This is a genomic window from Vibrio sp. B172a, from assembly GCF_030248355.1.
In the GTDB taxonomy this organism is placed as follows: Bacteria; Pseudomonadota; Gammaproteobacteria; order Enterobacterales; family Vibrionaceae; genus Vibrio; species Vibrio owensii.
In genome coordinates, this window is record NZ_JAHGAC010000014.1 from 1 (window position 1) to 57,671 (window position 57,671).

57 protein-coding genes and 1 riboswitch (1 of these 58 running past the window's edge) are annotated in these 57,671 nt (G+C 45.1%); of the genes, 31 read left to right on the forward strand and 26 right to left on the reverse strand.

All coding sequences use genetic code 11. The features are described from left to right. Window positions 1-75: 75 nt before the first annotated feature. The 4 genes from secF to KIT90_RS14775 form a co-directional block, all read right to left on the reverse strand. A complete protein-coding gene (gene secF, locus KIT90_RS14760; protein WP_009704757.1) occupies window positions 76-978 on the reverse strand; it encodes a protein translocase subunit SecF in 903 nt (300 codons plus the stop codon). 2 nt (window positions 979-980) lie between these two features. Next, the gene (secD, locus tag KIT90_RS14765; protein ID WP_041053495.1) at window positions 981-2,819 is read right to left on the reverse strand and encodes a protein translocase subunit SecD; all 1,839 of its coding nucleotides are present in this window, start codon (window positions 2,817-2,819) and stop codon (window positions 981-983) included. Window positions 2,820-2,985: 166 nt separating this feature from the next. Then, window positions 2,986-3,465: a hypothetical protein gene (locus KIT90_RS14770; protein WP_285377294.1), complete on the reverse strand. Its 480-nt coding sequence runs from the start codon at window positions 3,463-3,465 to the stop codon at window positions 2,986-2,988. 144 nt (window positions 3,466-3,609) lie between these two features. Beyond that, window positions 3,610-4,278: an SH3 domain-containing protein gene (locus tag KIT90_RS14775; protein WP_270050293.1), complete on the reverse strand. Its 669-nt coding sequence runs from the start codon at window positions 4,276-4,278 to the stop codon at window positions 3,610-3,612. Between the two features lie 90 nt (window positions 4,279-4,368). Here KIT90_RS14775 and KIT90_RS14780 point away from each other — a divergent pair, with 90 nt between their 5' ends. Both KIT90_RS14780 and KIT90_RS27830 read left to right on the forward strand, forming a co-directional pair. Further along, complete coding sequence (locus KIT90_RS14780) at window positions 4,369-4,995, forward strand: ATPase (protein WP_270050294.1); 627 nt, start codon at window positions 4,369-4,371, stop codon at window positions 4,993-4,995. Between the two features lie 175 nt (window positions 4,996-5,170). After that, window positions 5,171-5,401, forward strand: coding sequence for a hypothetical protein (locus tag KIT90_RS27830; RefSeq protein WP_078609136.1), 231 nt, complete (start codon window positions 5,171-5,173; stop codon window positions 5,399-5,401). 56 nt (window positions 5,402-5,457) lie between these two features. Here KIT90_RS27830 and KIT90_RS14785 read toward each other — a convergent pair whose 3' ends face one another. Together KIT90_RS14785 and KIT90_RS14790 are read right to left on the reverse strand one after the other, a co-directional pair. Then, on the reverse strand, window positions 5,458-6,072 hold the full coding sequence (locus KIT90_RS14785; RefSeq protein ID WP_054823755.1) for a bifunctional 2-polyprenyl-6-hydroxyphenol methylase/3-demethylubiquinol 3-O-methyltransferase UbiG: 615 nt from the start codon (window positions 6,070-6,072) through the stop codon (window positions 5,458-5,460). Window positions 6,073-6,116: 44 nt separating this feature from the next. Continuing rightward, window positions 6,117-6,572 (reverse strand): Lrp/AsnC family transcriptional regulator, encoded by a 456-nt coding sequence (locus KIT90_RS14790; protein ID WP_285377298.1) that lies wholly within the window; start codon window positions 6,570-6,572, stop codon window positions 6,117-6,119. A gap of 149 nt (window positions 6,573-6,721) precedes the next feature. On the opposite strand from KIT90_RS14790, the gene KIT90_RS14795 reads away from it, so the two are divergent. Both KIT90_RS14795 and KIT90_RS14800 read left to right on the forward strand, forming a co-directional pair. Next, window positions 6,722-7,648: a DMT family transporter gene (locus KIT90_RS14795; RefSeq protein ID WP_285377299.1), complete on the forward strand. Its 927-nt coding sequence runs from the start codon at window positions 6,722-6,724 to the stop codon at window positions 7,646-7,648. Window positions 7,649-7,741: 93 nt separating this feature from the next. Beyond that, window positions 7,742-8,404, forward strand: coding sequence for a PilZ domain-containing protein (locus KIT90_RS14800; RefSeq protein WP_285377300.1), 663 nt, complete (start codon window positions 7,742-7,744; stop codon window positions 8,402-8,404). Between the two features lie 57 nt (window positions 8,405-8,461). Here the strand turns inward: KIT90_RS14800 and luxQ are convergent, their stop codons facing one another. The 5 genes from luxQ to KIT90_RS14825 form a co-directional block, all read right to left on the reverse strand. Further along, on the reverse strand, window positions 8,462-11,041 hold the full coding sequence (gene luxQ / locus KIT90_RS14805; protein ID WP_038893588.1) for a quorum-sensing autoinducer 2 sensor kinase/phosphatase LuxQ: 2,580 nt from the start codon (window positions 11,039-11,041) through the stop codon (window positions 8,462-8,464). After that, complete coding sequence (locus KIT90_RS14810; RefSeq protein WP_009704766.1) at window positions 11,041-12,138, reverse strand: autoinducer 2-binding periplasmic protein LuxP; 1,098 nt, start codon at window positions 12,136-12,138, stop codon at window positions 11,041-11,043. Before KIT90_RS14810 ends, luxQ begins: the two co-directional genes overlap by 1 nt. Before the next feature lie 361 nt (window positions 12,139-12,499). Further along, window positions 12,500-12,814, reverse strand: coding sequence for a GIY-YIG nuclease family protein (locus KIT90_RS14815; protein ID WP_285377301.1), 315 nt, complete (start codon window positions 12,812-12,814; stop codon window positions 12,500-12,502). After that, a complete protein-coding gene (locus KIT90_RS14820) occupies window positions 12,811-13,464 on the reverse strand; it encodes a YceH family protein (protein WP_009704768.1) in 654 nt (217 codons plus the stop codon). The genes KIT90_RS14815 and KIT90_RS14820 overlap by 4 nt, the downstream gene beginning before the upstream one ends. Window positions 13,465-13,557: 93 nt before the next feature. Then, on the reverse strand, window positions 13,558-13,761 hold the full coding sequence (locus KIT90_RS14825) for a hypothetical protein (protein ID WP_009704769.1): 204 nt from the start codon (window positions 13,759-13,761) through the stop codon (window positions 13,558-13,560). Between the two features lie 238 nt (window positions 13,762-13,999). On the opposite strand from KIT90_RS14825, the gene KIT90_RS14830 reads away from it, so the two are divergent. Together KIT90_RS14830 and KIT90_RS14835 are read left to right on the forward strand one after the other, a co-directional pair. Next, window positions 14,000-14,314 carry a DUF496 family protein gene (locus KIT90_RS14830; RefSeq protein WP_005442423.1) on the forward strand — a complete coding sequence of 105 codons (315 nt, stop codon included), beginning with the start codon at window positions 14,000-14,002 and terminating at the stop codon, window positions 14,312-14,314. A gap of 123 nt (window positions 14,315-14,437) precedes the next feature. Beyond that, entirely contained in the window at window positions 14,438-15,763 is a 1,326-nt protein-coding gene (locus KIT90_RS14835) for an MATE family efflux transporter (protein WP_285377302.1), read from the forward strand. Between the two features lie 79 nt (window positions 15,764-15,842). On the opposite strand, the gene KIT90_RS14840 is transcribed toward KIT90_RS14835, so the two are convergent. Further along, window positions 15,843-16,832 (reverse strand): Gfo/Idh/MocA family protein, encoded by a 990-nt coding sequence (locus KIT90_RS14840; RefSeq protein WP_285377303.1) that lies wholly within the window; start codon window positions 16,830-16,832, stop codon window positions 15,843-15,845. A 59-nt stretch (window positions 16,833-16,891) separates the two neighbouring features. Continuing rightward, complete coding sequence (locus KIT90_RS14845; protein ID WP_285377304.1) at window positions 16,892-19,528, reverse strand: ATP-binding protein; 2,637 nt, start codon at window positions 19,526-19,528, stop codon at window positions 16,892-16,894. A 631-nt stretch (window positions 19,529-20,159) separates the two neighbouring features. On the opposite strand from KIT90_RS14845, the gene KIT90_RS14850 reads away from it, so the two are divergent. Further along, a complete protein-coding gene (locus KIT90_RS14850) occupies window positions 20,160-21,593 on the forward strand; it encodes a glyceraldehyde-3-phosphate dehydrogenase (RefSeq protein WP_199454679.1) in 1,434 nt (477 codons plus the stop codon). A gap of 256 nt (window positions 21,594-21,849) precedes the next feature. Further along, entirely contained in the window at window positions 21,850-22,071 is a 222-nt protein-coding gene (locus KIT90_RS14855) for a hypothetical protein (protein WP_005442428.1), read from the forward strand. A 158-nt stretch (window positions 22,072-22,229) separates the two neighbouring features. Here KIT90_RS14855 and KIT90_RS14860 read toward each other — a convergent pair whose 3' ends face one another. The 4 genes from KIT90_RS14860 to KIT90_RS14875 all read right to left on the reverse strand — a co-directional run bounded on the left by KIT90_RS14860 (window position 22,230) and on the right by KIT90_RS14875 (window position 24,686). Further along, complete coding sequence (locus KIT90_RS14860) at window positions 22,230-22,844, reverse strand: LysE family translocator (protein ID WP_009704775.1); 615 nt, start codon at window positions 22,842-22,844, stop codon at window positions 22,230-22,232. Between the two features lie 108 nt (window positions 22,845-22,952). Next, entirely contained in the window at window positions 22,953-23,867 is a 915-nt protein-coding gene (locus tag KIT90_RS14865; protein ID WP_078609122.1) for a LysR family transcriptional regulator, read from the reverse strand. Next, window positions 23,857-24,234, reverse strand: a complete 378-nt coding sequence (locus KIT90_RS14870; protein ID WP_285377305.1) for a nuclear transport factor 2 family protein — start codon at window positions 24,232-24,234, stop codon at window positions 23,857-23,859. Before KIT90_RS14870 ends, KIT90_RS14865 begins: the two co-directional genes overlap by 11 nt. After that, the gene (locus KIT90_RS14875) at window positions 24,231-24,686 is read right to left on the reverse strand and encodes an Lrp/AsnC family transcriptional regulator (RefSeq protein ID WP_285377307.1); all 456 of its coding nucleotides are present in this window, start codon (window positions 24,684-24,686) and stop codon (window positions 24,231-24,233) included. Before KIT90_RS14875 ends, KIT90_RS14870 begins: the two co-directional genes overlap by 4 nt. 176 nt (window positions 24,687-24,862) lie before the next feature. On the opposite strand from KIT90_RS14875, the gene yjeH reads away from it, so the two are divergent. Further along, window positions 24,863-26,125: an L-methionine/branched-chain amino acid transporter gene (yjeH, locus tag KIT90_RS14880; RefSeq protein WP_285377308.1), complete on the forward strand. Its 1,263-nt coding sequence runs from the start codon at window positions 24,863-24,865 to the stop codon at window positions 26,123-26,125. Between the two features lie 62 nt (window positions 26,126-26,187). Here the strand turns inward: yjeH and KIT90_RS14885 are convergent, their stop codons facing one another. Beyond that, window positions 26,188-29,238 (reverse strand): efflux RND transporter permease subunit, encoded by a 3,051-nt coding sequence (locus KIT90_RS14885; RefSeq protein WP_285377458.1) that lies wholly within the window; start codon window positions 29,236-29,238, stop codon window positions 26,188-26,190. Then, window positions 29,238-30,335: an efflux RND transporter periplasmic adaptor subunit gene (locus KIT90_RS14890; protein WP_285377309.1), complete on the reverse strand. Its 1,098-nt coding sequence runs from the start codon at window positions 30,333-30,335 to the stop codon at window positions 29,238-29,240. The genes KIT90_RS14885 and KIT90_RS14890 overlap by 1 nt, the downstream gene beginning before the upstream one ends. Window positions 30,336-30,514: 179 nt before the next feature. Between KIT90_RS14890 and KIT90_RS14895 the strand changes: the two genes are divergently transcribed. Next, window positions 30,515-31,120: a TetR/AcrR family transcriptional regulator gene (locus KIT90_RS14895; protein WP_285377310.1), complete on the forward strand. Its 606-nt coding sequence runs from the start codon at window positions 30,515-30,517 to the stop codon at window positions 31,118-31,120. A 20-nt stretch (window positions 31,121-31,140) separates the two neighbouring features. On the opposite strand, the gene KIT90_RS14900 is transcribed toward KIT90_RS14895, so the two are convergent. Then, window positions 31,141-32,571, reverse strand: a complete 1,431-nt coding sequence (locus KIT90_RS14900) for a PLP-dependent aminotransferase family protein (RefSeq protein ID WP_285377311.1) — start codon at window positions 32,569-32,571, stop codon at window positions 31,141-31,143. Window positions 32,572-32,671: 100 nt separating this feature from the next. Here KIT90_RS14900 and KIT90_RS14905 point away from each other — a divergent pair, with 100 nt between their 5' ends. After that, window positions 32,672-33,328 carry a pyridoxamine 5'-phosphate oxidase family protein gene (locus tag KIT90_RS14905; protein WP_285377312.1) on the forward strand — a complete coding sequence of 219 codons (657 nt, stop codon included), beginning with the start codon at window positions 32,672-32,674 and terminating at the stop codon, window positions 33,326-33,328. Here the strand turns inward: KIT90_RS14905 and KIT90_RS14910 are convergent. Further along, entirely contained in the window at window positions 33,309-34,631 is a 1,323-nt protein-coding gene (locus KIT90_RS14910) for an ATP-binding protein (RefSeq protein WP_285377313.1), read from the reverse strand. The two genes, KIT90_RS14905 and KIT90_RS14910, sit on opposite strands and share 20 nt — an antisense overlap. 3 nt (window positions 34,632-34,634) lie before the next feature. Continuing rightward, the gene (locus KIT90_RS14915) at window positions 34,635-35,327 is read right to left on the reverse strand and encodes a response regulator transcription factor (RefSeq protein ID WP_285377314.1); all 693 of its coding nucleotides are present in this window, start codon (window positions 35,325-35,327) and stop codon (window positions 34,635-34,637) included. Between the two features lie 369 nt (window positions 35,328-35,696). Here KIT90_RS14915 and KIT90_RS14920 point away from each other — a divergent pair, with 369 nt between their 5' ends. Together KIT90_RS14920 and KIT90_RS14925 are read left to right on the forward strand one after the other, a co-directional pair. Continuing rightward, complete coding sequence (locus KIT90_RS14920; RefSeq protein WP_285377315.1) at window positions 35,697-37,238, forward strand: hypothetical protein; 1,542 nt, start codon at window positions 35,697-35,699, stop codon at window positions 37,236-37,238. 12 nt (window positions 37,239-37,250) lie between these two features. Then, window positions 37,251-37,940 carry a hypothetical protein gene (locus tag KIT90_RS14925; protein ID WP_038893570.1) on the forward strand — a complete coding sequence of 230 codons (690 nt, stop codon included), beginning with the start codon at window positions 37,251-37,253 and terminating at the stop codon, window positions 37,938-37,940. Window positions 37,941-38,012: 72 nt separating this feature from the next. Here KIT90_RS14925 and KIT90_RS14930 read toward each other — a convergent pair whose 3' ends face one another. Then, window positions 38,013-39,014, reverse strand: a complete 1,002-nt coding sequence (locus KIT90_RS14930) for an AraC family transcriptional regulator (protein WP_285377316.1) — start codon at window positions 39,012-39,014, stop codon at window positions 38,013-38,015. A 107-nt stretch (window positions 39,015-39,121) separates the two neighbouring features. On the opposite strand from KIT90_RS14930, the gene KIT90_RS14935 reads away from it, so the two are divergent. The 6 genes from KIT90_RS14935 to KIT90_RS14960 all read left to right on the forward strand — a co-directional run bounded on the left by KIT90_RS14935 (window position 39,122) and on the right by KIT90_RS14960 (window position 46,891). Continuing rightward, complete coding sequence (locus KIT90_RS14935) at window positions 39,122-39,448, forward strand: MFS transporter (RefSeq protein WP_005442452.1); 327 nt, start codon at window positions 39,122-39,124, stop codon at window positions 39,446-39,448. After that, complete coding sequence (locus KIT90_RS14940; RefSeq protein WP_005442453.1) at window positions 39,448-40,671, forward strand: HlyD family secretion protein; 1,224 nt, start codon at window positions 39,448-39,450, stop codon at window positions 40,669-40,671. The genes KIT90_RS14935 and KIT90_RS14940 overlap by 1 nt, the downstream gene beginning before the upstream one ends. Before the next feature lie 101 nt (window positions 40,672-40,772). Then, window positions 40,773-42,095: an AarF/ABC1/UbiB kinase family protein gene (locus tag KIT90_RS14945; protein ID WP_285377317.1), complete on the forward strand. Its 1,323-nt coding sequence runs from the start codon at window positions 40,773-40,775 to the stop codon at window positions 42,093-42,095. A gap of 74 nt (window positions 42,096-42,169) precedes the next feature. Further along, window positions 42,170-43,516 carry a magnesium transporter gene (locus KIT90_RS14950; protein ID WP_009704789.1) on the forward strand — a complete coding sequence of 449 codons (1,347 nt, stop codon included), beginning with the start codon at window positions 42,170-42,172 and terminating at the stop codon, window positions 43,514-43,516. An 849-nt stretch (window positions 43,517-44,365) separates the two neighbouring features. Beyond that, the gene (gene codB, locus KIT90_RS14955) at window positions 44,366-45,604 is read left to right on the forward strand and encodes a cytosine permease (protein WP_005442458.1); all 1,239 of its coding nucleotides are present in this window, start codon (window positions 44,366-44,368) and stop codon (window positions 45,602-45,604) included. 9 nt (window positions 45,605-45,613) lie between these two features. After that, window positions 45,614-46,891 carry a cytosine deaminase gene (locus tag KIT90_RS14960; protein ID WP_285377318.1) on the forward strand — a complete coding sequence of 426 codons (1,278 nt, stop codon included), beginning with the start codon at window positions 45,614-45,616 and terminating at the stop codon, window positions 46,889-46,891. 50 nt (window positions 46,892-46,941) lie between these two features. Here KIT90_RS14960 and KIT90_RS14965 read toward each other — a convergent pair whose 3' ends face one another. Then, window positions 46,942-47,124 carry a hypothetical protein gene (locus KIT90_RS14965; RefSeq protein ID WP_009704791.1) on the reverse strand — a complete coding sequence of 61 codons (183 nt, stop codon included), beginning with the start codon at window positions 47,122-47,124 and terminating at the stop codon, window positions 46,942-46,944. Between the two features lie 535 nt (window positions 47,125-47,659). Between KIT90_RS14965 and KIT90_RS14970 the strand changes: the two genes are divergently transcribed. From KIT90_RS14970 to KIT90_RS15015, 10 genes are all read left to right on the forward strand, one after another. Then, window positions 47,660-48,430: a hypothetical protein gene (locus tag KIT90_RS14970; RefSeq protein WP_199437960.1), complete on the forward strand. Its 771-nt coding sequence runs from the start codon at window positions 47,660-47,662 to the stop codon at window positions 48,428-48,430. A 106-nt stretch (window positions 48,431-48,536) separates the two neighbouring features. After that, window positions 48,537-49,190, forward strand: a complete 654-nt coding sequence (locus KIT90_RS14975; protein WP_020194105.1) for an HD domain-containing protein — start codon at window positions 48,537-48,539, stop codon at window positions 49,188-49,190. 1 nt (window position 49,191) lies between these two features. Next, window positions 49,192-49,929: a helix-turn-helix transcriptional regulator gene (locus KIT90_RS14980; protein ID WP_009704793.1), complete on the forward strand. Its 738-nt coding sequence runs from the start codon at window positions 49,192-49,194 to the stop codon at window positions 49,927-49,929. Between the two features lie 10 nt (window positions 49,930-49,939). After that, on the forward strand, window positions 49,940-50,299 hold the full coding sequence (locus KIT90_RS14985; protein ID WP_009704794.1) for a hypothetical protein: 360 nt from the start codon (window positions 49,940-49,942) through the stop codon (window positions 50,297-50,299). A 182-nt stretch (window positions 50,300-50,481) separates the two neighbouring features. Continuing rightward, window positions 50,482-52,338, forward strand: coding sequence for an MFS transporter (locus tag KIT90_RS14990; protein ID WP_285377322.1), 1,857 nt, complete (start codon window positions 50,482-50,484; stop codon window positions 52,336-52,338). 59 nt (window positions 52,339-52,397) lie between these two features. After that, on the forward strand, window positions 52,398-53,015 hold the full coding sequence (locus KIT90_RS14995) for a cob(I)alamin adenolsyltransferase/cobinamide ATP-dependent adenolsyltransferase (RefSeq protein ID WP_005442468.1): 618 nt from the start codon (window positions 52,398-52,400) through the stop codon (window positions 53,013-53,015). Window positions 53,016-53,137: 122 nt separating this feature from the next. Next, window positions 53,138-53,278, forward strand: a riboswitch (FMN riboswitch). Between the two features lie 174 nt (window positions 53,279-53,452). Beyond that, window positions 53,453-54,109, forward strand: coding sequence for a 3,4-dihydroxy-2-butanone-4-phosphate synthase (gene ribB, locus KIT90_RS15000; protein ID WP_005433496.1), 657 nt, complete (start codon window positions 53,453-53,455; stop codon window positions 54,107-54,109). A gap of 109 nt (window positions 54,110-54,218) precedes the next feature. Continuing rightward, window positions 54,219-54,764 carry a glutathione peroxidase gene (locus KIT90_RS15005; RefSeq protein WP_038867318.1) on the forward strand — a complete coding sequence of 182 codons (546 nt, stop codon included), beginning with the start codon at window positions 54,219-54,221 and terminating at the stop codon, window positions 54,762-54,764. 11 nt (window positions 54,765-54,775) lie between these two features. After that, a complete protein-coding gene (locus tag KIT90_RS15010; RefSeq protein ID WP_009704798.1) occupies window positions 54,776-55,222 on the forward strand; it encodes a DUF3429 domain-containing protein in 447 nt (148 codons plus the stop codon). Between the two features lie 154 nt (window positions 55,223-55,376). Then, on the forward strand, window positions 55,377-55,622 hold the full coding sequence (locus KIT90_RS15015; protein ID WP_005433479.1) for a hypothetical protein: 246 nt from the start codon (window positions 55,377-55,379) through the stop codon (window positions 55,620-55,622). 56 nt (window positions 55,623-55,678) lie between these two features. Here KIT90_RS15015 and KIT90_RS15020 read toward each other — a convergent pair whose 3' ends face one another. After that, complete coding sequence (locus KIT90_RS15020) at window positions 55,679-56,278, reverse strand: thiol:disulfide interchange protein DsbA/DsbL (RefSeq protein ID WP_041053586.1); 600 nt, start codon at window positions 56,276-56,278, stop codon at window positions 55,679-55,681. 86 nt (window positions 56,279-56,364) lie between these two features. After that, on the reverse strand, window positions 56,365-56,742 hold the full coding sequence (locus KIT90_RS15025) for a hypothetical protein (protein ID WP_285377325.1): 378 nt from the start codon (window positions 56,740-56,742) through the stop codon (window positions 56,365-56,367). A 193-nt stretch (window positions 56,743-56,935) separates the two neighbouring features. Here KIT90_RS15025 and KIT90_RS15030 point away from each other — a divergent pair, with 193 nt between their 5' ends. Then, complete coding sequence (locus tag KIT90_RS15030; protein ID WP_009704801.1) at window positions 56,936-57,241, forward strand: isoamylase early set domain-containing protein; 306 nt, start codon at window positions 56,936-56,938, stop codon at window positions 57,239-57,241. A gap of 224 nt (window positions 57,242-57,465) precedes the next feature. After that, window positions 57,466-57,671: the beginning of an SDR family oxidoreductase gene (locus tag KIT90_RS15035; RefSeq protein WP_009704802.1), read on the forward strand. 514 nt of this gene lie beyond the right edge of the window; only the first 206 of its 720 coding nucleotides appear in the window; its start codon is at window positions 57,466-57,468; its stop codon lies off the right edge, out of view.

Sequence of the window (57,671 nt, forward strand, 5' to 3'; positions counted from 1 at the left end):
GTTTCTCGTTTCTCTAGATAAAAAAGCGCCACTCAAATTGAGTGGCGCAAGCACTTTTACCTTAAACACCAAGCATTATGGTGCAGTGTCGATCTCTACTGGTAGGTAGTGTTTTGGTTCTAGCTTCAACCATTCAGGAAGCACCGTACCAATCGAGATGGATGACCACGTACCTGAAAGTACGCCAATAAACATCGCTGTTGAGAAGCCAGCCAGAGCCGAGCCGCCCATAATCCACAACGCCCCAACAGTGATCAGAGTCGTACCTGATGTCACCATTGTACGAGAGAATGTCGCCAATACCGCTTCGTCGTTGATTTGCTCTGTTTTCCAGTTTTGCTTAGCCACCAGCAGTTCACGAATACGGTCTGCGATGATGATCGAGTCATTGAGCGAGTAACCAAGGATCGCCAGAATAGCCGCAAACACCGTTAGGTTGAACTCCATTTGTGTAATCGCAAAGAAGCCTAATACCAAAATAACGTCGTGGGCTAATGCGAATAGAGAACCACTCGCTAAACGCCATTCAAAGCGGAAACATAAGTAACCAAGAATCGTTAGTACCGATACTAATAGTGCCAAACCACCTTGATCGAACAGGTCTTGACCCACTTGAGCACCAACGATGCTGTTACTCACCACATCCACTTGGTGTGAAATAGGCTTAAGCACATCAGCTACGCTCGGTAGTGTTTGACCTTCTGCAGGCGCGGAGTAGCGAATCACCCAACGGCCATCTTCACCTGAGCGTGTTACTGATGTTGATTCACCAAGCTTAGGTTGAAGTGCGTTAAGCAGATCATGGTTAGTCAGTTGTTTATCGACTTTCACTTCAGTAACCATACCGCCAGTGAAGTCTAGACCTAGGTTAAGCCCTTTCATACCAAGAGCAACCAGAGCAATAATCGTTAGAATTACCGATACTACAGTCGTGAAGTAACGAATCTTGCGGATATTTTGTTTTAGCATTTCGACCATGATTAAACCCTCACATCACGACGGCCATCGCGGCCCCAAATTAAATTGATCATTGCACGAGAAGCGAATACGCCAGTAAACATACTGGTCATCAGACCCAAGCCTAGCGTTAGCGCAAAGCCTTGGATCGGACCGTTACCAATCGCGTATAGAATCACGGCAGTGATCATGGTGGTGATGTTGGCATCAAGGATAGTTGCGAATGCACTGTCGAAGCCTAGGTCGATCGCTTGAGCGAAACTGCGACCTTCACGCATTTTATCTTTGATACGTTCAAAGATGATTACGTTGGTATCTACCGCCATACCGACAGTCAGAACCAAACCGGCAATACCAGGAAGCGTTAGCACGGCACCAGGAAGCAGTGCGATTAGACCAAGCAAGCAAAGCATGTTTGCACACAAAGCCACGTTCGCAACCCAACCAAGACGGCGGTACCAAAGAGCCATAAACGTCAGAGTTAGACCCATACCAAGTGCAAGAGCAGCAAAACCGTTTTGGATGTTTTCTGCACCTAGAGAAGCACCAATTGTGCGTTCTTCAACAATGGTTACTGGCGCAGTAAGAGAACCCGCACGTAGAAGCAATGCAAGTTGCTGTGCTTCATCCATGCTGCCCGCACCTGTGATGCGGAATTGGCTACCAAGTTGAGACTGGATAGTTGCAACACTGATGACGCGCTCACTACGCTCAGTCATACCACGTTCGTCAGTTTTGTACTCGCGGTATACAGTCGCCATTGGTTTGCCGATGTGTGTTGCAGAGAAGTCACTCATCTTCTTACCACCCGCGTGGTCTAGAGAGATGTTTACTTCAGACATGCCCATTTTATCGACGCCCGCACGCGCGTTTACAATGTGCTCACCTGTTAGTACTGGACGCTTAGTTAGGATTACTGTGCGGCCATCGTTGTCTTTCAGAACGAGATCTTGGCTACTACGTGCTTGACCTGCGTCTTTTACTTCGTAGAACGCAAGACTTGCTGTTGCACCGATAACGTTTTTCGCTTGAGCAGGGTCTTGAACACCAGGAAGCTCAATACGAATGCTCTCTTTACCTTGGCGTTGAACCAACGCTTCAGTAATACCCAACTCTTCGATACGACCACGCATGATCTTCAAGTTTTGTTGAAGTGTCGTGGTTTGGAATTCTTGGATGTTTTGTTCACTTGGTTGAAGTTCAAAACCACGGTCTGAACTTGTCATTGTCCAACCTGGGTAGTTCTGACGAATGAACTGGCTCGCCGCTTTTAGGCCCGCTTCGTTTTCGCTGTTTACTGCGATGTGGTTGTGCGCTTCTGCACGAACTTGAACGCCACGAACACGATCTTCACGAAGGCTTGCTTTGATCTCGTCAACGAGTGCATCACGTTGTTCTTCGAAAGCTTTGTTCACATCTACGTTCAGTAGGAACTGCACACCACCGCGAAGGTCGAGACCAAGTTTGATAGGGCTAAAGCCCATTTCATTCAACCATTCAGGCGCAACAGAAACGTAAGAGAACGTAATGTTGTCATCTTTGTCTAGCTGTTCGTTAAGCAATGCACGCGCTTTACTTTGTGCGTCTTCGCCATCAAAAACGATGGTGGTTTTGCCATCTTTCTCAATGATCTTAGACGCAGGAATGTGGTGTGTTTTCAGCAATTGGTCTAACTGAACCACAGACATTGCGCTGTTGTTTTGGTCAGCAAACGTCACCTGAATAGAAGGCTGCTCACCAAACCAAGTTGGAATGGCACTTAAGGTTAAAATGATAATGGTCGTGATAAGTACGACGTATTTCCATGCTGAGTAATGATTCAGCACTTTTCTGGTTTTTTGTGGTTTTGGTGTTTTCTTCATGTAAACATCATCCCTTCACTAAACAGTGAAGTTTTCAATAATTGGATTCAAGACACGACAAAACGCTCACCTGACTAAAATGCAGGTACAGAATGCCCAGAGCTTCAATCGCTCTGTCGAAGAGTTGTCGTGTTAAGAACGCACAAGATGTGCAGAGTGATGGTGCTTACGCAGAAAACTGACTATTGAGAGCGACGTACATGGCATTGGTTTCTTTCCAGCCGGAAAGACGATGGTCGCTTGCGAAGTGATTAAATACGGATTGGTTTTGACGCCAGCTGATGTCCATTAGGCTATAAGCGTAGCCAGCATCAGCGTAGAAAGGCGCATTTAAATCGCCAATGAAATCAATGTGTTCATCGTCGATATTCTCACGCAGATGCGATGTCCAGCGCTGAGAATTAAAGATGGCCAGTGAATCTTGAAGCGCATGCCCTTCAGAAACTGGAGACTGCGTGCTTTCTTCAGTCAGTTCAGAGAAATCAACCGGAGAGTTCGACGCAGAGCTGCTCGCCGTAAATGGCTGCAGTTTAGAAAAGTGAGGCAAATAGGATTTTTGTTCTGTTTGTGCAGCCGACGCCTGCATTGGCGACAAAGCCATTGCAAGAAGCAACAAAAACAGTTTTCTAACGTAAATCCAAGGCATGATAGCTCACTTAAAACAAAACGAGCCGAGTTCTTCAACTCAGCTCGGAGATAGTATTCCTATTGCTTATACTTAACAACTAAAAAGTTATAAATCTCTGTTTTCAATCGTGGAAAGCAATGGCCACAAGGGTTGAGGCTACATTCATCGATAAAATATTTCGCCTTTATCCACATCTAGGTAGATTTTGTTTTCTTGTTCCAGCCCGCCACAATAGATGAAATACACGTTACGCTTCTTATAGGTAACTGAGCGAACCCAACCACCGAGCTCTTCGAAATCACTAGGGTCACAGGTTTCATCATCAAGCAATTGCTGCGTTTTGTTGCGGAACATATCTAAATGCGTTTTTAAATCGTCTGATTTTTGCAGGTAGCCATCCAAGATTTCCAAACGCTCTTGTTCTTTGATAACTGGCTCTGCATCAGACAGCCCTTTTGAATCCACCCACTCAGCAGTTTCTTCACCACCCTCTTCATACACGATGTAATCTGATAAACGGAACCAACCATCGGCTTTTTCAAGCACAGAGACTTTCTCACCTTTGTAGAGAGTATCAACGATTAAGGCTTGGTTCTCCGGCTTGTTGTACACGTTAATGCGTCGCTCAGTCACGTAGTATTCGGTGATTTCCGGTGCTGGAGCTTCGAGATCCATGATCGGCTTTGGCTTTTCTTCTGGCTCGCTTGGTTGCTCAGGCTCTGGCTTTTGCTCAACCACTGGCTCGTCTTTTTGCATAAAGAAAAAGTAGTACCCGGCTCCTGCTCCGCCTAATAGAAACAAAATGGCCAACGCTATCAGGGCTTTCTTCATGTTCGATTCCTTTTTTGTTCCTTATGCAGTAGACGCTTCCACACTAACTATACTGATAGAAGATGCATAGCTGACGCGAAACCAATTAACGTGAAAACAAATAATTTCAAAACCAATAATCGTAAAACCATACATTCCAAAACAATGAACCTGAAAGCCATAAGCATGAAAAGAATGATGAACAAGTTCAGTTGGATATTGCTACTCCTGCCTTTTCCCGCTTTGGCAAATCTTCAATGTGATCACGCATCGTGGAATGACAATCTTACCCAATTCAACCGTTTAGAGTCCAACTACAATGAGCATGCAAATTTGTTTAATGAGAGGTTGAGAGAGCACAATGAGCACCAGTTGCTCTCACAAACCTTCTCAGTTGATGAGCTCACCAATCTTTGGCGAACCCCTTCCAATAAAACCATGTTGAAAAAGCAATTGTTGGAGTCCAAAGAGCAACAACAAGAGTTTATTGAGATGTCGCGTTCCATTAATGCCTTGATGCACCACTCACAAAACATCGCAGAGAATTGGAAACGTATTGTTTTTTACTGCCAGAAAGGGGGTTCCAAATCGAATGAAATTTCCGCCAACTGGTATCTCACCAACACCCTTGAGATGCAGGAAGAGTTCCGCGTTTTAGCGGGTAAATATCTCACCTTAGCTAACCAATACGGTAAAGAAATCGAAGTGATAAATTACGCAAAAAATGTTTCCGATTAAATCTGTTCATATTGGGATTGTTCCCTTTTTAAAATTGAGCAATTAATAGACAAACAGGTCAAATAATAGAGATGTACGTCACAATAACGCTTTACTTGCGACCAGTTTTTGGGTAATTTACCCATTAACAAAATTTAATATAAAGTCACATTTGGCTGGAGATGATGCTAAACCAATGGTTATCAATCGTTTAAGTAACAGGGATTGTCCTAATGCTACCAGAGCCAAGTTTTTGTCAGTAGTTAGGCACGTTAAAGAGTTTGGTTCAATCAGTGATTTGGACCTTTGTAAAATCTTTGGAGAAACAATTTGGAGCGATGGGAGGGAATACCATTCAGCCGCGTTCTCATTCAAGGTTGATAGACACACAGGCAACTGTGAGATCTCAAAATACAAATACCAATAAGGCTTAAAAGAATACGCAAACGGAGGCAGGAAACTGGCTCCGTTTTTTATTGCGCGCTATTTGCTCAGCTTAGGCATCACCACCGTGAAATCGTGGTCGGAATATCCTTCAATGAGATAACTCCTTTCACTCAGCAATTTGCAGTAACGCAACACGCCCTCTTTATTATGGGATTCTAGTAATCTCATGCTCGGTAGTTTGGTCTCATCCAGAAGATTAAACGCACATGCGATGTTCGCCGCATGATACATCTTCTCTATCATCTCTACTGTATGATTCGGGTTTGCCGACTGGTAATTCAATGAACCCGAAGCAATCACGTAGTCCAACTTTGGCAACACCAATTTCGAAAAGTCACCACGAATAAATTGAGTCTTTGTCCGGAAACTGCGCTTGCGAGACTCCGCGACAAACTGTTTTTGCTGATCGATGCCAACATAAAGGCTTGGGCTGCTGCCCTTTTGTTCGATGAACGTCAATAAGTCTCCATAACCACACCCAATATCAAGAACGCTTTTGCCATCTAACTCTAGATCCCGGCATAGAGCTTCAAAGCGCGTGATTTGGCTAAAAGTGTCTTGCCAACCAAGTGTTCTCGCTTTGTCGTCACCAAACTGCTTGTGTCTTTTGCGGTGATAGTGTGCGATCCGTAATCTATCGAGCCACTTCATAATGCCTTATTACCTTTGTATGGGTTAGCCGTGAATCGCCGTATTTATGAGTAAATTGGCAGGTTACCATTGCCCTTCACTTGGCGGATGGCCAGATGCGTGTGGATGTCTTTGACGTTTTCAAGTCGTTGTAGTTTACGCGTGAAAGCTTCGTACCCAGTGAGATCTTTACTCACGACCTCTAACAAGTAGTCATAAGCGCCAGAAACTACATGGCATGAAATCACCTCTTCCATATCGCTAATCGCTTGTTCAAAATCATCAATAGAGGTCGCTTGATGGTTGTTTAGACTGACTTCTACGAACACTGTCATCGCAATCCCGGCTTGTTCGCGAGAAATTATTGCACGGTAACCACTGATCACGCCCTCTTGCTCTAGGCGTTTTATTCTTCGCGCGCAAGGCGAAGCAGAAAGCCCAACCTTATCCGCGAGCTCGCTTGTCGTCATTGTGGCGTTTTGTTGGATCAAATCCAATAACAGTCGATCAATTTTATCCATTACACCTTCCCTGCCAAATTTCACCAAACAATATTCATTCTAAGATGAAAATCGCTAAGTTCTAATTATATTCGGTCATATTTTGCCACCATTGAGCGTCACTTTCATTCGATAATTAACACATTATTTACAAACGCACGGAACGCCTTATGGCACTTGGATACGCCGCAATCATCACAACGTTATTTCTTTGGTCAGGCTTTTTTCTCTCACTACGCGGAGGCGCGATATCAAACCTTCAACCCGCCGACATTGCGTTAGCGCGCTTTCTTATCCCTGCCATTGTGCTGCTTCCATTCGTTCTAAAGTCTTTGGATAGCATCCGTGCTGTACCGAGCAAATACTTGCTGGGCATCGTTGTGGGCAGCGGTCTGCCTTATCTCCTGGTCGCTGGTACAGCGATGCACTTTGCGCCCGTCTCTCATGGCAGTGCACTTATCCCTGGCACATTGCCGCTATTTGTCTCTGCGATCGCAGTAGTGTGTTATCAACAACCGTTAAGTCAACATCGCATTATCGGCTTATCCGCAGTTTTACTCGGCATCCTGATCTTCTTGTTATCTAACGTAGGTGTAGAATACAACTGGCTGCAATTAAAAGGGCATCTTCTATTTTTGGTTGGCAGTTTGATGTGGGCAGGCTTCACCATCAGTGCGCGCGTCGCCAATTTGAGTGCATATGTTTGTGCTGGGTTTGTTTCTCTGATTTCATTTGCACTACTGATCATCGCGGTTGGTTTTGGCTGGCTTGATAGCTACCTTGCAACAACGCCTGTCAATCAGTGGCCTTGGAATGAGTTGTTTGGTCACTTGATACTACAAGGCATAGGCGCAGGCTTGTTGGCTTCGTTCACCTTCCTTTACGCAGTCAGAACCATAGGTGCAGAAGCCAGTGCGGCATTTGGGTCACTCACGCCCGTATTAGCAACGTTATTAGCAATTCCTGTCTTTAACGAACAACCAGATACTCTCACTTGGTGTGCGCTGCTGTTCGTTACCTGCGGAAGCATCGTCGCAAGCAATGTTCTGATGAAACAAGATCCTAGCCAAAATTATCAGCCTCCCGTTCACAGATAAGAATAAAACTGCATAACTTTTCATCTCGCCTATTGAAAGCAAAAACGGCGATTTGATAACCTGTCTGGATAATAAATTAAAACGTCAGAAGTTATGCCATCCACTCATACTAAAGATGAACTGAATAAATTCCTAAAAACAGGGATGCGACTCTCAATTAACTTTGAGTTTGGTCAGGACGAAAAGTACATTTACGCTGCGACCTATCTGGGACTAAAAGAAAACGCTTATATCATTCTCGATATACCAACGCGTCTGCTAGAAGAACAAGCGCTAAGAAAGCTCAGCAACGTAGATGTGGTTATCCGCGGAGTGTCAGACACCGATCTTGGGCATGTTGTCGCTTTCAAAACGAGTGTGTTGATGAACTTAGTTCGTCCTTCGCCATTGCTGTTTATTCGAATCCCTGCAACGTTTGCAACGAAGCCAGTACGAGAGCATGAGCGCTATAAATTGCAGCTCGATTGCGCGATCGACCACATGAGCAATAAATACGATGGCTGTTTGGTCGACTTCTCACTTTCTGGGTGTGGTATATCCACTCTAATTGAACCAGAGTTTGCCGTTGGGGATAGAATCACGATTGAGTCCCCTCTAAGTGGCTACATTGATGAAGACAACCGCTGCTCTATCGCCAATATCAAGAAGCTACAAAAAGGCTGGATTGTTGGGGTTAAGTTTGAAAAGCCTCTCGATATGACGGAAGCACTTAAGAATGAACTGCTAGAGCAATCTTTTTCGGCCAGCACTATTTAAGATTTGGCAAACAATCAGATACAAAAAGGGAGCATTTCGCTCCCTTTCTCTTTTTCATTATGTTCTTTCAAGCAAGAACCGCTGCTTAAAATCGACAAACGCCTCATGTAATGCGTTTTCTTTTATCGGCTTAAGTAAGACATAGTTCGCGCCTGCTGCCATAAACGCATCGCTGGTTTCCTTCGCGGTATCCGCTGTACACGCATAGATTGGCGTGCCTAAACGTAAGTTCTGACGAATCTCATGTGTTGTCTCGATACCACCAAGGTGCGGCAACTGGTTATCCATCAAAATGAGGTCATAGGTGTTATCAGCAAGAAACTCCATCGCTTCCAAACCATCTTTCGCCCAATCCACCTGCATCTTGTACTTCTTACAGAAAGCCTGAAGAATAAACGCATTGGTGTGGTTGTCTTCCACCAAGAGCACTTTCAAACTCTCATCGAACAAGAGTTCTGGCTTAACACGTTGACTGACCTCTAAAGGCCTCAATACGCGTTCACGATCCTTCACTGGGAGCGTCACAACAAACGTGGTCCCCACCCCTTTGCTACTGCGAACTTGAACGTCACCTTCTAGCATGTCGACAAGGTTCTTCACGATGGTCAAACCTAGGCCGCTTCCGCCGTACTCACGTGTGGTCGTTGCCTCTTCCTGCACAAAAGGTTCAAACATTTGATCTAGTTTGTCGGATTCAATACCAATACCCGTGTCGGTGATTTCCACCACCAAAACGCTGTTATCTGCGCCGTAGAATTGCTCCAGTTCGGCATTCAAGCGAATCGAACCAGAAGGAGTGAACTTAACGGCATTGCTCACCAAGTTAAATAAAATCTGGTTGAGACGAACTTGGTCAGTGAAGATCTCGACATTCGGATCAAGTTTGTTCTCAATAACCAACTCGACCCCTTTGTTCGCACAGATTGGACGGTAGATGTTCTCCAACGTCCGCATCGTGTCCGTGAACGAGAATGGGTGTTTCTGAATATTGAATTTACCCTGCTCTATCTTCGAGAAATCAAGAATGTCGTTCAATACCGCCAACAGATGTTCGCCACTGTGACAAAGTACGTCGATTTGATTCTTCTGTTCTTCCGTTTCTACTGAATCCTTAAGCAACTGAGCAACACCAAGAATGCCGTTGATAGGCGTGCGGATTTCATGGCTCATCTTGGCAAGGAAATCGGCTCGTGCTTGCGCTGATTTCTCCGCTTCACGACGAGCAATATTACTCTGCTTTTCGGCTTCGATAAGCGTTGTAATGTCTTGGCCTTGAACGATGATGCCACTGATATCGCCATCAACACGAATTGGTGACAAGTTCCAACGGTAGATCTTGTTACCGATAGGCACATTAACGCCCGTCAATGTCGCGCCTTGTGCGGCCATCTTGAGGTGTGGCGTCAGTTTGTCTTTAAAGCCTTGGAATACCGGATGCATCGTTTCATGGTCGTCTTCAATCACTAACTCTTTGCGCGCTGCAGGGTTCATTTGAATCAAGATGCTTTCTTCAGACCAAACCATGATTGGAGATAGCGCAAAATTAAACAGGTCTCGGAACGACTTTTTCTGTGCTTCTAGTTCTTCAAAGGTACTTTCTAGGGTTGAGCCTATGTGATCAAACTCTTCGATATCCGAGCCACCAAATCGTTCAAACCCCTTCTCCTCTCGCGCAGAGCGAGTATAGGACATCAAAGATTCCAACTGAGCCGCCACTTTGCTTTCAATCCACTCTTTGGTCATGAGCGCAATCATGATCATACCGATGATAGAAGCGAGCATGGCCAAAATGTGTTGGATTTGTAACGTCACGACGCTTTGGTTGTCTTGTACCGTCAACAGGCAAAGCTCGGTCGTCACCGCATTCACTTCAATTGGCGTTTCAATCACCAGCAGTTTATCGAGCCTTCTGTCTGAAGCTTTACGGTGCAGCACGTCCACCACATCATAAGGCTCATCACCAATCAAAGAGTTAGCCAGAGGAACGTTATTGGCAATCAAGACGACGTTATCGACGTTACTCTCGCTCTTGAGTTTTTCCATCAACGCAAAGTTGTTGTCCAACACAACGGCATTGAACGAAAAGCCAAGCACCTCGCCAGTTGGTGGGTCTAATACAGGTACTCGACGAATCAGCATGTGCCTTGACCCAATAGAGGTCATCACATTCACGTAGTACCAGTTGTTGCTAAAGGTCACTCGATTAGCAAGGCTATCCAGAATCAGGTCATTCACACCATAGAAGTGTGCATTGCCATCGTCCCAAATGATGCCTTTGTGATCGGTCAGAAAGCGAAATTCTGGTGTGTGTGACGGGTCACTCTGGTCGATGCTGAGAAAAAAGAAGTTGAGTGCATCCGTATTTCGACTGGTGTAAAAGTCACGAATCACTTCACTTTTGGAATTGCTGTCATGATGTATTTGAATCGCAGCAAAGTGGCTATCAAAAATATTGTGGATCAGTGCTGAGGTTTGTTGCTTCGTCCTGTCTACTTCTTGCCAGATTATCTGCTTGGAGAAGTAGTAGCTCTGAATGAAAATCCCTAGAATGATCGGAGCAAGAACAAGGATGATGATCTTTGTAATGAGCGTCGCCAGAGAGCGACGCTTTTTTATGTTTGATCGCGTTGTCGTCATCAATTATCTGAATATCTAAATGCACGCTTTTTAAGCGCTTCGATTCGTTCCGGTGAATCCGCCTTTGTGACAATTTCAAAGTCACCGGAGTATACGGTTGGCACTGGCTTTCCTTCCAAGTCCCACTTAATGGCTTCTGCCATGGCGATGCCAGTATCGTCATTCATACGCATGACGGTAATGTCTAAATCGCCTTTTTGAATAGCGTCTAGCTCAGCAGAGCCTCCACCCCATCCGTTAACCATAATGTCGTCACGACCCAACTCAGCCAATGCATCGACAGCGCCCAAGGCCACATCGGTCGAACACGCATAAATAAAATCAACGTCTGGGTGTTTCGCTAAACTCGCCTTCGCGGCCTCATAGCCGGATTGCTTAGTTGCTTTCGTGTAGTACGCTGATTGTAGCTCAAAGTTATTGTCACGGTTAACTTGGTGAATGAAAGTGTCACCTCTTACGTCGCTAATGTACCCTTCAGAAAAGTAAAGCACACTGTAATATGTGTGTTTTGGGAAGTACTTTCCGAATTCTGTTGCGAGTTCACGACTGCCTTCTGCGTGGTCGAACCCAACATATAAGAATGGCTGATGCTTATCCCATTCACGCACTGGTGTAGTGATATTTTGTAAGATTAATTTGGTGTTGGTGGAATCTAATACGTGCTCAACAAATTTACGGTGTCTTGTCGTATCAAGCGTGAAAATCAAATAATCGGATTTACTCTTCAGCGCCTCCATTAATGACAAGCTCTGTTGCTTAATATCGGCATTTGGTCGTGTAAATACTTGGTTGATTTGATAGTTGATATTCAACTTGTCTAATCGTTTTTCAAATGCAGCGATGTTTCTTACCCAGTAATCGGACACTTGTTGCCCTGGATAAACAACCGATATTTTGAGTGGACGCTTTTTGGCTTTAGAAAGCGGAACAGGACGCTCTCGAACGGCTTCCGCCAACGCATTGGTCAGTTTTCTCTGCTCAGGAAATTCATCTAAGAATTCTTGATATGCCCAGTACCCATTCAACACTTGAGTGGCGTGGGTAACTGGAGAAAAACTCACCATAGAAATTAAGGAAAATAGTAACGCTTTATTCATTTGTTGCTCATTTAGTTTTTTATGGAGCATGGAGCTGCTCTATTTTATTACCTAGCCGAGTCATCCTTTACCCTATTAATTTCATCTTCCATAAATTGTCCGTTTCTATATAAATATTTTTGATATAAAGCCGAACGGACATCAACGTATTATGTGGTACAAGCGCCCGAAATGATACCCACAAGCGCCAAAAATAAACCGCCATTTGAAGGCGGTTTATTTTTTGACATAATTAGTTATTAATTTAGAGGACAAACGTTGAACTAGCTGCACAATTTTGCACTTTTTGACCGATTGAGGGTTGTACTTGCTAGATTTAACTCAAACGCCTATCAAGCAACTGGATGATCTCTTAGCGTTGTTATTTACGCGTTTGAAATGCAAGCAATTGGTCTTCACATACCTGAATATCCGCGCTTTTTTGCACCAACAGTTCTTTCTTCGTCTTGGTAAGCTGCTTGATGAAATATTCAGCCTTCATTGCCATGCTTTTGTTCTCAAAAGAACAGGACCACTCTAACGTTAGCGGCCCTTTTCCTTTTAAGGCTTTCGCGCCTTTCCCGCTCTCGTGCTGCTTGAAGCGTCGCTCAACGTTATTCGTCACACCGCAATACAGCGCATTGCGGTTATTACGAATCAGGTAGACGCTCCAGTTCTGCTCGGCAGTCTCACTCATGAAAGTAGAGATTCAACCTGCTCTTTTAGCGCTGCAAGCTCTTCACGAAGTTCCGCGACTTCTTGTTCTAATTGAGCAATACGCTCAGAACCCGCAGAAGAAGGGGCTGCACTTGCTACTGCTAACTCACTCACATCCACTTCACCGCAGAATAGGTGCATGTAGCGTGATTCACGTTTGCCAGCTTCACGAGGAAGTTTAACCACAAGTGGACCTTTCTCATCACTTGCTAGATGCTCAAGTACGTTTTCGACTTCTTTTACATCATTGAAAGTAGCCAGACGATTAGTACGAGTGCGGATTTCACCTGGAGTTTGCGCGCCACGAAGCAACATGCAGCATACGATGCCCTTTTCTTGCTCCGTCAGTTTTAGATCGCCAAATTCAGTATTGCAGAATCGATGTTGGTATTTGCTCACGCGGCTGTTAAAACCACTTTCGTCGCTGACTAGACGGCGTTCAATTAGCGCATCAACCGCATCCAGTACATCGGCTTCGGATAGCGACATTACTGGTTCGCGGTTACTTTTTTGGTTACATGCGTTAGTCAGCGCGTTAAGGCTTAGAGGGTATTGGTCGGGGGTGGTCACTTCTTTTTCGATTAAGCAGCCAATTACTCGTGCTTCAATTGCCGTTAGCTCAACTTTCATAATGCATTTCCTTATTATTGTTGCATTTGAATTTGGGTATCAGGCTAAAGCATAGCGCATGGACCTGACACCCTTTGCGAATCGGGTTAGGTCTTAATGCTCTGAGAGAATCGACACCTTGGTCATTTTTCCATTCTCATCAATCATCATTATCTTCGAACGATTGAGTTCGACTTCAGTGATTTCAAGTTGCGTTCTCGCCGCAACATAGGATGCTTTGAGCTTGGCCGCCAGAGAGTCGTTTTGGGTTTCGACATCTTGGCTTTCAACTTGCTCCGCAATAGTCCCAGAGTTCATTTCGAGCTTCATATTTTTGTATTGAATGACGCTGATAATATAGCGAAGGCATCACCATGACAACGAGTCCCTGCGTTCAAGTGAGCAACATTCACGCTTTTAACACTCGATTGTTAATAGCTCATCAGAATTGATGGATAAATGCTCAACCCAGCATGACGTTTGATCTAAAGACTGTTATGCCACGAGATGTTGTGCTTTAATCGAGTCAGATATTCACAAATTAGGAAAGGGAACCATGAGTAGCGTATTTGAAATCGTGAACCAAGCTCGTCGTAAAAACAAACTAAAACGTGAGCTGCTTGATAACGAGAAAAAAGTTCGTGACAACCGTAAACGTGTAGATCTACTAGAAAACCTACTAGACTACATCAAGCCAGAAATGACTCACGATGAAATCCTAGCAATCATCAAAAACATGAAAGCAGATTACGAAGACCGCGTTGACGATCACATCATCAAGAGTGCAGAAATCTCTAAAGCACGTCGTGACATCAGCCGTCGTATCCGCGAACTGACTGAAGAAGACAAGCAAACTAGCGGCAAAAAATAAGTCGAATTAGTTTCAGAATTCAACCCCGAGCAGGGATAACTTGCTCGGGGTTTCTTTTTGTCTCTTTGTTGTACACTGTGTACAATAAAATCAATTTCTGTTCTAAACACACTCAACGTTCCTATGCCTTCTACTTCTTCTAACGCACAACCGACGTTAGCAAAACAACTGTTTACTATGACATGGCCAATGCTCTTTGGTGTGTTGTCATTGATGAGCTTTCAACTTGTTGACAGTGCCTTCATCGGTCAACTGGGTATTTTGCCGCTCGCGGCTCAAGGCTTTACTCTGCCTTTGCAAATGGTGGTTATTGGCATTCAAGTTGGCCTCGGCATTGCTACCACCGCTGTTATTTCAAAAGCGCTAGGCGCAAATGACACTCGCTATGCAAAACAACTAGGCGGTCTCGTCCTGATGATTGGCTCTGTAGGCGTGGCTGTATTTGGCTTGCTTATCTGGCTATTACGCTACCCTATTCTCTCACTATTGAGCGCACCTGATACCGTGATGCCAATCATCGACAGTTACTGGCCTTGGTGGCTGTTGAGTTCTTGGGTAGGCGCGGTACTGTACTTCTACTACAGTATTTGCCGCGCCAATGGCAACACCATGCTACCTGGTACCATGATGATGGTCACCAGTGGTGTGAACTTAGTGCTCGATCCGTTGTTTATCTTCACGTTTAATTTGGGGATTAACGGTGCGGCAATTGCCACCATCATCGCCTTTGGTTTCGGTATATTGGTCGTCGCTCCTCGTGTTCAAAAAAACCATTGGGCAACCTTCCAGTGGCAAGATTTGAATGTGGTTAAGAGCATCACTTCCATTGGTAATATCATGGGCCCAGCGATGATCAGCCAGCTTCTACCACCGCTCTCTTCTATGTTAGCAACCAAGCTACTTGCAGGCTTTGGTACTGCCGCTGTCGCTTCTTGGGCATTGGGGTCTCGCTACGAGTTCTTCGCTATCGTTTCGGTATTGGCATTAACCATGTCTATGCCACCGATGGTTGGTCGTTTATTAGGTGCGAAAAACTACACTGACATCCAATCGCTGATTTCTATCGCGGTGAAATTCATTCTAGGTTTCCAGCTATTGATTGCGGTGATTACATTTATCGCCGCAGATCCACTTGCGCTGCTGATGACTAGCGATGCAGAAGTGACCAACGTACTTGAAATGCACCTGATGATTGTGCCAATTAGCTTGGGCTCTTTGGGCGTGTGTATGCTGATGGTGTCTATCTGTAACGCTTTAGGCAAGTCATACACCGCGTTAACGATTTCAGCATTGCGTCTATTCTTGTTTTTCCTTCCTTGCCTGTGGGTCGGTGCACAAATGGGCGGAATCAAAGGCCTGCTTATCGGAGCTTGTCTCGGTAACATAATGGCTGGTATTGCCGCTTATATTACGTACCGAAAAACCATTCATAAACTTGCATCCGCTTAAATAACAATTTAAGAATATCGCACAAAACAAAGCCCTCATAACGAGGGCTTTTTAATGTTTGATTAGGAAGTTGAGTAAATTAACCCAATGCGATTTTATCGGCAGGGAACACAACTCCAGTTTGTCTTCTCACTTCAGTTAGCACTTTCGCGACCGTCAATGAGCGCTGCTTCATTTGAGGATCAATCGAGCCAAGTTTCAGTTGCTTAGCAAACGCCTGCGCTTCATAGAACATGTGGTTCTCTTCTTGAGGTAGCGTGAGAACCTCTTTGTCTTCGCCACGTAGAATGCGTTCAACGCCACGACCTGTGGCAATCATATCCACCAACACACTGCCCTGTTCACCTTGGAATTCACTTGGGATAAGTGAATCACTCACCTTCGAGTGCAATAGGTTCACATTAAAGCCATCGTAAGCGAGCGTCACGCTGCCACAACCATCAACGCCTGAAGGCAGAACATGAGCACTTGCTTGTATGCTGTTAGGCTCTCCAAACAACTCAACAGCAGAACCAACACAGTAGTAACCAATGTCCATGATAGAACCGTTGGAAAACTCTGGATTGAAGGTATTTGGGTTCTCACCGTTCAGGTATTTCTGGTAACGAGAAGAATACTGACAGTAGCTAATGGTGGCATGACGAAGAGGAGCAATCGTCGGAAGGCTATCTTTTAGCACTTGGAAGTTTGGTGTGTATGGCGACATGAAGGCTTCAAACAATACGACGTTATTCTCTTCAGCCGTTTTGAACATCGCTTGAGCAAGAGAATAATTAGACGCCATTGGCTTTTCACAAATCACATGCTTACCGGCTTTAAGCATTTGCATTGCTTGAGGCGCGTGAAATGAGTTAGGGCTCGCAATGTACACCGCGTCAATACTCTCATCGGCACCCAACGCCTCTAGGCTGTCGTAGTATGCTTCTGCGTTGTAAGGTGAGCCAAATTCGCGCGCTTTCTCTACATCGCGTGAGTAAACGGCTTGAAGGCAAAATTCTTTGGTCTGAATCGCTGCTTCAACAAATTGTTGAGAGATCCAGTTTGTCCCGATTACAGCAAGTTTGAACATGTTACTTCCTTTTCTTTATCGTTCTAAAAGCCGTAAAGAGTCCGGCTTTCAAGTGCGATTTAAGCAAGCTTTAGTTCATTAAACAACTCAAATAGTTGATTAGATTTGTAAGGTTTCGGTAAGTATGCGTCCATCCCTGCAGCAAAACAGTTTTGGATATCTTCTTCTAACACGCTAGCTGTTAGAGCAATGATTGTGATTTTGTCGCTCCCGACTTCTTTCTCCCAACGACGAATCTCTTTTGTCGCAGTCAACCCATCCATTACCGGCATCATGCAGTCCATCAAAATGGCATCAAACTGCTCGCCTGTGGTGATTGCCTCCAGAGCTTCCTGCCCATTACTCGCGATGAGATAATCGTACCCTGCTTTATCTAGAAAGAAACTGGCTATCTTTTGGTTCATCAAATTGTCTTCGGCAATCAAAATGCGACGGTGCGTGCGTGACTGATTAATATTGTGAATCACAGCCGATTGCGTGACATGGTAACTTTTAGCATTCTGCTCAACTTGAGCAAGCTCATCAATGGCATGCCTAAAGCGATTACCAAGAAATGGTTGAGTCAGCACCGCATGAATTCGTTCTGAGTTGGTATAGGTGGTGGTGAGATGATGCTGACACACAATGATTCGGCTTGCGTCGACATAACTCTCTAACTCATCAATAGCTGAATCCAGCGTACTTTTGCCATCATGACAGTAAAAAATGACTTCAGATTCTCTTGCGGAGGAGGTCAAATCATCAATGTGCTTAACCTCTGAGAGTTGTATTCCTGCCAAGCGGCATTCTTTAACGATTTGGTCGGTGTAAGGGTATTGGTCTGCGATGAGTATACCGGTTCGGATTATTTCTGAACGCCAACCAACAATTGGAAGCACTTCCACCTCGATTGAGAATTCGAAACTGGTTCCAATCCCTTTCGATGATGTCGCAGTGAGTTTACCCCCCATCATGGCAACCAATTGACGACAAATCGCTAAACCTAATCCAGTGCCACCAAACTGGCGTGAGATGCCTTCATCTTCCTGAGTAAAGGGTTCGAAGATAGTATTCAGTTTGTCTCGCTCAATACCGACTCCAGTGTCTGTCACTCTGAACGTTAGGAAAACGCTCTTTTGCGTCGTCGACTCTTGATAATCAACATCGACTGAAATGTGCCCTTCATGGGTGAACTTCACCGCATTCGAAACTAAGTTCATGATGATCTGTTTGATGCGGTGATCATCGACCATAATGCGCGGAGGAATACGTTCATCCAGGTTGATGTTTAATTCCAATTGCTTAGACGTTGCCTTGGATTGAAATAAAATCATCGACTGATAGACGACCTCGCGAATGTCCGTCTCTATTAAGGAAAGTTGCAAGTGTCCGGATTCAATTTTCGATAAATCAAGAATGTCGTTTAGCAGAGTCAACAACGTATGAGACGAAGTATCGATATCGGTTAAGACTTCTTTCTGATGATCGGAAAGATCACTTTGCGACAGTATCTCCGTCATCCCAATAATGCCATTCAGCGGAGTTCGTATTTCATGAGACATGCTAGCAAGAAAGACCGATTTTGCGCGGTTTGCAGAGATGGCTGACTCTTTGGTTTTCAGAATCTCTTCTGTTTGTCGGTTTTGCTCTTCCATCATCCGGTTGACTTGCTGCGCGAAAATGGTGAATTCATCATTACCGTCGACGGCAACCTTCTCTCCTTTCACATGCTCATGGATGAGAGTGTTGAGAGAGTGAATGATGGCGTCCAGTTTGCTGTGCACTCGATACCAAGTACCAAATCCCAACCAACACAATAAGACGATGATAACCATGACTCCCGATGTCATCAGCGTGATGCTTTGTTTTTGAGAACTGACTTGGACTAATAGCGCACTCTCGACTTGCTGAGTGAACCCTTCCGTCATCACTTGTAAACGTTGCACGCGGTGGTCAAGGTCTCTCAAATAAGTCACATAGTCCGATTGCGACAACTCTCCAGCCATCAAACGTCCACGAGCTTCAATGCTAGAGAGATAGCGCGGCGATGTGTACAAGCTCAGTAGTTTATCAACTTGCTCATTTGAAGCCCCTAGCTTTAGGAACCCTTCCAAACTTTGCTGTTGTCGCTCAATTGCTTGGAAAAACATCCCTTGATTCGGCCTACTTTCAGGCTCTAACACCAAACGATAGGTCAACCAGGCCTCTTTCTGCGTCCAATAAGAAAGCTGTGCGAGATAAGCAATGAAGTCTTGCATCCAATGCGCTTCGTCACTGTCGAATAGGTGGTAATGCTGAACCAATGCTTCAGACATTTCCTGTAAGAGACGAAATGACCAATCTCCCGCATCTACACTGCCGCTTATGTCACCAGAGATCACATCTAACATGGCTTGCTTTAAATCATCGGAATACTCCAAGGTGTGGCTGTTTTTCATGAACTTGTCATAAATAGCGAGCGCTTTATCTCGTTGAACTTTGACTTCAATAGGAAGAGGCTGTTCTTCTCCATATTGGTGACGCTCTTTCTCCATCTCGTATACAAAGTGAGAAGCTTCTGAAATCAGCTTTAAGCCTTGGATATTACTGACGGTTTGGTTGAGTCTGGCGACTCGTTGGGAGTTAACAGAGAATTGGTGAACGGCGAACACAGAAATAACTACCGCAGGTAACAGTGCGAGTAGAGCTAAACGTAATTTTATAGAAAGTTTTATCATCCGTTCGCCCGAGTTAAGAAAAGGCCCTCGAATTAATACTAGACTACTTTCATAGATTGAATATGAACTTATGCGAAGGGTTTTATTGGCGCTTTTGCTTCGCTTATCTGCTCAAATAGGCAAAAACAACACTTAGAGCCCTTTGTTGCACCAAGGTTAAGCGAACAAAAAGTGTGACTACTTGCAAAATTTTGCAGCATCATTTTTAAACAGATTTGGTTAAATCGACTCATACCATTGGTGAATCCCGAACTATCGTTAAAAAGCGCCTAAAACGTTTACTATTTTCGTGTTAAAGAAAACGGACATCACAAAAACCAAACAAACAATATCATTGTTACAAGCTTTCCATTTGAAGCGATCCGTTATCATCACGAATTAAGTTTCATATTTGTAAAAAGTCAATCCCCATCAAACCCTGCCTTAGTCACATTAATCAACCATTAAAATGACGATTTACCACACTTTAAACTGGATTTATTTTTCCTAGCAGAATAAGACCTCCACCCGTACAATCCGCACACATAATTATTACAACCCAATTACAAAACACCCTCACTTCACGCTCTACCGTTGAGGTAACAGCAGAAAGTAAGGTCAGCCCCCAAAACGTGAAAGGTCCAAAACAACAATGAGTCCAGAGAAATATCTCCAAGACTGGCAAACTAGCCAAACGATTGCTGAATCTATCTCCCCTCTTATTGGTAAGCTGTATCGTCAAAAAGGAATCGAAGTGGTTCTGTTTGGTAAAACACTTATCAACGCAACAACCATAGACATTCTCAAAACTCACCGTATTGCAAGACGTTACACCGGAAGCCCTCTATCTCTAGAACAAACCATGCCAATCATCCAAGCATTGTGCGAAATGAGCATTTCATCTTGCCGAGTAGATGTTGGTCAGCTTGCTGGTATGTACTGGAAAGATCACGAAGACACTACAGCACTTAACGACTTCTTACACACCGCTTTACATGGTGCTCGCGATGCAGATTCATCTCTGGCTGCTCGTGATGTGGTGCTTTATGGTTTCGGTCGTATCGGTCGCCTATTGACTCGCCTACTGATTGAAAAGAGCGGCCCAGGTTACCCATTGCGTCTGCGTGCAATTGTTGTGCGTGGCGGTAAGAAAGGCGACCTAGAAAAGCGTGCTAGCTTGCTACGTCGTGACTCTGTTCATGGACAATTCAACGGTAGTATCGTGATTGACGAAGAGCGTAAAGCGCTGATCGTGAACGGTAACTACATTCAAATCATTTACGCTAACAGCCCAAGTGATGTGGACTATTCGGTTTATGGTATCAACAACGCACTTGTTGTTGATAACACAGGTGTTTGGCGTGATGCCGAAGGTCTTAGCCAACACGTAGCTTGTAACGGAGCAGAGAAAGTACTGCTTACTGCACCAGGTAAAGGCGACATCAAGAACGTCGTATTTGGTGTGAATGAATCTGTGATTCAAGAAGATGACACCATCATCTCTGCAGCGAGTTGTACGACTAACGCCATCACTCCGGTTCTAAAAGCACTTAACGATAAGTACGGCGTGCTTTCTGGCCACATTGAGACCGTTCACTCCTACACCAACGATCAAAACCTAATCGACAACTTCCACTCAGGCGATCGTCGTGGTCGCAGCGCTTCATTGAACATGGTTCTGACATCAACAGGCGCAGCGAAAGCGGTAGCAAAAGCACTGCCAGAACTTGCAGGTAAGCTGACAGGCAACGCAATTCGTGTACCGACTCCAAACGTATCAATGGCAGTTGCGAACCTAAACTTAGGTGAAGATGTAGACCGTGATTCGCTAAACGAATACCTACGTGAAATGGCATTAAACTCTGAGCTTTCTGCACAGATCGATTACACAGATTCGACAGAAATCGTATCAAGCGACCTAGTTGGCTCTCGCCACGCAGGCGTAGTAGATGGCCAAGCGACCATTGCTCAGGACAAGCGTTGTGTTCTGTACATCTGGTACGACAACGAATTCGGTTACAGCTGCCAAGTTGTGCACTGTATGGAACAAATGATGGGCGTTCGTTACCAAACATTCCCTCAATAAGGTGAACTTTGCTCCACAACGTTAACCACAATGTGTAACGAGCAACACCCCAGCATTTGTTTTAAATAATAAGCGCCTTGCGCATTACTAATATACTTCCCCGCTTATACGCCTGATGACCCTCAGGCGTTTTTTCGTTTTTAAGACACTTTGACATTCCTCAGACAAATCGATGCGAAATTGAACGGTATATTCATGTTTCGTTCATATTCAAACTCGTAATATGAACCCATAGATTGAAAGAGAGGTCATGATTATGAATCGAATTATCGTTACTGCACTAGCACTGATTACTGGCTTTTTTACTTTGGTATTCAGCCTAATCATGGCGATTCCATTGACCATCGCTGCACTGATTACTGGTAAACGTATTGAAAAGCGCGTGAAGCAAATGCAACAAGAAATGCATGAAGAGTATGAATTCAATACGGGCAAATCCGACGCGATTGAAGGCGAGTTTGAAGAAGTTCGTCGCTAACGCTTCTGAAGGTTCCACACTCCCCCTATGTTCCTGAGCAACCTTCTTTGCTGACATCCTATCTCGTTAAGAGTTAGGATGTTTTTTTGTCTGCCATATACAAGAAAGGCTACCATCGCGGTAGCCTTTTTGCTTTTTATACAATGCGTTCGACTTGGTTAAATCGTCACAACCACACGCACCGCCAGCAGCATTAAAACGATGCCAGATAGTCGATCAATCAATACCGCCTTTGAGCGAATACGGTCCACAACGCGCGAGTTCGACAGAACCAATGTGATGAAGGTGTACCACAGACCATCGACGACGAACGGTGTCGCTACGATGATCATTTGGTTGCTAAGATCGTTACCCAGCGCAACAAATTGACTAAACAATGCGATGAAGAACAGCGCAATTTTCGGGCTTAGAATCGAAATAAGAAAGCCTTCTCGCGCCGATTGTAAAACTGTCGTCTCTTCACCGGATTCGAGCTTCGCTGCCACACCACCTTTTGAGCGCAATGCATTGAAACCGAGATACGCCAAGTAAGCTGCACCTGCCAAACTGATAGTCTTAAATAGCAATGGGCTTTGTTGAAGTACCACTGCCAAACCTATCAAGGTAATGAACGCATAAATACCGATACCAAACGCGTGCGCCCATGCGGTTGCCAAACCATTCATGCGGCCACCAGCTAACGAGTGCTTAGCGACAATCGCTAAACTCGGGCCTGGTGACATTGCCCCTAATAAACACACGGTAAAAAGTGATAACCAAACTGTTAGTGTCATAAGAATCTCCCCTCTTTGACGCTAATCTATCAACGGAACAGGTATAATTAGAAATCAAAGTTTTTCATACTAAGCATGATTTCAAATCATAACCTAATAAGGCATTTATTATCGGATGGAATACTCTGAAATCTGCATGACCGAACGAATCTCTTCGCGCACCCATTTATGCGCAGGATCGGTATCGTATTTTGGATGCCACATTAACCAATACTGATGAATGGGCGTTTCGAGAGGCAGTGCTTTATGGGCTAAGTCCCAATGCTTCGCAAGATTGACCGCAATATGCTCTGGAACCACCATCAGATGCTCACTAGAAACTAAGCGATTGATGGCAGCAGAGAAGAAAGGCACTTTGAACGTAATATGACGTGTATGCCCTAGTTCTCTTAATGCTAAGTCGGTGTACGAATCTTTGTCCCCACCACCTGTGACTTTAATGTGGGAGTAAGAAATTAAATCTTCAACACTGATGCAGTCTTGCTTTGCTAACGGATGAGAAGCTTTCATCAAACAAACTGATGAGTCTTCACCAATCTTCACACTAGATACACCTTGAGGCTTCTCTGGATACATGGAAGACGCGATATGAATACCAGTCTCATGCAGCTTATCGAGAAAGTCTGGCTGCCATAGTCGGTAGGCCATATCTAACTGAGGAGCAAAGCCACTCAGGTGAGACGCAATGTCAGGGAGGACGTATTGGGCGACATAATCACTTGATGCAAATACTAACTCTGCTTTCCAATCCTCAGGTTCAAAAGGCTTGTCATCGAGAAGGTGATCGAATTCCGCTAACAAATCATCCAACTTCTCTTTTAGAAGTAATGCTCTTGGTGTTGGAATGAGTTGGTTACCCTGCCGAACTAATAAAGGGTCACCGCACAATTCACGTAACTGCGCTAATTGACGGCTTACCGCCGATTGAGTGATGTGCAAACGCTCTGCAGTTCTGCTCACATGGCACTCTTCAAGCAATACATGCAAAGAGCGCAGCAGATTCAGGTTAATGTTATTCAGCACGTTCTACCCACTTTGAGCGCCAACCTGCTGCTGCATACTCTTCTGGCCAATATTCAACTTGCTTGCAAATCAATCCATCTCGCACAGTGTGGAAAGTAATCGCGCGATCAGAGCAAACCCCATCGCTAACTATCACATCAGTGACCACCTGTTCGCCTTCGCCCACAATACGCTCAATCGTAAAGGTCCACTCACCTTCTGCTGGGTAAGCAGAATTCAATTGGGCAAAATTCCTTCTGCCACGAATCACTTCTTTTGTCAGTGGCCAAACAATTTCACAATCGGGCGAAAGGAGCTCTGCTGCCGCATAGAAGTCATTGCTTGCCATTACTTTCCAGAAATTGAGGACGATATCTTTCTCGGTCATTTTACGAACTTGCTCCCTGTGGTATTGAAAAACTCCGTTAACACGGTATGTGTCATCACGTTACGAAGTTCTGGATAGCTTTGGATATAGTCTCGAATCTCGTTGAGGCGCGCGATATTTGGCACTTCGACGAATAACATCATATCGGTTTCACCACTGATCGCATGGCACCATTTCACGCCATCGATTTTGTACAGATCATTCGCGTAGTTATCACAGTGATGGCTAGAGGCTGATGTATCAAATTTCAGCGCCATATACGCGCAAATCGTCGACTCTTTCGATGTTGCAATATCGGCATGATAGCCAAGGATCACTTCGTCTTTTTCTAGCTTTTTGATTCGTGCGGTCACAGCAGAACGTGACAAGTTAACTTGCTCTGAGATTTCAGTAATAGAGAGACGGGCGTTCTGCCGTAAGAGGTCTATGATCTGATGATCAAATTTGTCCATAACATCACCAAGCTTTCCTTAATTTTGTCATTCTACTCAATTACAACTTATTGAAAACCGACAATTTGCGGTTTATCGGCAAAACAACCGTCATTTTGACGGTCGACAACATCATTTTGCTGTGCAGAATTTAGATATGCTTATGGCCTGCATTACCTAGACGTTCAGAGGTCGTTATGGAACAACTCAAAAAAGACATTACGCTGATATCCGGAATCGGTCAGCTCTCAACAACCTTAATGGGCACAGGTCTATTTATGATCCCAGCGATTGCCGCTGGCATTGCTGGTCACTTCTCGCTTTGGGCTTGGATTATCTTATTCATCGCTATTTGCCCTATCGCGCTTACCTTTGCTCAGTTAGGCAAACGCTACCCAAGTGCTGGCGGCACAGCGTTTTTCGTCCGCAAAGCCTTCAACAGTAAGCTAGAGAGCAGCGTGGCGTGGTTGTTTGTTAGCGTCATTCCTGTTGGTGTGCCTGCCGCTGTCGCACTTGCTGCAGGCTTTTTACAACAACTGTTACCAGAATCCATTAGTAATCACCTTTTCGCTCAAATTCTCACGGTCGCTCTGTTAATGGTGGTCAACTTGCTCGGCACCAAATCATCAGGTCGCTTACAAACCATTATCGCACTGAGTATTTTTGCTTTGGTCGGTGCATTTCTGTGGAAAGGCGATGTTGGTTCTGTCGATTTAACCATGCCTGCAATTACGATGGATTCAACGTGGTCGATTGCAGCAGCTTTGGGCGTGATGTTCTGGTGTTTTGTTGGAATAGAAGCTTTTGCTCATATGGGCGAAGAGTTTAAGAACCCACAACGAGACTTCCCAATTGCGATTATCGTTGGCTGTTTTGTCGCAGGCGCGACCTATTGGGCATGTTCTGTTGTGATACTAAAATTTGGTGCTTACGGCAGTGCAGAGTTCGACAGTGCATCGATTCCTTGGCTAAGTGCCCATCTATTTGGTGATCATGCCAGGTGGCTAATCAGTGTTATCGGCTTCTCTGCATGTTTTGCGAGTGTGAACCTCTACACTCAAAGTCTGGCTCGAATGGTGTGGGCGCAAGCAAGAGAACACAAACCAACCAGCGCTATCGCGAGAGTGTCAGTTCGAGGTGTGCCAGCAAATGCCACGTTAATCGTCGGTGCTATATTGCTTGCTTCTTGTGTTATTGGCTCGCTATCCGGATTGGATTTGGAGTTCTTCCTTAAACTTGCGAATGGTATTTTTGTTCTGGTTTACCTACTCGCCATGCTTGCCGCTTATAAGTTGTTGCAAGGTTGGGGAAAGATCCTCGCGGGAGTTTCTCTTGTGTTGTGCACCGCAGTATTCATTTGCTTAGGTTGGTCTATGCTCTACGCCGTTACTATTTTTGCCGTGCTCTCTTTACCTTGGAAGCAATGGCGAAAAAAGCACACTAGACGGGTGACTGAATAAGTAAAACAAGTCCCCAAAAAAAGAAGGAGCCAAATGGCTCCTTCTTAAGTTTTAACGATAGTTTATGCCGTCTCTATTTTTACGCGGAAGAAAATGGCGTAAAACAGCGGGATGACAACCAAAGTAAGAATCGTGGCAAACAATAGACCGAACATAATGGTCACCGCCATGCTCTTAAAGAATGGGTCAATCAGCAACGGAGCTACACCCAAAATAGTCGTAAATGCGCCCAGTAGAACCGGACGGGCACGGCTTAGTGCTGCATCAATAATCGCGGTATACGGTGTTTTACCTTCACGAATTTCAACATCCGCTTGGTCCACCAATACAATCGCGTTTTTCACCATCATACCAATCAAGCTTAAGAAACCGAGAATGGCCATAAACTCAAACGGTGTTTGGAAGATGATAAGCCCCACGGTGACACCGACAACCGCGAGCGGTGCCGTTAGCCAAATCACCAATGGCTGACGCAGTGCGTTGAACATAAAAATCACCGAAAGAATCATCGCGGCAAACCCATATGGCGCTGAGATTACCAGCCCTTCGTTGGCATCTTTCGACGCTTTATATTCCCCATACCATTTCAACTCGTACCCCGCAGGCAACTCGATGGCTTCAATTTGAGAGCGTACTTGCTTGAATGCATCCGCTGTTAATACACCCGGAGCTGGATCCGCTTGCACCAGAATCGTCGGCATGCGGTCAATTCGACGCAAAATGGCATCTTGGTACACCACATCCACAGAGTTAACTAGTTGACTTACTGGAATATAAGCACCGACCGTTGGGCTGAAAACTTCCGTATTTTCAATCGCACGTTGGTGGCTGCGCTCACTTTCTGGCGCACGGACAACGATTGGGATCAAATCATCTCCCTCTCGATACACGCCCACGTTTCGGCCTGTTAGGGTTTGCGCGATAGCCTGATTAATTTCCATCGTTGTCAGCCCGTATCTTTGCGCTTCTTCGGCAGAATATGCCGGGCGAAGCACAGGAACTTGTTGGCGCCAATCATCCTGAACCGCTATCAAGTTGCTGTCCGCCAGCATAATAGCTTTCGCTTGCTCTGCCAGTTGACGCAACACCGCACTATCAGGCCCTTTGAAACCGGCTTCTATCTTCTTACCACCTCCGCGACCAAGCATGAACTTCCACACTTTGATGGACGCATCTGGGTATTTGGCTTCTAACTCACTTTGTAGCTCACCCAGTAACGGGGCGATCTTTGTGTAATCGTCAATATCAATCAGCAGTTGACCGTAACTTGGGTTACGAGCTTCTGGCGCGTAGGTCAGCATGAAACGTAAGCCGCCACCACCAATAAAACTGGTGATGTTGGTAATTCCCTCTTTGGCTTTCACATCTTGCTCAATACTCGCGACCACAGCTTCAGTACGTTTGATATCAGAGCCTTGCGGCAAGTAAACATCCACAACAAATTGCGGGCGTTGAGATTCCGGCATAAAGCCCGGAGGTACAAACTTCACGCCCCAAATCGCTGCTGTCATCATTCCCAGCAACAGTGCACAACTGATGATGCGGTATTTCAATACCCATGCGAGCAGTGACTTGTAGCTTGCCACGACGCGACTAGGCTTCTTATCTGCATTTGCCGCTTTTACTTTGAGGAAATCGTGACACAGCATTGGTGTTACTGTGACTGCGAATACCCAACTAAGGAGCATTGAGTATAGGATCACCCAAAACAGAGAACCTGCGTATTCCCCCATGTCTGAAGGCGATAAACCAATCGCACTGAATGCACAAATACCAACGACGGTTCCTCCTAACAACGGCCACTTGGTTGCATTGACAACTTCAGACACTACAGCATTGCGATCGGCGTCTGGATCTTGTTGAAAACGAACCAAGATACCGTCGGTCACTACAATCGCATTATCCACCAGCATCCCCAAGGCAATGATCAACGCCCCAAGAGAGATACGCTGCATTGCAATATCTTCAATGAGCATGATGCACAACGTGCCTGCGACGGTTAGTAGAAGAACAAAGCCGATAATGACGCCCGAGCGTACCCCCATAAACAGCAAAAGCACGACGAATACAATACCAACCGCGGCGATCAAGTTGTCGATAAAGTTCGCCACCGATGCGCGCACCGAGTCTGACTGCATCGAAATCACATTCAGCTCCATCCCCAATGGACGCTGACTTTCCAACTCAGCCAAACGTGCTTTAACTGCGTCTCCCATATCCACCACGTTACCGCCGGATACGTTGGAGATACCAAAGCCCACAGCTCGCTCACCATTGAAACGCATCAACATGGTTGCTGGCGTTTGGTAACCGCGAGTGATGTCTGCAATGTCGCCTAAACGAAGTACAGTATTGTTGTTACCCAGCCCTACCTGCAGGTTTTTCAGGTCAGCAACTGAGTCAATATTGGAACTTGGGATCACAGGAATGCGCATCGCATTGGTTTCGATGCTGCCAGCTACTGTGACTAAGTTTTGCTTTTGCAGAACCTGAAACACTTTCTCAACTGATACACCAAATTCGGCTAAGCGCTCACTTGAGATTTCCACGAAGATGGTTTCTTGCTGCTGTGCCAGAGTCGCTGTTTTTGCAACACCCGGAACAAGTACGATTTCACGGCGTAAACTATCGACATAATCTTGCAATTGCTTATCGCTGAACCCTTCACCAGTAACGGCAAAGAACAAGGCATACACATCCGCAAAGTCATCATTCACAATTGATAGACCTGCTCCCGGTGGAAGCTGGCGCTGTGCATCTGTCACTTTACGGCGAAGTTTATCCCATACTTGTTGTAGCTCAGCGGCGCTGCCTGCAAACTCCAACTTGATCTCGACCGTGACCTCTGACATTCCTTGCATCGAGACGGATTTCACTTCTTTGACTTCTTGCAAAGCCTGAACAGCCCCTTCGATAACATCGGTCACTTCATCAGAGACTTCCTGTGCCGTCGCACCAGAGTATGGGGTTGCAATCACCGCCTGACGAATAACAAACTCAGGGTCCTCAAAACGGCCTAGTTTAAGGTAACTGATGTAACCACCTAACAGTATCAAAGCAATCAGCACCCAAACACTGGTTCGCTTGGCTATGGTATAACGTGCAATGTCCATCATTGTGCTCCAGCGCGATCATCTGTGTAAGGGCGAACTTCCATACCCTCTCTCACACTTGATACCCCAGCAATGATCACCTTCTCACCCAACGAAAGGTGTTCCGTGACAATAATGCGATCTTTGCTTAGCGCGCCAATTGCCACGTAACGCTTCTGTGCTTTGTTGTCATTACCAACAACCCAGACAAATTGCTTGCCTTGGTTATCTGGGACAATAGACGTCAGCGGTAAAGTAATTTGTTGATTCTGAGCTTTACCAGAGGAAGAAACAGGCAACACTTTCACCGCCATTCCCGGTAATACATGGAAACCGTTCAAGTGTTCGAAGCCCAACACAACTGGATAAGTCTGAGATACAGGGTCTGCAACGGTCGCCACTGTACGCAGCTTTAATGGAAAAGATTGACCTGGAATGGCAGAGATTTCTGCAATCGCTTTGGTCTCCTCTTTGCCAGAGAGCATCACTTTATGTGGAATGTGGATGACCACCTCAAGATCATTAATATTATGAACAATCAAGATCGGTGCATTTGCTTGGACTTGAATGTAGTTGTCAACCAACTTGCGTCCAACCACACCATCAAAAGGAGCAAAGATTTGGGTGTATTCTAGATGACGTCTCGCATCTTCCACGCGTGTACGAGCAAGGTTATAGCGTGTCGTGATGGTATCTAGGTCAGCCTTTGAAATTGCTTGGCTTTTCTTAAATACGGCTTGAGCTCGCTCGTACTCACGAGACACATTCTCAAACTCTAATTGCGCTGACACCAATGCGTTTTTTGCATCTCTATCATCTAAGGAAGCAAGCAGTTGCCCTTTGCTTACTTCATCTCCTTCCTTAACGAAAATATTGGTCAGTTTTCCACTTACTCGGAAAGCGAGATCTGCGCTATCTGCAGCACGCACGATGCCATTAAAGCTGAGCTCCGTTGCTGACTGGGTACTAACTACCTCGGTAAGTGCAGGCTTAGCAGTAGGGACAACCACTGAAGGATTCGCCTCACTACCACAGCCGTTAAGGTTAATAACGGACATCAACAATGCCGAGGTTACACTCAATTTAAGAACTTTTTGGCCAACTTTTGCTACGACCATAGATACTTCACTCCAAGAGCGTGACCGATAAACCTACCGGCCAACAGTTATGTGACAACTTTGTAAAAAGGTAAACTTTGGAGTTTATTTTAAGGCCAATTCAATACAGGGTAAACTCAAAAGTTTACCTGTTTGTATCAATTTGTTAGATTGGCCGGAATGCATAAAGGAGAGAGACCATGGCACTCATAGAAGAAAAGCGTTTAGCCATTATTATTGCGGCTAAAGAAGAGTTTATTGAACATGGGTTTACCAAGGCGAATATGGATAGAGTATGTGCGTCTGCAGGGGTATCAAAGCGAACTCTTTATCGTCACTTTAAGAGTAAGGAAGTATTGTTTGAGTCGATACTTGCCATCATCAAATCAAGCGTCGATGAAAAAAATCATTATCCGTTTGATGCACATAAGAGCCTGACTGAACAACTGACAGCCATAACTCGGAATGAAGTGGAAATTCTTTACAAAACTTATGGAATTCCCTTTACTCGTGTGGTGATGGCTGAGTTTTTGCGCCAACCAGAAATGGCTCAACAAATCATAACAAAGCTGTATCGTTCTCACGTCCTAGCGAAATGGTTTGAGGAAGCACAACAGGCCAATGCAATACAACACATTGATAGTGCTTTGCTTTCTAATACATATTCTAGCCTGTTCAATGGTCTGTTTTTGTGGCCATTCGTATTCAACATGAAACCACTTCCATCCTCAGACGAAATAGAGCAGAAAATCGAACATCTTGTTTTTGTTATCTCAAGCACCTGTGAAGCATCAATTCAACGTTAGTTAAAGTGATCCTTCAGCAACTAAAACAACTCAGAAAGCTGTTTAACCAGCGCATCAATCTCACTCAGCGCGACATTGCCGTAGCCTAGTACAGCGCCTTGCCAATCTCGCGTTCTAAAATCTGAATGCTCATAAAAACTCATCGGACGCAGCACAATACCTTTAGACTGAGCGCGCTGCGTCCATTCATGTTCATCAATTCCCTGCTGCCACTTTAAAGTAATATGGAGACCAGCAGCCTGGCTGATCACCGCAACTCTATCGCCAAAGTGCTTTTCAACCGCCAAACACATCTGCTCATGCTTAGTTTTGTACAGTCGGCGCATTTTTCGGATATGACGTAATAACCCACCTTCAGTAATAAAATCTGCCAACGCTTCTTGTGTGTGCGTAGGTGAATCACCACTTAACGCATCTTTAACCACCAAACATTGCTCTACTAAACGTTCAGGAACCACAAGGTAACCAAGCCGTAAGCCGTTAAACATCACTTTACTGAAAGAACCCACATACAACACGCGATCATCTCGACCCATTTGAGCCGCTAGCCCTTGTAAGCTGGTATAGGGGCGATGAGCAAACTGGAATTCGCTGTCATAATCGTCCTCGATGATCCAGCGTGACTGTTCGACTGCCCAATTGATGAGCTTCCCTCTTTGCTCGGTATTGAGTGTGGTGCCCATGGGATATTGATTACTTGGGGTGATATACAGAGCATCGGCATCGCTTATGGTCACCGCTTCCACATCAAAACCTAGTTTCTCTCGTACGAATAAAGGCTCAAATTGATACTGCTGGAATTGAATCAACTTCCACATTTGCGCGTAACCCGGTTGCTCCATCAGAACCTTATCACCTTGCTTGAGAACAACCATCGTCGCAATCGACAACGCTTGCTGTGCCCCAGAGGTAATAATGATGCGCTCTGGGGAGCAATTCACAGAGCGGCTTGATGCAAGGTAGTCAGCTAGAGCACAGCGTAATGTCCAACTGCCCTGAATATCTTGATTCCCCAACAAGCAGGGGCGGGAGAGATGGCGAGCAAGTAACTTTTGCCACTGCGCCATCGGAAACGCTTCCAAATCAGGCACACCCGGTGCAAATGCGCAGTTGATATCAAAATTGGTTTTTGGTGAAGAGTCCGTCTTGATTGAACGAGGTTCAGGTAGATACTGCTCTGGCAGTTCGACTGCAACATAAAAACCCGAACCTTTCTGACTGTTCAAGTACCCTTCCGCTACAAGCTGCTCGTAGGCTGAAATCACGGTATTCCGACTAAGATTAAGCTCTTGTGAGAGCTTTCGTGTAGACGGTAATTTCCCATTCTTTGCCCACAACCCTTGAACAATCTTCTCGCGGATAGCAAAAAACAACGCTTGCTGACGCGTTCCATCACTTTCTTTTAAATGCAGGTCACCGATATCAATCAAAGACAAACTGGATCCATCCATTAGTTAAAACTGGCTCTCTTTAAGCTACCAGTTAAACGCTACATTGCAATCAGAGATTGAGGAGCAAGTGCTCGCCCATGTGAGCAAATAAGGAGAGAAAATGTTATCCAATACCAATAGAACGGAAATTAAGAAAGGCGTACATAAAGCCGTCTCTGATGTTAACAAACTGCACGCCATCATAGATGAAAGCCTGATCGCTCATGTTGCAATAACCAACGAGTCTGGCCCTGTAGTTATTCCCATGTTGGCATGGCGTGTCGATGATTACGTGTATATCCATGGTGCCAACAACAGTCGATTGTTACGCTCACTCAAACAAGGAGTGCAAACGTGCCTTACCTTTACTTTGTTTGATGGTTGGGTATTGGCTCGAAGTGCGTTTCACCATAGCGCGCATTATCGTAGCGCCGTGGTCTTTGGTCAGTTTGAGATGGTGGATTGTAACCAAGAGAAAGACAGATTACTGAATCACTTTATCGAACAGATCGCTCCGGGGAGAACCGAAGAAATCCGTTTGAGTAATGAGAAAGAGCTCAAAGCCACCATGCTACTGCGTATTCCACTCACAGAAGCATCGGTGAAAATCAGCAATTTTGGCGTCAATGACGATGCGGAAGACATGGACATTCCTGTTTGGGCTGGTGTCTTACCCTACCGAACCGTCGTAGGCCCACTGCAAGCTTGTGACGATTTGTATGAGGGTATCGCTGAGCCAGATTACCGCAGTGCCTATCCTAATCGTTGGCAGGAATAAGCACCGTAAAACGTGCCCCGCCTAAGTGACTATCGCCGACGGAAAGTTCCCAACCTAATTGCCTCGCTGCACTGGTAGCGATGGCAAGCCCTAAACCAAAGCCTTTCACGTCGGCGTTGCGGCTTTTGTCTAAACGCGAAAATGGAACAAACACTTCTTCTCGCATTGCTTCAGGGATGCCCGGGCCATCATCTTCGATATCAACAATCCAGAAATGCTCAACCGATCGAATCGTCACCTCAACGCAAGATTCACCGTAACGTTTTGCGTTCTGAAGCAAGTTATCGAGGACAAGGTTACCTAAAGTCGGTTGCAAGTGAATAGATTGATACGCGAGTTCATTTTCTACCGTCAACTTAGCGAACTCTAAGCCTCGGTAATTCATTCGGCTTTTGCACCAAAGTGGCAGTTCAATGGTTTCAACAGAATCGTTCAAAGAATGGTTTTTGACGCTCAAACGAGACAGCATGACAATGTCGGACGTTAAATCCGTCACGACATCAACGTACCGTTCAATATCATCATGCAACTCTGCCTGCATTTCACCGCTGGTGCGCCTTGCTAAATCCGTCGCTAACTGAATTCGGCTGAGCGGAGTGCGAACTTCGTGAGGGATAGCTTGGGTAAAGATGTGTGTCTGACGTACTCGCCTTTCTATGTCTTCTGACATGTTGTTGAAGCCTTGGGCAAGTTCTTTCACAGGTTGCGAAAATTGCTTCAGATCGACTCGCGTATTCAACTCACCAGATCCAAATTGTTGTTGTGCGGCCGTCAGCTGTCGGATCTGGCGATCAAGGCGGCGTACAGGTATGTAAACCATGACACCTAAACTGCACACCACAGTAAGTAACAGAGTGAGAACGAAAATGATCTCGGAATCTTCATCCCAATCGATATCTGGACTGAAAAAGTCACGCTTTTCTTTAAAGACCAAACTCTCTGACGTGTTAGGAAGCGGAAACACCGCAGCGTAGATACTGTCATCGATTAAATAAACGGGTACCCCTTGCATACGATAAAGCAACTCGCAATCCAAGCATGGTGGTGAGCCATCCCAGTTTTTCAACAATGTGAGATCGAAGATAAAAAAATCTTGTTTTCCGTTGGCGGTGAGCTTTTTGTACAGTGAATCGGGTGAGCCTCGCTGCTCGATATACTGGTCAACGAAGTAAGCGCCGTCACTTAAGAAAATACCGGCTTCTGTTTTACGCATGTACTCGTCGCCCATAAAAAGGAACAGCGCGACCGTTAACGCGAGGCCAGTCACCAACCCCACGTAAAGACGAGTAAACATGGAAAACATGCGCTACTTCCCTGTGAGCATATAGCCGCGATTGCGCACGGTTTTTATGGTTGCAGTATGGATATGAGCCTTGGAAAATTTTTTCCTGAGTGAGGAGATTCGCATGTCAATGGAACGATCGGTAATGCAATATTCAATACCTCGGGCGAGACGGCAGCATGACTCTCGGGAGACAGGCTTATCGACGTTGAGCATTAGGAGCTCTAGGATCTCAAACTCAGAGTCTGTGAGATCGATGTCTTGTTCCAAGTAGTAAGCTTTGGAGCGACGGGTGCAGAGGTCAATACCGTATCGACTCAATTCAGTCTCTTCTACGGTATCCACTTGGCGGCGATAGCGGCGCAACGCGGCTTCAATGCGAGCGAGCAGAATATTACCTTTGATCGGTTTGGTCAGGTAATCATCAGCCCCAAACTTAAACAAGCTGACTTCACTCATCTCATCATCCGTTGCGGTTAAAACAATGATGATACCGTGGTAGAACTCTCGCGCCTCTTGGCATATTTCCGCGCCATTTTTGCCGGGTAGCATCAAATCTAACAGCACTAATTCCGGCTTGAGTTCCTTAATCGCCTCTAACGCGTTTAGACCATTATCGACCACTGTAACTAGATAGCCTTCCGCCTCTAGATACATTTTGGTTAGTCGAGCAATCTCAGAATCATCCTCTAATAGCAAGATTTTATTGCCACCCATAAACCATTCACTCCATCTATAAAACAGGAGAAGTATATCGTTCGTTTTGTAGGACACAACCCACATGCACGACACTTTTTCCTACAAGAGATCGCTTACAAACACTTACAAACCATACATTTATAAAAGCCAAGCACACTAAAAATAAGACAATTAGAGCAAATGACCAATTTATAAATCAAACACAGAGCATTGAGCAATTAAAATCAACAATGACAATATATAAATCCTTTATTATTTTGGATTTATCGAATTAAAAACCTTACAACAAAACATTTCTAATCATTATGACTCAGCTTGCTCATATAGACAGATTTTTCTGTTCCCCCTAAATTCCCACCGAACCCTCAGCCTGTGAGTAATACAAAAATGAAATTCGCTCGATTAACGCCTTTAGCCATGTTGTGTGCGGTTAGCCTAACAGCTTGCGGTGGTAGTGACTCAAATTCGAAAACCTCGACAACCACACCTCCAACGCCACCAACCCCAACATTGAACACCGTTATTATCCCTACTGTCGTTTCTACAGAATTTCCAGCCGAGTTAAAAGTAGCGGCAGATGCTGGCTTCACCCACTATGTAAAAATCTCCCTTTCTGAAGCAAACAGCGATGATGCATTTCACATTGTGGCGGTTGATGACGGTGTGAATAATGAAAAAATCTTTCGTGCCGCAAAAATCATCCAACACCTACTCACAAACCAACCGGATTCTAAGTACGGCGCCGACAAGTCTGGTATCGCTAAGACATTAGCCGACCGTGATGCGACACTAATGCTGACAGCAAACGATGACCAGAATAACGAAATGCTAACTAAGATCTTTATTGGTGAGCTACTTCGTCAAGACAAGCTAAATGATGCCGTCACAGACTCAGGCTTATCTCAATCTTTTGATACCAGTTCACTAGACAAGTTTATTGCTGACATGATGGCACTTAACGAAGACGACATGGACACATTAGTGGAGTCTTTGATAACGACACTAATGAGCAGCAAAGACACGCCAAACTGGCTCATGAACAGCCAATCTCTAATGTACCGAGAACTCACGGTTGAAGGCGATTGCCATTACATGAGCAACTTTGCTGATTACTGTGCCAATCTTGGCAACCACGCCGACCGTGATGCCGCCTTTGAAGAAATTCTACACTTGGTCCAAGCGCAAGGCATTGCACCTAACGCGTCGACTGCGACACTGCAAAACGACATTCAAGCTCATGCGTTAAGCATCTATGACGATATCCAAGCTGGCAAGCCAACGGTATGGCGTCCTACACATGATGATTGGGAAGATTGGGAATCAGACGACTTCGATCCAGAGCGCGTTAAACAAACCGGTCCTTCTTACTCTCACGAATATTTTGCTGCCGCTTTTGAAGCGTACATGGGCGTAGCAAAAGCAAACGGGCAAGGCTTAGACGGGTACCAAGCATTAACGCGTGAGGAAATGCAAACCCAAGATCCACAAGCGGTTGATTGGATTAGCGGCTTATTCCACGGATATTTGCAATACACTGCAAACATCGATTCTGCAGGCGTCAAGCTTTACACAGAGAAGACGAATCCGGGCACGGTGCCTACCTTCCGTATGTCACCAAACAAAGACGGTTTGGTAGAAGCGTACACCTACAAATCTCAGTGGCTGACAAAAGTGAAGATTGTTGGCGACGACGCAATCAATGTCATCGGTAATGACCAAGACAATACGTTTGAAGGCAACAGCAAAGACAACAGCATTTATGGTGAAGGTGGCGTCAACACCTACATCGTGCCGCACAAACTGGCGGAATGTATCGTAATCAAAGCGAAGAACGTCTCTGTTGAGTGTCCTAGCACAGGCACTGACGAGCTATACGACATTCAGAACATCCAATTCACCGATAAAACTTTAGATGTAACCAAGCTATAAACAATGAAAAACATGAAGAAACTTACTTTACTCGCTCCCCTATTCCTTGTTGGTTGTGGTGGTCTTGCTGTCATGGATCGTACTGATGCAGTAAAAGCGCAACCAGAAATGTTGGTGAAAACCGACGGCGATTTTTGGGGATTCGGTGCGGATGGCCATTTTGATTTTGCTGGCAAGTACAAAGGCAAATATTCACGCAGTGCTTCAAACTCAAGCTGGTTCAATCGCATCTCTTTTAAAGAAGGCGCAATGGGTGCAGAAGTGACTCGCATAGACAGCGGTGAAACTTGGCTCCTAAACTGCACAGGCGGCGGTATGTCAGTAAACTACATGGGCGTTGATTTTGGTGGCAACGATCCATACACCTGCGACATTACTCAAGATGGTAAAAAAGTCGGTGAGTTTGCGATGGAGCCAAAATCTGCACTTATCGACATCAGCCTTGAGAAAAAAGAGACTGGCGTCGTTCGAGTTGGCAACACGCATTTCAATGTTGAAACCGTACACACGAGCCCTGACTCCATGATGGCGGTAGACATTCCATTGGGTTACAGCTTCAAGCAAGGCACACAAGAAGTTGCAGCAGTACAGACGAACGGCACAATTGCCGTACAGATGTTGCCAGAGCTTAACGATAAACAAAAAGATGTGGTTGCCATCGGTGCCGTTGCGAGTGCACTTAGCTGGCGTCCCGAAGAATAAGCGTCTAAATAACGCACAAAAACCAAAGCCCTCAACCTAGAGGGCTTTTTTGTTAATACACGCCTTGTCAGACTATTTTTCTAGTCGCGCTGCATACTGTTTCGGTGTTAAGCCTCGGTGCTTTTTGAACATGCGATTGAAACTCGCCACATTGGTGTAGCCAAGCCGCAGTGCAATATCGTCAATACTATTCTGCTTACTCAACAACTCTGCCGCGACATTACTCAGTACATAGCCAGACACGGTTGAAAAGTTCAGCCCTAATTTGTGTAAGCGACGTTGAAACTGCTGCTCAGATAAACCCAATAACGTCGAAACGCGTTCAAGTGTAGGAAGTCCATAGTGGCTACTGTAATTCACCACTTCATAAATCACTTTCAGCTCATCTTCTGGATCGGGCATATTGAGTAAATCATCCAAATCGGAAAAACTCATCGCTAAACGGTTGTCTTCACGATGATTTACCTGTCGCGAAGCAAGACGATCATCGCCGTTAATCCATATTTCTGTCTTGGGTTGGCTCCATTCCACATCACAGCCAAAGTACTCTTTATAGAGCTGACCATTTTTCCTAGAGCCAGAAATCATCACTCGCAAGGGTTGATAATCTTCACCCAAAAACTCGCGTAAGATTTTGATCATGAATATTGCACAACGAATGCTGTCGTGCACTTTCACTGAGGTTTCAATAAAGGGATTATGATAGGTCCATTTAATGATTTTTCCGGATTGTTCACCCGCGAAGAAGGCTCCAGATTGAAGATTACTCGTACCATAATTGACTCTTCGAATCGTGCTAGCTAAGTCATTGCCAGAAAACAGCCAACGCCCCACAGGACCAAGCTTTTGCAGCTCGATGTCTCGGCTAAGATTTAATATCACATCAGGGTCATTGCTTCGCTCTTCAACACGTCGATACCATTCGGATACCGCCCTCAGGGGAATTAAACCCATTGGGTTATGAAACACCGAAGCAGGTATACCAAGCTCATCTGAGCTCAAATTATACTTAGATAACGCAAGGTTATTCATGTTTAAAATACCCATGGCGCGAATAAACCGAACTGTTCTCATAACCAATCACATCAAATTTAATCCTCTATTGATTGAATTTGTCACAAAGACTCACCTATTTCAATTCCTGATCACAATAAGCCAACAGTTTGATAGAGGAGTGTTTAATGAGTTTACTGAGTGTCCCATTTGTCGGAACAGGCGCAGATACAGCGTTGCATGTCGTTGCTGCCGTCGTTTTAATCGCGAGTGTTGCAGGCGCGTGTTACGGCTTTTGGAAAATCCATGAGTTGCCAATTAATAAGGCACATAGCAAAGACCACCATCAGATAGGGTTGATCACCGCCCTCACCTGGATAGGTTTTGTCTGGCACTGGGTATGGGTGCTAGCCGTGATTTTTGCATTCGTTGATATGGAAAAAGCCATCATCAATCTGCGTGATACATGGAAAAGTAAACCGCAAACAGAAGCACAGCCACAAGAGGAGGCGTAATGTTAGAAGGTTTAGCGGTTTGGGCACTCTTCATCTATTTGCTGCGTTTAGTCGGCATGCCTTGGAACAAAGCGACCAAATCGTTCGCTTATCTTGGCGGTTTGGGTTGGCTGATGTTCGTATGGGTGGGCTTGATTAACTTCACACCGATGGATTTATCCGGCGGTTCTGTGGTGCAATCTCCTCATGTTCAATTGCGTCCAGATTCAACGAACGTGAAAGGTAAAGTTGACCACATTTACATCAAGCCGAATCAACAAGTTGAAAAAGGTCAGCTCATTTATGAACTTGACCCAACGCAATACGAAATTGCATTAAATCAAGCGAACGTATCCGCTGATTCTGCTCGCGTTGCATTAGCGACGGCAAAAGGCGACATCGAGATTGAAGAAGCTAACCACGAAGCGCTAGTGCAAGATCTGGAAACATCAAAGAGCCAATTGGAAGCCGCGAAAGTTGACTATAAATTGCAGAAAAAGATGCTAGATCGTTATGTTGAGCAAAACCGAGTGGTGCAAAACACCATCACGGAAAGCGATATCGACAAACAGTCGAGCACAGTAGACATGGCTCGCCACAATGTGTTGACTCTTGAATCTCAAATCAAGAAGAAACAAGTCGATATTTCACGTGCGAAGCTGGCGATTCATAAAGCAGAGCTAGCGGTTGAAACGAAACAGGCTGAATTGCGTCAAGCGGAAGAACAAATCGCAAAAGCACAATGGGATTTGAACAGCACCAAAGTGCATGCACCTAGCGATGGCTTTGTGACTAACTTTATCCTGCGTGAAGGCCAGCGTGTATCAGCAATGCCGCGTATTAATATGTACACCAACGAGAAGTACGTACTGATGCGAGTGAACCACCAAGCGATTCGTAACATCAAACCGGGTCAGCCTGCGGAATTCTCCTCTTCGGTTTATCCAGGTAAGATCTTCTCAGCAACTGTAGAGGGCATTGTTGAGGCAACAGGTGAATCACAAGGTAACCTAATGGGCTTCGATGACTCTGTTCGCGTCACAACCGGTAAGAACTTGCAGAACAAACACCACTTTGTTCGTCTTAAGATTGATGAGCCAGAAGGCTACGACATCCCTGTTGGCTCTGTTGGCCTTGCATGGGTCAGCGGTGAAAAACCGATAGGCTTCATGGCCTTCTTGGATGTGATTCGCGGGATCATCATCCGAATGAAGTCTCAACTGTACTTCTTCTACTCTATCTAAACTCACAAACCGCCAGTTACGCTGGCGGTTTTCTTTTCATTTGTATCCAAGCACGTACTTTTCCCGTATAACAATTAGTTAGTAAACAACGGAGAAGATTCATGTCGGCAAAGGAAAGAAGCCTACCTACCCATCGTATCTCAAGATTCAGCAAGTTCGCTTCACTTGCTACCCGTGTCGCAGGCAATGTGATTGCAGAAGGCACGAAGCAGATCGCCAAAGGCAACAAACCAAAAGCGAAAGACCTATTGCTGACGCCGCAGAACATCGCGCGCTTAACCGACCAGCTCGCCCATCTACGTGGCGCAGCAATGAAGCTCGGTCAAATGCTGTCAATGGATGCTGGTGATGTGCTTGAACCTGAGCTCGCTGATATTCTCTCCCGCCTTCGCTCCAACGCAGACCCAATGCCAGCGAAGCAACTGAACGGTGTTATGGAAGGTTCGCTTGGTGCTAACTGGAAAGCCGAGTTCCTGTCCTTTAACTTCAAACCTATTGCCAGCGCCTCAATCGGACAAGTGCATCAGGCCTACAGCGATGCAGGTGATAACCTAGCCGTCAAAGTACAATATCCTGGCATACGAAAAAGTATCGATAGCGACGTCGATAATGTCGGCACACTACTTAAAGTCGTTGGGTTGATTCCAGAGTCCGTTGATTACAAAGGCTTGCTGGAAGAAGCGAAAAAGCAACTGCATGATGAAGCCGATTACGCACGAGAAGCTCAATTTGCCATTCGTTATCATGACGCTTTGAAGGAGCACCCTCATTTTGTGGTACCGAAGATTCACACTGAAAGTTGCTCAGACTCTGTTCTCGCGATGGAATTCATTGATGGTAGCCCGATTGAGCAAATCGAACATTATGATCAGAGTACGCGAGATTTTGTCATGCACAACCTACTCGAATTACTGTTTCGAGAGCTGTTCGAATTTAAGATGGTGCAAACCGATCCCAACTTTGCCAACTACTTATATATCGAAAACACTCGTCAAATCGGCTTGCTAGACTTTGGTGCGACCCGCGAATACAGCGAACGGTTCAGTACTGGCTATCGCCAAGCTTTTGCGTCTGTCGTGAATAATGACGAGCAAGGCTTGAATGAGGCGCTTGAACAAATAGGCTTCTTTAGCCAAACCATCCTTCCAGACCAGCGCCAAGCGATTCTCGATCTAGTGAAAATGGCATGTGAACCTATGTTGGTCGATGAGCCCTATGATTTCAAAGCCAGTGGTCTAGCACAGAAGCTTCGCGAGGCTGGCACTATTCTAAGCATGGAGCAAGAGTACTGGCACACACCACCAGCCGATGCCCTATTCCTACACAGAAAAATTGGCGGTATGTACTTACTCGCCGCTCGTATTGGCGCAAAAGTGAACATTCGCCAATTGGTCTCACCTTACCTACAGACAACTGACCAATAGGCTATTGTTTTTCTGCTATTTTCGAGTACCTTGATCAGCTGCCTATAAGAATAATCTGACTGTCGGGGTGCTCGGTGAGTAAGTTTCAAGACCTCTCCACTCTAATCGAACAAATTGTCCAAGCAGACGAAGCGGAACAAGTCACCGCTTTGAATGATTCTATCGAATGCGGTCTCGAGCCCGGTGCGGTTGCATTGATCCTCGAAGCCTTCCCGATCGATGATCGTGTGCGCTTGTGGCGTGCGTTACCTATGGAACTGCACATCGATGTGCTAACCGAAATGCGTGCAGAAGTGCGTCTTTCGATCATCGAAGCGCTTTCTGAAGTTGAGTTAAAGCTTACCTTAGCCAAGCTAGATAACTTATCTCTGATCGAATGGGCAGACTCTCTGCCTGAAGAGTTTATCAATGAAGCGTTAGAACTGATTGAGAAAGATGAACTCGACCTCTACGATCAAGCAAATGAATACGAAGACGAAGAACTTGGCCGCTGGGCTGAGCGTAAGATCATCACCCTCCCTTTTAATATCACGGTTGGCAAAGCTCGACGCCTAATGGAGCGTTACAGCTACGATACACCGCAACAAGTGTATCTCATCAACCGTAAGAAACAGTTTCGTGGCGCGGTGAACTACTATGAAATCTTGCGTAGTGAGGAAGACGTTCGCCTTAAAACCTTAGCGATAGAAACCGTCACAGTACTCGACAGTAAAATGGAGTTACCAGAAGCGGTCGAAGCGCTAGAGCACAGCCCTCTTCCTGCTTTGCCAGTGACGGATGCTGACCAAACCTTAATTGGGGAAGTAGATTGGCAGTTTGCTCTGAGCACGCAACGTGAAATCTACGAAGCGCGCTTGATGGCGGGTACCGGTATGGATGAGGGCGATGACTTGTTCGCGCCTATTCTAAAAAGCTCGCAAAAGCGCGGCGTTTGGCTCGGTATCAACTTACTGACAGCGATTCTAGCGTCTGTCACTATTGGTTTGTTTGAAGACGTGATTTCACAAGTGGTTGCTCTTGCTGTTCTGATGCCAATCGTCGCCTCTATGGGTGGTATTGCGGGCAGTCAAACACTGACCTTGATGGTTCGTGCTATGGCATTAAATCAGATCACCCCAGGTAACCGTTTTGCGCTGCTTAAAAACGAACTGGGTATCGGCTCTCTTAACGCTTTGCTGTGGGCGCTGATCATCGGTGGGTTAGCAGGGCTTTGGTTCCAATCTCCCGTGCTAGGCGGAACCATCGCGTTGGCCATCATCGTCAATATCGTTACTGCAGCATTATTTGGCGTTCTGATCCCTATTGTTCTGGATAAACTGAAGCTAGACCCAGCCTTGGCAGGTTCGGTCATCCTGACAACCGTTACTGATGTCGTCGGTTTCTTTGCTTTCTTGGGTACTGCCAGCCTAGTAATGTTGTAAAAATGATTGCTCTAGTTAATTAATTCATCATTAGCATATTAATTACAAATTGCAATCCGCATTTGCATTTTGCAATTAACACAATAAATTAGGCAACCTATATCACAGAAACCGCGTTTTTAGGGTGGTTTTAAAGTTGGCACGCTAACTGCATTATCTATAGTGACCCTTCTTAAGCCGAGGGTCACCTAGCCAACTGACGTTGTTAGTGAACTTGAATTTGTTCACAAGTATATGAGCCAATCGCACTCTTTGCGGTTGGCTATTTTTTTATCTGTGTTTCCCGATTCCTTTCTTCGCCTTCCTCCTTCTCGCACTCAGTACTCTCTATTCAAGCTGCAGCAAAATCCCAGTATCAAAGTCAAAACTCCAAAAACTTACAAACGATTTCACTCCAGTTTTCGCCAAGTTAACCATTATAAATAACCACCTGAGGCTATATTCCTTATTTAAGCCGCATAAACATCAGCGATTAAACTTAATTATGTTTAATTTATGCGCAACAAAACACCCAATCAGAAAGAAAACGTTTGCTTAAAAAACATAAGAGGTAACAATGGTTGAGTTTATAAAGAAAGCGTGTAAAGCAAAGGTGATATAAGAAAGTGCTCAATGATACCGATTTCATGACAGATTACTCTTGCATGAAGCGATCAATTAACAAACTTTTTTGCTCTTCAAATAAAATATAACCTTATGTTTTTAATGGAATAAAAAAGCACAAAGACTTGAGTAAACGTTTAAATGACAAAAAACTCATTGACTATGAGATTTACATCACGATAATACGCGCCGTTTGCCCAGAAATTGGGATCTATAATTAGTTTTAATTTTTATGCGGAGGTAAAAATGGCTGCAGACAATAACTACAGTCTCGGACCGGTTCCTAACACTGCCAGAAAGGGCGTGGCATCATTAACCATGGTTATGTTGGGACTCACTTTCTTCTCCGCAAGTATGTGGACGGGCGGCTCGCTCGGTACTGGCCTTTCTTTTGATGATTTCTTCCTCGCTGTTCTCATTGGTAACCTAATCCTCGGTATCTACACTTCTTTCCTCGGTTACATCGGCGCTTCTACTGGTCTCTCCACTCACCTCCTTGCTCGTTTCTCTTTTGGCTCTAAAGGCTCTTGGCTTCCTTCCGCACTTCTTGGCGGTACACAAGTTGGTTGGTTTGGTGTTGGCGTAGCAATGTTTGCGATTCCAGTAAACAAAGCAACAGGCATCGATACAAACACGCTTATCATCATTTCTGGTCTACTCATGACCGCAACGGTTTACTTCGGCATCTCTGCGCTTATGGTGTTATCTGCGATTGCAGTTCCGGCGATTGCCCTTCTTGGCGGTTACTCTGTGATTGAAGCAGTAAACAGTGTTGGCGGCGTGGCTGAACTGCAAAAAGTACAACCGGCACAACCTATCGACTTTTCAGTAGCGCTAGCAATGGTGGTTGGCTCATTCATCAGTGCAGGTACCCTAACCGCAGACTTTGTTCGATTCGGCAAGAAGCCAAAAGGCGCAGTGATGGTCACGATGGTGGCGTTCTTTATTGGTAACTCGCTGATGTTCATCTTCGGCGCAGCTGGTGCGGCGGTAACCGGTCAATCGGACATTTCAGAAGTGATGATCGCGCAAGGTCTTCTTATTCCAGCTATCATCGTTCTTGGCTTGAACATCTGGACAACCAACGACAACGCGCTTTACGCATCGGGTCTAGGCTTCTCCAACATCACTGGTTTACCAAGTAAATACATCTCAATGGCGAACGGTTTAGTAGGTACATTGTGTGCACTATGGTTGTACAATAACTTTGTAGGCTGGTTAACCTTCCTATCGCTTGCAATTCCACCAATTGGCGGCGTAATCATTGCGGACTTCTTCATGAACCGTAAACGTTACACAAATTTCGCAGCAGCAGAGTTCCAAACGGTTAACTGGGCTGGCATTATCGCTGTGGCGATTGGTGTTGCAGCAGGTCACTTCCTTCCGGGTATCGTGCCTGTGAATGCGGTACTAGGCGGCACAATCAGCTACCTGATTCTAAATCCTATTCTTAATAAAAAGACACTGGCACAACAGCCAGCGTAAGGAACCATCATGACGACACTATTGATCAAGAACGCAACGCTAAAGGGACAGGAAGGTCTCCAGCAAATTTTGATTGAGGATGGTCAATTCAAGCGTATTGAAGACAATAATGTAGAACTAAATTACACAGGTGATGTTCTTGATGCGGAGGGCGGCATGGCTGTCGCTCCTTTCTGTGAGCCGCACATTCACCTAGACACCACGCAAACCGCCGGTGAACCAAGCTGGAACATCTCTGGTACGCTTTTCGAAGGTATCGAGCGTTGGGCTGAACGCAAAGAAACGCTGTCGATTGAAGACGTGAAATCACGCGCAAAGCAAACACTTAAGTGGCAAATTGCAAACGGCGTCCAACACGTTCGTACCCACGTTGACGTTTCTGACCCTACCCTAATTGCTCTAAAAGCGATGGTAGAAGTTCGTGAAGAAATGAAAGAGTGGGTAGACATCCAAATCGTTGCATTTCCACAAGAAGGTATTCTGTCTTACCCGAATGGTAAAGAATTGCTAGAAGAAGCAGTTCAGTTGGGTGCTGACGTTATTGGTGCTATTCCTCACTTTGAATTCACTCGTGAGTACGGCATCGAGTCTCTGCACTACGTTTTCGAACTGGCACAGAAATACGACCGTTTGATCGACGTACACTGTGACGAGATCGATGACGAGCAATCACGTTTTGTTGAAACGCTTGCAGCGCTAGCGCACAAGTTCAACATGGGTCACAAGGTAACCGCAAGCCATACGACCGCTATGGGCTCTTACAACGGTGCTTACGCATCTCGCCTGTTCCGTCTGCTACGCATGTCTGGCATCAACTTCGTTGCAAACCCATTGGTGAACATCCACCTTCAAGGCCGCTTCGATGATTACCCGAAACGCCGTGGTGTGACTCGTGTAAAAGAAATGCTGAATGCGAACATCAACGTATGTTTTGGTCACGATGATGTATTTGACCCTTGGTACCCACTAGGCACAGCAAACATGCTGCAAGTTCTGCATATGGGTCTGCACGTGTGTCAGGTGATGGGTTACGACCAAATCAACAACTCACTGGATCTGATCAGCACGAATTCAGCACGTACACTGAATATTCAAGACAAGCACGGCATTGAAACAGGTAAGTCAGGTAGTTTACTGATTCTTCCTGCAGAAAATGGTTTTGACGCAGTACGTCGCCAAGTTCCGGTTCGCTACTCTGTTCGTCACGGTAAAGTGATTGCAGAAACACAGCCTGCGACAACACACATTCACCTTGGTGAGCAAGAGCAAGTGACTTACAAGCGCTAATCACTGAGCTTTTAAACAAAAAAAGGGTCTGATTAAATCAGACCCTTTTTTTATTTCTTCACGCGCTGTGTTAGGTGTCTACGGCAACTAATGACATTCCTTAGCAACGAAGGCGTATTCCCTAAATAGACAACCTTGCCATCTTCATCAACAATGGCAGGTACAACCTTTAAGCCTTTCATATCTGCGCCGTATTCCACCAACTTACGTTCTAGCTCATATAAATCCTGCATATCTCGGACTCAATTTATAATTATCAATTTTCGCGTGAATGCTATCCCTCTAAAGAGATATCAATACTGATCTGGATCATGAAAGATAGATCCTAATTATGGTGGGCTCAAACTTGAGACACTTCATGGTTTGAATGTGTTTTTGAATGTGAAATTTTGTGAACTGCATTCAAATTAAATTTCAAAATATAGACAGTTTGCGTAATAAATATTTGCACTCCTTCGTAACAAACACTAAAGTTAGGGAGTTAGTTGAGCTTTATACTAAAAAGCCACAAATCGCCCAAACACAGATTTAACACTAACAACGTCAAAATTAGTGCTTATAAAATAAAGAATAAAACAAAACCTAGGGTCAACAGCAATGTTGACCCTTTTCTTTGCTTCCCTCAACTCGAGCCAAACAGAAAAACTTTGAGCCTTATAGTAAACAAAACTTTTGCGTGATAACTGTCGGTTATCAGCGAGATAAGTGGATTCCTAATCAAACAGCGTTCAATAATAGCTTCGAACCAAACATCTCGGAGTGAAATACATGAACATTTTCAATAAAACTACATTGGTCGCGGCGCTATCTCTTCCCCTACTTGCAGGATGCGTGACTCCGGGAGAAGACGATCCAAACGCATTAACAAAACAAGGCGCTGCAGGTGGTGCACTTTTAGGTCTGACTATGGGCGCTTTGACGGGTGATGCTGAGCTCGCCGTGAAAGGCGCAGTTGCGGGTGGTGTAGCCGGTGGTGTCGCAGGTGCTGGCGCGGATATTCACAATAACCGTGACAACATTCGCCACGACAGCCGCAATGACGCGATTAGTGGTATTAACGGTGGTCAGAACACAGCAGCAACCAATGCCCCGCAGCAGTGGCAAGAGATCGATAACTTTGTTGGTGATTGGAACGTAAATATCCAGAACCACAATCGCGACTTTAAAGGTTTAGAAGGTCTGTCGGCACACGGCTCACTAGCAAAAACAACAGAAGCAAATGTTAAGGTGACCAACTCGCAAGGCGTTGACCTTAATGCCGCGTTCACGTTCGATCCACAAGCAGGCTACCAACTAACGCTGACTAATGAAGCAAAAGATGTATCGGTTGCTTTTGCTGGTGAACAACAATCACAAAGCCATCGCTACAACTTCTACCCGATGAACATTAACGACGTCATTTACCAAGGTATTCCGACGGGTGATGTGCGTGTCGAGCTAGGTTTTGCAGGTCCAAACGTTTGGACCATCGATAGCTACGCTTACATCGACGGAGCAGAACAAAAAGTACAAACGTTCCGATTCACTCGCACCCAGTAAAACAACAAGGCTTTCTTCGCAACATCTCAATAACAACGTCTCATTTGGCAATTTAATAAAGGCTTAGGCATACTCTGTCTAAGCCTTTATTTTTTAGAAGAAATCCATGTCTCAACTTAACCTAGCAGAGCTCAGCCAATTTGAGCCTCAGTTCCTACAGTTTATGCAGCAAGAGATGCAAACTGATGCCGCTCACGACCTCAGTCACGTCCGACGCGTAGTCAAAACCGCTCGTCAACTAGCAGAACAAGAAGGCGCAGATTTAGCCGTTGTATTGCCTGCTGCGTATCTGCACGATTGCTTTACTTACCCAAAAGATCACCCGAACCGTAAGCAAAGCTCAACAATTGCGGCAACCAAAGCGATTTCGTTTCTAGAAAGCATCGACTACCCTGCTCAATACCATGACGCTATCGCCCACGCTATAGAATCTCACAGCTTTAGCGCCAACATTACACCTAATACTTTGGAAGCTCAGGTCGTCCAAGACGCAGACCGCTTAGACGCGCTTGGCGCAATTGGTGTGACACGTTGTATTCAAGTGAGCACGTTGTTTGATGCCGTCTTATATAACGAACAGGACATGTTTGCAGAGCATCGAGAATTGGAAGATAAACGATTCACCATCGATCATTTCCAAACCAAATTGTTTAAAATAGTCGAGACGATGAACACCAAAGCAGCCTATGAAGAAGGTTTGAAGCGTAAAGCGTTTATGCAGTCTTACCTAGATCAGTTGCGCCAAGAAGTAGAAGGTTAATATGTCGGAAAGTCACGACCTAATTAAAGAGCTCAAACGCCAGCTCAAGCAGTCTGGTTTGCACTATGTCGATGTCGCACAGCATTTGGAGCTAAGCGAGGGCTCAGTAAAACGCTTATTGGCAGAAGGCAGTCAAATCAGCCTCGACCGCTTGGAGCGCATCTGTCAGCTGATTGGGTTAGAAATGGCAGAGCTATTTAAACTGGCAGCAGCACACAACAAAGGGCTGGAGTCGCTCACGCTAGAACAAGAAAAACAGTTGGTTGATGATAAAGGCTTATTGTTGGTTGCGGTTTGTGTGGTCAATGGTTATCGCTTCGAACAAATCATCGAGCAATACACCTTTGATGAGTTAGAGCTGATACAAAAGCTAGCTCAACTCGACCGCCTCAATATCATCGACTTGCTGCCAGGTAACAAGATTCGTCTGCGTATATCTCCGACATTCAAGTGGCACACAGGTGGCCCTATTCAGCGTTTCTTCCAGCAACAAGTTCAAGAAGCTTTCTTCCAGAGCTATTTCTCTGCTGAAGATGAAAAGCTAGTGATGGCAACAGGCTTAATGAGCTTGCCAACCAACAAGAAGATGCAGCAAAAGCTACAAAAGGTCATTGATGAGTTTTATCAGATCTGTCAAAGCGACGATTCACTAGATATGAACGAGAAGCACGGTACCTCACTGGTGATTGCGATGCGTCGTTGGACATTCCCGCTGTTTAACCCTTGGGAACGCAAATAGGTACTATCTGATGCTCGATAAACTCAAAAGCCTATCGGTCAAGACGAGACCTATTCTCCCTTTATTCATACTCATCGCGTTTGGTGGTTTTGCGGTGTTCATTACCACACTCTTGCAACTTTCTGATGTGGTTAAGGAGTCTTATCTTATTCCGAGTGGCGTAACGGCGTTGTGGGCGCTTGCCGCTTGGGTGATGATCTCAAGCTTTCAGCATGTTCCTGAACTTACGCCGAGCCTCGGTTTTTTCAAACGAATGAAAGCTCGCTTGGTGCGTCTGTTCTTTTATTTGGTGACATTAGGCTTTATTGGACTCTCTGGTTTTATTCTGTTTGTCACATTGAGAATGCTCAGCGTCTGGTTTCGACACTAAGCTAATTTCGTAACACATAAGAGCACCAATCAGTGCAATATCACAAAATCATGAAACTAAAAGTATCGTAAAGTGTTACTTTTAGTTTCTCATAACGTAACTCTTTTCTTCGTGCTAGCTTCCTAAAACGCAACCTTTAAAGTGCTTCCATCTCAACGCGATTTTGCAATTACGGAGCCAGCATGTTTCTCACTAAACGATTCTTCCCCTATTTCGTGACTCAGTGCCTTGGTGCACTGAACGACAATATCTACAAGAATGTTCTCTTGTTGATGGTGACCTACAGCCAAATTGACTCACTACCAATGTCGGTCGACCTCTTTGTTAACCTTGCGGCTGGCTTATTCATTCTTCCCTTCTTTCTGTTTTCTGCCCACGCCGGTGCGATTGCCGACAACATGGACAAAGCCAAATTAATCCGCCGCTTAAAACTTATTGAGTTAGTGATCATGAGTTGTGCAGCGACGGCTATCATGACGCAGAGTGCCATTCTAATGCTGGTTCTACTCTTCATGACTGGTACTCAATCGGCTTACTTCGGCCCTGTGAAATACGCTCTACTTCCTCAGGCGCTAAAATCTGATGAACTAGTGAAAGGTAATGCTTGGGTTGAAATGGGGACTTTCCTTTCTATCCTGATTGGTACCTTAAGCGCAGGTCTATTGCTTGCAATTCCAAATGGTATGCTTATCGCCTCTTGCATTGTGATTACACTGTCACTACTGGGCTTTTTAAGCAGCGCAAACATCCCTTCTCTGCCAAGTAAGAAAAGTGACCAAGTAAAATTCGAGCCTATTACTGGTTTGAAGAAAACACTCAAACTGGCACAAAAACAACGCGGTATTTGGATGTCGATTCTAGCGATCAGTTGGTTCTGGTTTATGGGCGCAACTTACCTAACTCAATTCCCAAACTTTGCTCGCGAACACCTATTTGCAGACAGCACTGTGGTTTCTCTGTTGTTGGCTCTGTTCTCAGTTGGTATCGCAACAGGTTCATGGCTATGTGAAAAACTGTCTTTCAATCAAGTTGAACTGGGTATTCTGCCATTTGGTATTTTGGGTTTAACGATTTTCAGTGCCGACCTACTATGGGCAGTACCTGCAATCGAATCTTTCCCAAGTCAGTATTACAACGTACAAAGCTTTGTTGCCCAATCTTCACATATTCGAGTAATGATCGACTTGTTCTTGGTTGGTGTGAGCGGAGGCGTATTTATTGTTCCCCTTTATGCGTTTATCCAATCGCGCTCAGAAGAGGGCGAATGTGCTCAATCTATTGCGGCAAACAACATCATGAACGCACTGTTTATGGTCGCTTCCGCTGCTGTTTCTATCTTGGTGTTAAGTGTTTTAGAGTTCTCTATTGTTGAGCTATTTGCCATTTTGGCCGTCGGTAACTTCATCGTGGCTATCTACGTTTACCGTCAAGTACCTGAGTTTACTCAGCGCTTTGTTAGCTACTTGCTAAGCCACTGTCTGTACCGAGTTTCGGTAACCGGTCGTCAGCATATCCCAGAGCAAGGCGCTGCGCTGATTGTGGCAAACCATGTGAGCTATGTAGACGCTTTGATTCTAATGGGCACATCAACCCGTCCTGTTCGATTCGTGATGGACAAATCAATCAGTGAGCTGCCTGTTCTTAAGCACGTTTTTCGTCATGCTGGCGTTATCCCAATCTGCTCTCCACGCAAATGCGCAGAGACTTACAAAAGAGCTTTCGAACAGATTGAGCAAGCTCTTAATAACGACGAGGTAGTTTGTATCTTCCCTGAAGGTCGTTTGACCTCAAATGGTGAACTGGGCGAGTTCCGACCGGGTGTTGAGACGATTTTAAAACGTACACCGGTTCCCGTGATTCCAATGGCGTTAAAAGGCTTATGGGGCTCTTTCTTCAGCCACAAGAATGGACACGCGTTAACGAAGCGCCCTACTCGCTTTTGGTCTCGTATCGAAGTCAATATTGGTGAGTTATTACAACCAACCATGTTAGATCGCCATTTGTTACAAAAAGAAGTGCAAGATTTGCTAATTCGCTGACAGTAGTCTCGTGGAGAATCTAGTAGGATAAAATCAACGTCATAAATCTAGGAGGTATTATGAAAATCATCATCTTACATGGTCTTTATATGCATGGGCTGGTCATGCAGCCTCTTAGCCAAAAGCTGAGAAAGCTGGGCTACGAGACCCAAGTATTGAGTTACAACACGGTTTCAATTAACGAAGAGTCGCTGTTCGATTCCATCGACAAAGCACTTAATCCACTGACTGCAAATGTGTTGGTGGGCCATAGCCTAGGTGGTTTGATGATTAAACGATACCTCGCGAGCCGAAAGCCATCGACAAGTCTGGTGTCACACGTTGTGGCAATTGGATCGCCACTGAAAGGCGCATCTATCGTCACTCGCATTCAAGATTTGGGATTCGGTGCGATGCTTGGTAACTCACCGTATCACGGCCTTAACAAGCACGAAGATGTTTGGACTTTCCCACAAAAGCTCGGCAGTATCGCTGGCACAATGGGCATTGGCGCTAGGCCGATTCTCATGCATAAAGACAACACCATGTCTGATGGCACAGTGACCGTTGATGAAACACGTTTAGAAGGCATGCAAGATCATATAGAGACGAAACAGACTCACACTAGCCTTATCTACAACACCTATGTACCTGCGCAGATTGATCACTTTATCAAAACTGATCACTTCAGCAGATAGCGCACTTTTCCATCAAGTAGTTGCAATCTACTTTTCAAGCCAAGGCGTTCGCAGTACTATCTCTACTCCGACCACTCATTTGAGTGTCGGAGTTTTTTACTTCTAACCATATTGGTTGGATTCAATGTTCTCAGGGCGGGGCGAAATTCCCCACCGGCGGTATACTCTTTTGAGTGAGCCCGCGAGCGCTCGATTCGTCGAGGTCAGCAGATCTGGTGAGATGCCAGAGCCGACGGTCATAGTCCGGATGAAAGAGAATAAGAAAACATCAGCGGTTTCCTCAACGTTCTGTGTTGATGAACACTGGTGCACTTCTTTTTGGATCGCATTTTTTATTGCGTGGTTTTGTGCCATCTTACAGTTGGCGGCTCATTGCCTGCATAGAATGTGACGATCCCTCATACCGCCCTGATTCTGGTGATATTTAGGAGTTAACCATGAATCAGTCATCACTACTTGCCGAATTTGGCGACCCAATTACTCGCGTTGAAAACGCACTTATCGCATTAAAAGAAGGCCGTGGCGTGCTTCTTCTTGACGATGAAGATCGTGAAAACGAAGGCGACATCATTTATTCCGTAGAGCACCTGACTAATGAGCAAATGGCTCTGATGATCCGCGAATGCAGCGGCATTGTGTGCCTGTGCCTGACAGACGCTCAAGCAGACAAATTGGAACTGCCACCAATGGTTGTGAACAACAACAGCGCAAACCAAACGGCTTTCACGGTTTCTATTGAAGCGAAGCAAGGCGTAACAACTGGCGTTTCTGCCGCTGACCGTGTAACAACTATCAAAACAGCAGCAAACCCAAATGCAAAACCAGATGACTTAGCTCGTCCTGGTCATGTATTCCCTTTGCGTGCTCGCCCTGGTGGCGTCATGACTCGTCGTGGCCACACAGAAGGCACTATCGATCTGATGCAAATGGCCGGTCTACAGCCTGCAGGTGTGCTATGTGAGGTAACAAACCCAGATGGTACCATGGCAAAAGCACCAGAGATCGTTGCGTTTGGTCGTTTACACAACATGCCAGTGCTTACCATAGAAGACATGGTTGCTTACCGTAATCAATTTGATTTGAAGCTAGCGTAATCAACACGCATTTGCTCTAGTCGAAAGCCGCTGAACTCAGCGGCTTTTTTGATCGATTTGATTCCTTCGCGAGTAGTTATACTTAGCAAAAACAAAAGGAATCAACACCATGAAGGGAATCACTCGCAGCGCACTTACCGCAACACTACTCTCCACCAGCTCTTTGGCTTTTGCATCGAGCTGTCCAGATATCTTGCAAGGAAAGCAAAGGCTTCTCAATTCAACGGAAGAAATAGAGCTGTGTGACGCCTTCAAAGGCAAAACGCTACTTGTCGTGAACACCGCGAGCCAATGCGGCTTTACCCCTCAATTCGAGCAATTAGAGCAGTTGCATCAGACTTACAAAGATCAAAACTTTGCCGTTGTGGGCTTCCCTAGTAACGACTTTCGTCAAGACCGTGGCAGTGAAGAAAAAACCGCTAAAATTTGCTATCTCGACTACGGTGTTACCTTCCCTATGATGGCGCGAACCTCTGTTCTTGGCGAGGATGCAAACCCAGTATTCGCCGAGATCAGTACTCAAGCGGGCATTACTCCGAAGTGGAACTTCTACAAGTTCTTGATCAACAAAGAAGGTAAAGTCGTTGCGACCTTCCCAAGTTCAACCTCTCCAACAAGTACTACGCTTACTAACATGATTGAACAGCAACTGTAAGGAAGGCTGCCATGACGACCACACGTACGACAATGCTGCAATTGGGTTATTTAGGACTGCTGCCCTTTCTGTTCAGCTTGGTTCTCATCGTTACAGAAAGGACTTTGTTTAACTTATCTGGGGAGCAGTTTTTTATTGCTTACAGTGCGGTGATTTTGAGTTTTCTTTCCGGGGTACTTTGGGGCAACGCCATTGATCATTTTTACCATCGATTGAGTCGAAATGCCTTGGTGCTAAGTAACTTATTCGTATTGCTTGCTTGGGGAGCATTGCTGCAAGGTAACAAGCATTATGTCATCGCGACTCTGTTATTGGCAGCTGGCTACATTGCCGTTTGGTACGCGGAAAAGCTGATTCGAAGAGTAGAAAAAGAGGCGGAGCCAAAAGGGTATCAGATGATGCGAGGCAAGCTCACGACAGGTGTGGTACTTATGCATGGGTTGGTTTTAATTGCTTAAACTGGTCTGTCCACCTACCAGATCACAAAATTAACCAAGTTATATAAAACAATGTTCATTTCGTGAAGTGCGCGTAATTTTGAACACCGTTTTGTTTTAATTATGAATGGATGGTCATATAAGTATCTCAAAAGCATTCACAAAGGATATGAATATGTTTTTTCGTAAACTTCTTTTTAGTACCGCAGTTATCAATGCAACAGCGGGTTGTGTGTCTTATCAAGCACAACAGGCTGCGGTCAATACGGTGAATACCACTGGAGTGGTTCTTAACAACGTAGTGAAAACCACCATCGCTCAGCCTTGTAACGTTGCCGTCACTGTTGCTAGCTTGTTTTATCCAAATGCGATCTTTATGACTGATATGCCAACCGCAGCTTGTACGGCTGTGCTCCGCTAACGCAAAAACAACATAAAAAATGGCGACCTCATTGGTCGCCATTTTTATTGACGCGATTATAGCGTTAATAAGTAGTTCACTAACGCGTTGTAATCATCGTAACTGCGGATCTCATTCGGCAACACAATGTACTTGTTGTTCACCACAACACCCGGAACCCCAGTCAGCGTGCTTTGTTTGAATTGTTTATCAAAACCTTTCTGCATAGAGTTCACTGCAAAGCTGTTGTACGCCGCATCGAACTTCTTGCCATCGACGCCGTTATCAACGAACAGTTGCTTAAGCTCTGCTTCGTTTTGAGGTGCTTGACGCTTCTGATGAATTTGCGCAAACATCGCCGGCACCATCTTATCCTCAACACCTAGTGACACCATTGTTGCGTAAGACTTCGCCATCGGAACAGCCATATCACCACCCATAAATGCGACATGTACTTTCTCAAAGCTAGCGTCTTTCGGTAACGCTGGTTTCAAGTTGTCGATGACAGATTCAAATTTGTAACAGTGTGGGCAATAGAAAGAGAAGAACTCGGTGACTGTCGGTGTTTTTGCTTTCTCTACATCCAAGATTTTGTAGTGTTTACCCGCTTCAAATTGCGCCGCGTGAGCAGTGAATGCCAGTAGTAGAGTGCTGCAAAGAGCAAATAGCTTTTTCATGTTTGATTCCTTTGGGCACAGGTGTGCCGTATTCATTTGTTAATGTTTAAAAATCCAGCAATGCTGGTTTGTGATGAATAAAGGAATCAAACAATAGGAGGACGGTAAGGCTTATAAATCACTGTCACTGCTTTTGGGGTGGGTGATTTATCAATCAATGCAAGACTATGCGGTAATAAAATCACATCATCTTGTAAGAGGTTGGTTGGTATTTTGACGATACAAGAAGAGCTACAACTGGTGTGTACTTGCTGCCCTTTCTCCATCAGATGATCACCATGGTGTGATTCAATACAGTCCGTATTGTCCACGCCCATTTTTTGATGAAGCTCAGCCGTTCTATCGTTAGTCGAACTCACTTCGATTGGCGCTGTGGCTGCACGCACACTCGACGCTACGCCCGTTAGCAACATGGCTAATAGACAGAGCATTGTCGTCATAAATGTACGGTTAAAACTCAGCATATAACTTCTTCAAAATACGGTGAATCTTCATCATACAGAATCCTTCTTTTCATACAAGCCAATCACTTAATGCTAGGTTCACAAACAAGACGATTCTGACACTCGATACCGACTGCAGTGCCGATAACACTTGAAATCACTATGAAACCTGAGTAATAGTTAGATCAGTTTTTGTACAAACAAGGAAAGATTAATGCTTAAAAAGAGATTCTTTAAAACAAAAGATGAAGTCGAAGTCACGTTCGAGCTAGACAAAAACCAGTGGGAGTCGATTCAAATTGCAGGCGATTTCAACAACTGGCAACCAGAACCAATGAAGCTCGTGAAGAAAAGTGGCCAGTTTAAGTTTAAGACGCGCTTGCCGAAGGAACAGAATATCCAGTTCCGTTACCTATTCAACGAAGCCGAGTGGGAAAACGATCCACAAGCAGACGCATACGTGCCAAATGGCTTTGGTAGCGATAACAGCGTTGTATGCACACAAGAGCAAATCGCTTAGCACGCAATTCAGAAACAAAGGCGCACCGAGTGCGCCTTTTTTATTGTCTAATTTTCATTGAGTTATCACTTATTGTTGCCATATGACAACAGTGTTTTAACTGAAGTAATATATATCAACAAAAGCCATTTCCTTAATATATCCACATCGCAGCGAGATAGGTGTTCTTAACTAAAAGCTGCTCTCAAACGAAAGCGATTCTTAAAAAATTAAGGAAACAAAAGATGAAAAAACTGATTGTAATCACAGGTGCAAGTTCTGGTATTGGTGAAGCTATCGCACGCCGTCTAAGCGATGAAGGTCACCCACTTCTTCTTCTTGCTCGTCGTGTAGAGCGCTTAGAAGCACTAAACCTGCCAAACACGCTATGTGAAAAAGTAGACGTTACTGAAAAAGCTTCATTTGAAGCGGCAATTGCTAAAGCAGAAGA

Coding starts and splice junctions, on each gene's coding strand:
- secF (WP_009704757.1), bottom strand. CDS start 978: ATGGTCGAAATGCTAAAACAAAATATCCGCAAGATTCGTTACTTCACG.
- secD (WP_041053495.1), bottom strand. CDS start 2,819: ATGAAGAAAACACCAAAACCACAAAAAACCAGAAAAGTGCTGAATCAT.
- KIT90_RS14770 (WP_285377294.1), bottom strand. CDS start 3,465: ATGCCTTGGATTTACGTTAGAAAACTGTTTTTGTTGCTTCTTGCAATG.
- KIT90_RS14775 (WP_270050293.1), bottom strand. CDS start 4,278: ATGAAGAAAGCCCTGATAGCGTTGGCCATTTTGTTTCTATTAGGCGGA.
- KIT90_RS27830 (WP_078609136.1), top strand. CDS start 5,171: ATGGTTATCAATCGTTTAAGTAACAGGGATTGTCCTAATGCTACCAGA.
- KIT90_RS14785 (WP_054823755.1), bottom strand. CDS start 6,072: ATGAAGTGGCTCGATAGATTACGGATCGCACACTATCACCGCAAAAGA.
- KIT90_RS14790 (WP_285377298.1), bottom strand. CDS start 6,572: ATGGATAAAATTGATCGACTGTTATTGGATTTGATCCAACAAAACGCC.
- KIT90_RS14795 (WP_285377299.1), top strand. CDS start 6,722: ATGGCACTTGGATACGCCGCAATCATCACAACGTTATTTCTTTGGTCA.
- KIT90_RS14800 (WP_285377300.1), top strand. CDS start 7,742: ATGCCATCCACTCATACTAAAGATGAACTGAATAAATTCCTAAAAACA.
- luxQ (WP_038893588.1), bottom strand. CDS start 11,041: ATGACGACAACGCGATCAAACATAAAAAAGCGTCGCTCTCTGGCGACG.
- KIT90_RS14810 (WP_009704766.1), bottom strand. CDS start 12,138: ATGAATAAAGCGTTACTATTTTCCTTAATTTCTATGGTGAGTTTTTCT.
- KIT90_RS14815 (WP_285377301.1), bottom strand. CDS start 12,814: ATGAGTGAGACTGCCGAGCAGAACTGGAGCGTCTACCTGATTCGTAAT.
- KIT90_RS14820 (WP_009704768.1), bottom strand. CDS start 13,464: ATGAAAGTTGAGCTAACGGCAATTGAAGCACGAGTAATTGGCTGCTTA.
- KIT90_RS14825 (WP_009704769.1), bottom strand. CDS start 13,761: ATGAACTCTGGGACTATTGCGGAGCAAGTTGAAAGCCAAGATGTCGAA.
- KIT90_RS14830 (WP_005442423.1), top strand. CDS start 14,000: ATGAGTAGCGTATTTGAAATCGTGAACCAAGCTCGTCGTAAAAACAAA.
- KIT90_RS14835 (WP_285377302.1), top strand. CDS start 14,438: ATGCCTTCTACTTCTTCTAACGCACAACCGACGTTAGCAAAACAACTG.
- KIT90_RS14840 (WP_285377303.1), bottom strand. CDS start 16,832: ATGTTCAAACTTGCTGTAATCGGGACAAACTGGATCTCTCAACAATTT.
- KIT90_RS14845 (WP_285377304.1), bottom strand. CDS start 19,528: ATGATAAAACTTTCTATAAAATTACGTTTAGCTCTACTCGCACTGTTA.
- KIT90_RS14850 (WP_199454679.1), top strand. CDS start 20,160: ATGAGTCCAGAGAAATATCTCCAAGACTGGCAAACTAGCCAAACGATT.
- KIT90_RS14855 (WP_005442428.1), top strand. CDS start 21,850: ATGAATCGAATTATCGTTACTGCACTAGCACTGATTACTGGCTTTTTT.
- KIT90_RS14860 (WP_009704775.1), bottom strand. CDS start 22,844: ATGACACTAACAGTTTGGTTATCACTTTTTACCGTGTGTTTATTAGGG.
- KIT90_RS14870 (WP_285377305.1), bottom strand. CDS start 24,234: ATGACCGAGAAAGATATCGTCCTCAATTTCTGGAAAGTAATGGCAAGC.
- KIT90_RS14875 (WP_285377307.1), bottom strand. CDS start 24,686: ATGGACAAATTTGATCATCAGATCATAGACCTCTTACGGCAGAACGCC.
- yjeH (WP_285377308.1), top strand. CDS start 24,863: ATGGAACAACTCAAAAAAGACATTACGCTGATATCCGGAATCGGTCAG.
- KIT90_RS14885 (WP_285377458.1), bottom strand. CDS start 29,238: ATGGACATTGCACGTTATACCATAGCCAAGCGAACCAGTGTTTGGGTG.
- KIT90_RS14890 (WP_285377309.1), bottom strand. CDS start 30,335: ATGGTCGTAGCAAAAGTTGGCCAAAAAGTTCTTAAATTGAGTGTAACC.
- KIT90_RS14895 (WP_285377310.1), top strand. CDS start 30,515: ATGGCACTCATAGAAGAAAAGCGTTTAGCCATTATTATTGCGGCTAAA.
- KIT90_RS14900 (WP_285377311.1), bottom strand. CDS start 32,571: ATGGATGGATCCAGTTTGTCTTTGATTGATATCGGTGACCTGCATTTA.
- KIT90_RS14905 (WP_285377312.1), top strand. CDS start 32,672: ATGTTATCCAATACCAATAGAACGGAAATTAAGAAAGGCGTACATAAA.
- KIT90_RS14910 (WP_285377313.1), bottom strand. CDS start 34,631: ATGTTTTCCATGTTTACTCGTCTTTACGTGGGGTTGGTGACTGGCCTC.
- KIT90_RS14915 (WP_285377314.1), bottom strand. CDS start 35,327: ATGGGTGGCAATAAAATCTTGCTATTAGAGGATGATTCTGAGATTGCT.
- KIT90_RS14920 (WP_285377315.1), top strand. CDS start 35,697: ATGAAATTCGCTCGATTAACGCCTTTAGCCATGTTGTGTGCGGTTAGC.
- KIT90_RS14925 (WP_038893570.1), top strand. CDS start 37,251: ATGAAGAAACTTACTTTACTCGCTCCCCTATTCCTTGTTGGTTGTGGT.
- KIT90_RS14930 (WP_285377316.1), bottom strand. CDS start 39,014: ATGAGAACAGTTCGGTTTATTCGCGCCATGGGTATTTTAAACATGAAT.
- KIT90_RS14935 (WP_005442452.1), top strand. CDS start 39,122: ATGAGTTTACTGAGTGTCCCATTTGTCGGAACAGGCGCAGATACAGCG.
- KIT90_RS14940 (WP_005442453.1), top strand. CDS start 39,448: ATGTTAGAAGGTTTAGCGGTTTGGGCACTCTTCATCTATTTGCTGCGT.
- KIT90_RS14945 (WP_285377317.1), top strand. CDS start 40,773: ATGTCGGCAAAGGAAAGAAGCCTACCTACCCATCGTATCTCAAGATTC.
- codB (WP_005442458.1), top strand. CDS start 44,366: ATGGCTGCAGACAATAACTACAGTCTCGGACCGGTTCCTAACACTGCC.
- KIT90_RS14960 (WP_285377318.1), top strand. CDS start 45,614: ATGACGACACTATTGATCAAGAACGCAACGCTAAAGGGACAGGAAGGT.
- KIT90_RS14965 (WP_009704791.1), bottom strand. CDS start 47,124: ATGCAGGATTTATATGAGCTAGAACGTAAGTTGGTGGAATACGGCGCA.
- KIT90_RS14970 (WP_199437960.1), top strand. CDS start 47,660: ATGAACATTTTCAATAAAACTACATTGGTCGCGGCGCTATCTCTTCCC.
- KIT90_RS14975 (WP_020194105.1), top strand. CDS start 48,537: ATGTCTCAACTTAACCTAGCAGAGCTCAGCCAATTTGAGCCTCAGTTC.
- KIT90_RS14980 (WP_009704793.1), top strand. CDS start 49,192: ATGTCGGAAAGTCACGACCTAATTAAAGAGCTCAAACGCCAGCTCAAG.
- KIT90_RS14985 (WP_009704794.1), top strand. CDS start 49,940: ATGCTCGATAAACTCAAAAGCCTATCGGTCAAGACGAGACCTATTCTC.
- KIT90_RS14990 (WP_285377322.1), top strand. CDS start 50,482: ATGTTTCTCACTAAACGATTCTTCCCCTATTTCGTGACTCAGTGCCTT.
- KIT90_RS14995 (WP_005442468.1), top strand. CDS start 52,398: ATGAAAATCATCATCTTACATGGTCTTTATATGCATGGGCTGGTCATG.
- ribB (WP_005433496.1), top strand. CDS start 53,453: ATGAATCAGTCATCACTACTTGCCGAATTTGGCGACCCAATTACTCGC.
- KIT90_RS15005 (WP_038867318.1), top strand. CDS start 54,219: ATGAAGGGAATCACTCGCAGCGCACTTACCGCAACACTACTCTCCACC.
- KIT90_RS15010 (WP_009704798.1), top strand. CDS start 54,776: ATGACGACCACACGTACGACAATGCTGCAATTGGGTTATTTAGGACTG.
- KIT90_RS15015 (WP_005433479.1), top strand. CDS start 55,377: ATGTTTTTTCGTAAACTTCTTTTTAGTACCGCAGTTATCAATGCAACA.
- KIT90_RS15020 (WP_041053586.1), bottom strand. CDS start 56,278: ATGAAAAAGCTATTTGCTCTTTGCAGCACTCTACTACTGGCATTCACT.
- KIT90_RS15025 (WP_285377325.1), bottom strand. CDS start 56,742: ATGCTGAGTTTTAACCGTACATTTATGACGACAATGCTCTGTCTATTA.
- KIT90_RS15030 (WP_009704801.1), top strand. CDS start 56,936: ATGCTTAAAAAGAGATTCTTTAAAACAAAAGATGAAGTCGAAGTCACG.